The organism is Fusibacter ferrireducens (assembly GCF_015352425.1).
GTDB classification, from domain to species: Bacteria; Bacillota; Clostridia; order Peptostreptococcales; family Acidaminobacteraceae; genus Fusibacter_A; species Fusibacter_A ferrireducens.
The window spans coordinates 115,344-173,014 of record NZ_JADKNH010000009.1 but is presented as its reverse complement, the minus strand read 5'-3'; the positions used below and the strand labels follow the sequence as shown (position 1 = coordinate 173,014).

The 57,671-nt window shown below is 37.8% G+C and carries 52 protein-coding genes and 2 pseudogenes (2 of these 54 cut by a window edge); 47 read left to right on the top strand and 7 right to left on the bottom strand.

The window, feature by feature from the left end:
* From flgK to tsaD, 25 genes and pseudogenes are all read left to right on the top strand, one after another.
* Window positions 1-1,006 carry the 3' portion of a flagellar hook-associated protein FlgK gene (flgK, locus tag ISU02_RS15470; protein WP_194702741.1) on the top strand. It extends 647 nt beyond the left edge of the window, so 1,006 of the gene's 1,653 nt are visible here — the last part of the coding sequence; its start codon lies beyond the left edge, outside the window; its stop codon occupies window positions 1,004-1,006.
* Between the two features lie 12 nt (window positions 1,007-1,018).
* Window positions 1,019-3,946 carry a flagellar hook-associated protein FlgL gene (flgL, locus tag ISU02_RS15465; protein WP_194702740.1) on the top strand — a complete coding sequence of 976 codons (2,928 nt, stop codon included), beginning with the start codon at window positions 1,019-1,021 and terminating at the stop codon, window positions 3,944-3,946.
* A gap of 22 nt (window positions 3,947-3,968) precedes the next feature.
* A complete protein-coding gene (locus ISU02_RS15460; protein ID WP_194702739.1) occupies window positions 3,969-4,523 on the top strand; it encodes a DUF6470 family protein in 555 nt (184 codons plus the stop codon).
* 12 nt (window positions 4,524-4,535) lie between these two features.
* Entirely contained in the window at window positions 4,536-4,976 is a 441-nt protein-coding gene (gene fliW, locus ISU02_RS15455) for a flagellar assembly protein FliW (RefSeq protein ID WP_194702738.1), read from the top strand.
* Window positions 4,970-5,194, top strand: a complete 225-nt coding sequence (gene csrA, locus ISU02_RS15450) for a carbon storage regulator CsrA (protein WP_194702737.1) — start codon at window positions 4,970-4,972, stop codon at window positions 5,192-5,194. The genes fliW and csrA overlap by 7 nt, the downstream gene beginning before the upstream one ends.
* Before the next feature lie 156 nt (window positions 5,195-5,350).
* Window positions 5,351-5,771, top strand: a pseudogene (locus ISU02_RS15445) (flagellin N-terminal helical domain-containing protein); the annotation flags it as partial.
* Window positions 5,772-7,618: 1,847 nt separating this feature from the next.
* Window positions 7,619-7,918, top strand: a pseudogene (locus tag ISU02_RS24485) (flagellin); the annotation flags it as partial.
* 126 nt (window positions 7,919-8,044) lie between these two features.
* Window positions 8,045-8,272 carry a hypothetical protein gene (locus ISU02_RS15435; protein WP_194702736.1) on the top strand — a complete coding sequence of 76 codons (228 nt, stop codon included), beginning with the start codon at window positions 8,045-8,047 and terminating at the stop codon, window positions 8,270-8,272.
* An 89-nt stretch (window positions 8,273-8,361) separates the two neighbouring features.
* Window positions 8,362-8,751 carry a flagellar protein FlaG gene (locus ISU02_RS15430; RefSeq protein ID WP_194702735.1) on the top strand — a complete coding sequence of 130 codons (390 nt, stop codon included), beginning with the start codon at window positions 8,362-8,364 and terminating at the stop codon, window positions 8,749-8,751.
* A gap of 29 nt (window positions 8,752-8,780) precedes the next feature.
* Window positions 8,781-10,673 (top strand): flagellar filament capping protein FliD, encoded by a 1,893-nt coding sequence (fliD, locus tag ISU02_RS15425; RefSeq protein WP_194702734.1) that lies wholly within the window; start codon window positions 8,781-8,783, stop codon window positions 10,671-10,673.
* A gap of 2 nt (window positions 10,674-10,675) precedes the next feature.
* Window positions 10,676-11,035, top strand: a complete 360-nt coding sequence (locus tag ISU02_RS15420; RefSeq protein WP_207736351.1) for a hypothetical protein — start codon at window positions 10,676-10,678, stop codon at window positions 11,033-11,035.
* 16 nt (window positions 11,036-11,051) lie between these two features.
* Window positions 11,052-11,516 (top strand): flagellar export chaperone FliS, encoded by a 465-nt coding sequence (gene fliS, locus ISU02_RS15415; protein WP_194702732.1) that lies wholly within the window; start codon window positions 11,052-11,054, stop codon window positions 11,514-11,516.
* Window positions 11,517-11,563: 47 nt separating this feature from the next.
* Window positions 11,564-11,743, top strand: coding sequence for a YjfB family protein (locus ISU02_RS15410; RefSeq protein ID WP_194702731.1), 180 nt, complete (start codon window positions 11,564-11,566; stop codon window positions 11,741-11,743).
* A 149-nt stretch (window positions 11,744-11,892) separates the two neighbouring features.
* Window positions 11,893-12,339, top strand: coding sequence for a hypothetical protein (locus ISU02_RS15405; RefSeq protein ID WP_194702730.1), 447 nt, complete (start codon window positions 11,893-11,895; stop codon window positions 12,337-12,339).
* Between the two features lie 67 nt (window positions 12,340-12,406).
* Entirely contained in the window at window positions 12,407-12,937 is a 531-nt protein-coding gene (gene hpf / locus ISU02_RS15400) for a ribosome hibernation-promoting factor, HPF/YfiA family (RefSeq protein ID WP_194702729.1), read from the top strand.
* Window positions 12,938-13,104: 167 nt separating this feature from the next.
* On the top strand, window positions 13,105-13,671 hold the full coding sequence (locus ISU02_RS15395) for a GNAT family N-acetyltransferase (RefSeq protein WP_194702728.1): 567 nt from the start codon (window positions 13,105-13,107) through the stop codon (window positions 13,669-13,671).
* 131 nt (window positions 13,672-13,802) lie between these two features.
* Complete coding sequence (locus ISU02_RS15390; protein ID WP_194702727.1) at window positions 13,803-14,402, top strand: DUF5317 family protein; 600 nt, start codon at window positions 13,803-13,805, stop codon at window positions 14,400-14,402.
* Window positions 14,403-14,505: 103 nt separating this feature from the next.
* Window positions 14,506-17,235 carry a preprotein translocase subunit SecA gene (secA, locus tag ISU02_RS15385; protein ID WP_194702726.1) on the top strand — a complete coding sequence of 910 codons (2,730 nt, stop codon included), beginning with the start codon at window positions 14,506-14,508 and terminating at the stop codon, window positions 17,233-17,235.
* A gap of 367 nt (window positions 17,236-17,602) precedes the next feature.
* Window positions 17,603-18,746 (top strand): peptide chain release factor 2 gene (gene prfB / locus ISU02_RS15380; protein WP_194702725.1). Its coding sequence is split into 2 segments (ribosomal slippage): window positions 17,603-17,677 and window positions 17,679-18,746, totalling 1,143 coding nucleotides; the frame shifts between segments, so codons are not numbered across the junction.
* 3 nt (window positions 18,747-18,749) lie between these two features.
* On the top strand, window positions 18,750-21,047 hold the full coding sequence (locus tag ISU02_RS15375) for a Tex family protein (RefSeq protein WP_194702724.1): 2,298 nt from the start codon (window positions 18,750-18,752) through the stop codon (window positions 21,045-21,047).
* A gap of 135 nt (window positions 21,048-21,182) precedes the next feature.
* Entirely contained in the window at window positions 21,183-22,340 is a 1,158-nt protein-coding gene (locus ISU02_RS15370; protein ID WP_194702723.1) for an amidohydrolase, read from the top strand.
* Window positions 22,341-22,598: 258 nt separating this feature from the next.
* Window positions 22,599-23,093 carry a tRNA (adenosine(37)-N6)-threonylcarbamoyltransferase complex ATPase subunit type 1 TsaE gene (gene tsaE / locus ISU02_RS15365; RefSeq protein WP_194702722.1) on the top strand — a complete coding sequence of 165 codons (495 nt, stop codon included), beginning with the start codon at window positions 22,599-22,601 and terminating at the stop codon, window positions 23,091-23,093.
* The gene (gene tsaB / locus ISU02_RS15360) at window positions 23,090-23,806 is read left to right on the top strand and encodes a tRNA (adenosine(37)-N6)-threonylcarbamoyltransferase complex dimerization subunit type 1 TsaB (RefSeq protein WP_194702721.1); all 717 of its coding nucleotides are present in this window, start codon (window positions 23,090-23,092) and stop codon (window positions 23,804-23,806) included. The genes tsaE and tsaB overlap by 4 nt, the downstream gene beginning before the upstream one ends.
* On the top strand, window positions 23,796-24,281 hold the full coding sequence (gene rimI, locus ISU02_RS15355; protein ID WP_194702720.1) for a ribosomal protein S18-alanine N-acetyltransferase: 486 nt from the start codon (window positions 23,796-23,798) through the stop codon (window positions 24,279-24,281). The genes tsaB and rimI overlap by 11 nt, the downstream gene beginning before the upstream one ends.
* A complete protein-coding gene (tsaD, locus tag ISU02_RS15350; RefSeq protein WP_194702719.1) occupies window positions 24,274-25,305 on the top strand; it encodes a tRNA (adenosine(37)-N6)-threonylcarbamoyltransferase complex transferase subunit TsaD in 1,032 nt (343 codons plus the stop codon). Before rimI ends, tsaD begins: the two co-directional genes overlap by 8 nt.
* Before the next feature lie 471 nt (window positions 25,306-25,776).
* On the opposite strand, the gene ISU02_RS15345 is transcribed toward tsaD, so the two are convergent.
* A complete protein-coding gene (locus ISU02_RS15345) occupies window positions 25,777-26,007 on the bottom strand; it encodes an acyl carrier protein (RefSeq protein ID WP_194702718.1) in 231 nt (76 codons plus the stop codon).
* 163 nt (window positions 26,008-26,170) lie between these two features.
* On the bottom strand, window positions 26,171-28,084 hold the full coding sequence (gene abc-f / locus ISU02_RS15340) for a ribosomal protection-like ABC-F family protein (RefSeq protein WP_194702717.1): 1,914 nt from the start codon (window positions 28,082-28,084) through the stop codon (window positions 26,171-26,173).
* 199 nt (window positions 28,085-28,283) lie between these two features.
* On the opposite strand from abc-f, the gene ISU02_RS15335 reads away from it, so the two are divergent.
* The 3 genes from ISU02_RS15335 (at window position 28,284) to ISU02_RS15325 (ending at window position 30,820) form a co-directional block, all read left to right on the top strand.
* On the top strand, window positions 28,284-28,907 hold the full coding sequence (locus ISU02_RS15335) for a redox-sensing transcriptional repressor Rex (protein WP_194702716.1): 624 nt from the start codon (window positions 28,284-28,286) through the stop codon (window positions 28,905-28,907).
* A gap of 211 nt (window positions 28,908-29,118) precedes the next feature.
* Window positions 29,119-30,297 carry an acetyl-CoA C-acetyltransferase gene (locus tag ISU02_RS15330; protein ID WP_194702715.1) on the top strand — a complete coding sequence of 393 codons (1,179 nt, stop codon included), beginning with the start codon at window positions 29,119-29,121 and terminating at the stop codon, window positions 30,295-30,297.
* Between the two features lie 55 nt (window positions 30,298-30,352).
* On the top strand, window positions 30,353-30,820 hold the full coding sequence (locus tag ISU02_RS15325) for a MarR family winged helix-turn-helix transcriptional regulator (RefSeq protein ID WP_194702714.1): 468 nt from the start codon (window positions 30,353-30,355) through the stop codon (window positions 30,818-30,820).
* Between the two features lie 184 nt (window positions 30,821-31,004).
* Here the strand turns inward: ISU02_RS15325 and ISU02_RS15320 are convergent, their stop codons facing one another.
* Window positions 31,005-31,169, bottom strand: a complete 165-nt coding sequence (locus ISU02_RS15320; protein WP_194702713.1) for a DUF362 domain-containing protein — start codon at window positions 31,167-31,169, stop codon at window positions 31,005-31,007.
* A gap of 462 nt (window positions 31,170-31,631) precedes the next feature.
* Here ISU02_RS15320 and gdhA point away from each other — a divergent pair, with 462 nt between their 5' ends.
* The 11 genes from gdhA to ISU02_RS15265 all read left to right on the top strand — a co-directional run bounded on the left by gdhA (window position 31,632) and on the right by ISU02_RS15265 (window position 46,967).
* Window positions 31,632-32,975, top strand: coding sequence for an NADP-specific glutamate dehydrogenase (gene gdhA, locus ISU02_RS15315; RefSeq protein WP_194702712.1), 1,344 nt, complete (start codon window positions 31,632-31,634; stop codon window positions 32,973-32,975).
* Window positions 32,976-33,345: 370 nt separating this feature from the next.
* Window positions 33,346-34,347 (top strand): hypothetical protein, encoded by a 1,002-nt coding sequence (locus ISU02_RS15310; RefSeq protein ID WP_194702711.1) that lies wholly within the window; start codon window positions 33,346-33,348, stop codon window positions 34,345-34,347.
* A gap of 65 nt (window positions 34,348-34,412) precedes the next feature.
* Window positions 34,413-36,053, top strand: a complete 1,641-nt coding sequence (locus ISU02_RS15305) for a helix-turn-helix domain-containing protein (protein ID WP_194702710.1) — start codon at window positions 34,413-34,415, stop codon at window positions 36,051-36,053.
* Between the two features lie 10 nt (window positions 36,054-36,063).
* On the top strand, window positions 36,064-37,752 hold the full coding sequence (locus tag ISU02_RS15300; protein ID WP_194702709.1) for a LytS/YhcK type 5TM receptor domain-containing protein: 1,689 nt from the start codon (window positions 36,064-36,066) through the stop codon (window positions 37,750-37,752).
* Window positions 37,753-37,781: 29 nt separating this feature from the next.
* A complete protein-coding gene (locus ISU02_RS15295; RefSeq protein ID WP_194702708.1) occupies window positions 37,782-38,543 on the top strand; it encodes a LytR/AlgR family response regulator transcription factor in 762 nt (253 codons plus the stop codon).
* A gap of 47 nt (window positions 38,544-38,590) precedes the next feature.
* Window positions 38,591-39,778, top strand: a complete 1,188-nt coding sequence (locus ISU02_RS15290) for an HD-GYP domain-containing protein (RefSeq protein WP_194702707.1) — start codon at window positions 38,591-38,593, stop codon at window positions 39,776-39,778.
* Between the two features lie 78 nt (window positions 39,779-39,856).
* Entirely contained in the window at window positions 39,857-41,659 is a 1,803-nt protein-coding gene (locus ISU02_RS15285; RefSeq protein WP_194702706.1) for an ABC transporter ATP-binding protein, read from the top strand.
* An 18-nt stretch (window positions 41,660-41,677) separates the two neighbouring features.
* The gene (locus ISU02_RS15280) at window positions 41,678-42,349 is read left to right on the top strand and encodes a response regulator transcription factor (protein WP_194702705.1); all 672 of its coding nucleotides are present in this window, start codon (window positions 41,678-41,680) and stop codon (window positions 42,347-42,349) included.
* A complete protein-coding gene (locus ISU02_RS15275) occupies window positions 42,350-43,438 on the top strand; it encodes a sensor histidine kinase (RefSeq protein ID WP_194702704.1) in 1,089 nt (362 codons plus the stop codon). It abuts the gene before it with no gap.
* Window positions 43,439-43,734: 296 nt separating this feature from the next.
* Window positions 43,735-46,287 (top strand): HD domain-containing phosphohydrolase, encoded by a 2,553-nt coding sequence (locus tag ISU02_RS15270; protein WP_194702703.1) that lies wholly within the window; start codon window positions 43,735-43,737, stop codon window positions 46,285-46,287.
* A 17-nt stretch (window positions 46,288-46,304) separates the two neighbouring features.
* A complete protein-coding gene (locus ISU02_RS15265) occupies window positions 46,305-46,967 on the top strand; it encodes a B3/B4 domain-containing protein (RefSeq protein WP_194702702.1) in 663 nt (220 codons plus the stop codon).
* Between the two features lie 132 nt (window positions 46,968-47,099).
* Here the strand turns inward: ISU02_RS15265 and ISU02_RS15260 are convergent, their stop codons facing one another.
* Entirely contained in the window at window positions 47,100-48,152 is a 1,053-nt protein-coding gene (locus ISU02_RS15260; RefSeq protein WP_194702701.1) for a PocR ligand-binding domain-containing protein, read from the bottom strand.
* 364 nt (window positions 48,153-48,516) lie between these two features.
* On the opposite strand from ISU02_RS15260, the gene ISU02_RS15255 reads away from it, so the two are divergent.
* The gene (locus ISU02_RS15255) at window positions 48,517-49,053 is read left to right on the top strand and encodes a GNAT family N-acetyltransferase (RefSeq protein WP_194702700.1); all 537 of its coding nucleotides are present in this window, start codon (window positions 48,517-48,519) and stop codon (window positions 49,051-49,053) included.
* A gap of 145 nt (window positions 49,054-49,198) precedes the next feature.
* Window positions 49,199-49,468: a sodium ion-translocating decarboxylase subunit beta gene (locus ISU02_RS15250; RefSeq protein WP_194702699.1), complete on the top strand. Its 270-nt coding sequence runs from the start codon at window positions 49,199-49,201 to the stop codon at window positions 49,466-49,468.
* 202 nt (window positions 49,469-49,670) lie between these two features.
* Here ISU02_RS15250 and ISU02_RS15240 read toward each other — a convergent pair whose 3' ends face one another.
* Together ISU02_RS15240 and ISU02_RS15235 are read right to left on the bottom strand one after the other, a co-directional pair.
* Window positions 49,671-50,771 carry an anaerobic sulfatase maturase gene (locus tag ISU02_RS15240; RefSeq protein WP_194702697.1) on the bottom strand — a complete coding sequence of 367 codons (1,101 nt, stop codon included), beginning with the start codon at window positions 50,769-50,771 and terminating at the stop codon, window positions 49,671-49,673.
* An 18-nt stretch (window positions 50,772-50,789) separates the two neighbouring features.
* Window positions 50,790-51,563: a MurR/RpiR family transcriptional regulator gene (locus ISU02_RS15235; RefSeq protein ID WP_194702696.1), complete on the bottom strand. Its 774-nt coding sequence runs from the start codon at window positions 51,561-51,563 to the stop codon at window positions 50,790-50,792.
* A gap of 251 nt (window positions 51,564-51,814) precedes the next feature.
* Here ISU02_RS15235 and ISU02_RS15230 point away from each other — a divergent pair, with 251 nt between their 5' ends.
* The 5 genes from ISU02_RS15230 (at window position 51,815) to ISU02_RS15210 (ending at window position 56,299) form a co-directional block, all read left to right on the top strand.
* Entirely contained in the window at window positions 51,815-53,116 is a 1,302-nt protein-coding gene (locus ISU02_RS15230; protein WP_194702695.1) for a PTS sugar transporter subunit IIC, read from the top strand.
* 83 nt (window positions 53,117-53,199) lie between these two features.
* A complete protein-coding gene (locus ISU02_RS15225; protein WP_194702694.1) occupies window positions 53,200-54,687 on the top strand; it encodes a sulfatase-like hydrolase/transferase in 1,488 nt (495 codons plus the stop codon).
* A gap of 12 nt (window positions 54,688-54,699) precedes the next feature.
* Window positions 54,700-55,023, top strand: coding sequence for a PTS lactose/cellobiose transporter subunit IIA (locus tag ISU02_RS15220; RefSeq protein WP_228727842.1), 324 nt, complete (start codon window positions 54,700-54,702; stop codon window positions 55,021-55,023).
* Between the two features lie 28 nt (window positions 55,024-55,051).
* Window positions 55,052-55,354, top strand: coding sequence for a PTS sugar transporter subunit IIB (locus tag ISU02_RS15215; protein WP_194702693.1), 303 nt, complete (start codon window positions 55,052-55,054; stop codon window positions 55,352-55,354).
* Window positions 55,355-55,468: 114 nt separating this feature from the next.
* Window positions 55,469-56,299, top strand: a complete 831-nt coding sequence (locus tag ISU02_RS15210; RefSeq protein WP_323985051.1) for a sulfite exporter TauE/SafE family protein — start codon at window positions 55,469-55,471, stop codon at window positions 56,297-56,299.
* Here ISU02_RS15210 and ISU02_RS15205 read toward each other — a convergent pair.
* Entirely contained in the window at window positions 56,296-57,228 is a 933-nt protein-coding gene (locus ISU02_RS15205) for a glycyl-radical enzyme activating protein (RefSeq protein WP_194702692.1), read from the bottom strand. The genes ISU02_RS15210 and ISU02_RS15205 overlap by 4 nt on opposite strands.
* 245 nt (window positions 57,229-57,473) lie before the next feature.
* On the opposite strand from ISU02_RS15205, the gene ISU02_RS15200 reads away from it, so the two are divergent.
* Window positions 57,474-57,671, top strand: partial view of a pyruvate formate lyase family protein gene (locus tag ISU02_RS15200; RefSeq protein WP_194702691.1) — the start only. Its footprint extends 2,214 nt past the window's final position; 198 of the gene's 2,412 nt are visible here — the first part of the coding sequence; it begins with the start codon at window positions 57,474-57,476; its stop codon lies beyond the right edge, outside the window.

Genomic DNA, 57,671 nt, shown 5'->3' with positions numbered 1-57,671 from the left:
TGTGCCTGTAACTTATTATGAAGATGAACAAAATAGATTCCATGTTCTGATAGATGGTCATTTGATGGTGTCACATTTTCGAAGTGAATCTGTAAAATTGGTGAACCGAGTAGACAAACTAAATGAAAGCGATGATGATAAAATTTATGATGTTCAGTGGTCAAATGGTGATTCGTTTGATGTGGACACTGGGAAGCTTGCTGGACTTAGAGATGTAAGAGACAATATATCCGGTGATCAAAAGGGTATTCCATATTATGTTTCAAAATTAGATGAATTTGTGGATGTTTTAGCAGATACTATGAACGGCATTCATGAAAAAGGCTATGGACTTAATGGTGGAACTGGGTATTATATGTTTACAATTGATAATATGTCCACAGAAGAATTTAAGACGTATTTGCTCAATAAAGGCCTTGATGGCGAACAAGCTGTAGAGGTAACCTCGTCTGTTTTAGATGGAGTGAGTGGTCTTAATGAAGAGGATAAATTAAAAAAAATAGGAGAAAATATCTCTAAAATATTGATGAATAATCCAGATTTTAAAGGTAAATCGGTCAAACTGATCAATGATCGGTACTATGTGACAGATTGCATTAAGTCAAGTGACCTTACAATTGCTTCGGATTTGGAGGATCTTAACAATTTTGCGGCCGCTTCTAGTATAGAAGACATTCCTGGCGGTAATGATAACGCACTTCTCATGGTTGCAACAAGGCACAATATCAAACTATATGAATGGGGCTCTCCAGAAGATTACGTAAAATCTCTGGTATCCAACTTGGGTGTTGACTCTGCAGAAGCGAAACGAGTTTCTAGCAATCAAGCTCAATTGGTTAATGAGTTTAGTGTTTCAAGAGATTCTGTCATGGGTGTTTCGTTAGACGAAGAAATGGCAAATATGATCAAATTTCAAACGGCTTATAATGCCAGTGCTAGAATGATAAATGTCTTTGATGAGATGCTGGATTTGCTGGTTAATCGACTTGGTACTGTTGGAAGATAGAGGTGACGACATATGAGAATAACGAATAGTATGCTTATTAAGGATATGTTATGGAATGCAAATCGAAATTTGACAGGGATGGCCAAAAGTCAAAATGAATTGTCCACAGGGAAGAGAATCCAAAGGCCTTCAGATGATCCGGTGGGGATTACGCAAGTTTTGAAATACAAGGCAGACATCAGAGAAACAGAGCAGTATGCTGAAAATATAAGTGATAGTTTAGGTTGGTTAGAAGTTACAGAAAGTGCTTTAGACGATGTGAAAGAGATATTGCAGAGAGTTAGGGAATTAACAGTGCAAGCCTCTAACGGAACGTATAATCCGGAGGATACTACAAAAATTAAAACAGAAATTGAGCAGTTGACAAAGGAAATTATAGTACTTGGAAATTCAACTATTGCAGGACGTTATATATTTTCTGGTTTAGAGACGGATCAAGCACTTTTTGATGAAGATGGGAACTATAATATCAATATTTCATCTGAGCGGAATAAACTAAAGGATGTTTTGAATTTTGAGGTTTCTGTAGGAGAAACCATGGAAGTGAGTACACATCCTATAGATGTCTTCGGCGTGATTTCGATGAACAATTTTTTTGAAGAACTGTTTGCTGAGCGAAGTGCTGAAACTACGGAAGCTACAAAAGCGAAAACGGAGTTGTCGATTGATTTAAATCATGATTACAGTTCCAGTGTTTTGGATATAAAATTAAAGGGAACAGCTTATGGTGATCTTCAGTATGATGTAGATGAAAGTTTGTTGACAAACAATATTTCAGATCCCCTGACTAAAAGCAGAATTATCGAAGCATTGAAATTAGCGACAATTGTTAATTCTATGAATGTGAACTACAGTGGTGACACTACGGATTCGGCTGCGATTCTTGCTGGGGGGACGAATGATGTATCGGTTAGCCCAACATCTGATTTGACAACGGGCGCCTATGATATCGTCGTTAATAAGTACAGTCAAGAGTCTGTACTGCCTATTGATATTGATGGCCTGTTTTCATTTAATAGTATAAATGCCACTGAAGGCGATTATCTAATTAAAACAGCTGCGAGTCTAACGGCAGCAAATGGCGTGGGCTCTCCTTTGAATGTGATCTCAAATATTGAGATTGATCCAAGTAGTACACTAAATGATGGTGCAGAGGATTTTACAATCCAAATAAACCAGTTAGACGCCGATGAGACGGATGGTTCTATTGCTTATCAACTGAATTTAGTAGGATCTGTTTCAGGTGTTTTGGAATCTGCAATGACGACGGTAACGTCTAATTCTGGAGCTACAAATATTCAACTGGGAGATGTGACCTTTTCTTTAGATCCATCTGCTTTGTGGGCAGATGAAACCAGTGCAGGGAGCGGTGCCGCTACTTATGGTTCTTATAATGGTAACACGGTACAACTCACAGTATCCAATTTAGTGACTGCGACTCAAGTTTCAACAGGTGAAGTTGCTATGGCTACGAATTCTGGTGTTTTGGCTGATGGGACAGATGGCACCATCACTTTCAATTTTACAGATGGTGGAAGTGCGTCTATTGATGTGGTTGATTCAGCAGGTGGGATCGTCAGAGGCAACAGTTATTTGACGACAGTATCCAGTCTTGATATGTATGATGTGAGCTTGGTATCAGATGGTGCAAGCGCACCTGCAAACGGACTTGGAGATTTCACCTTTTCTGAGGCAGATATAGCGGCTACGCCTGGGATTGTTAATGATATTCCAATAGGAACTTTAGCGAATGGCATCTCAATTGACTTAAATGCTTCAGCTTTAGCGGCTGCAAGTGCAGGAACACATGTCATCAGTGTTGACGTTGCAGATGTGGCAAATGTTGCAGCAGATAATGGAATAAGTACGTTAGGGAAAATGGCGGACATTTATTTTGATCAAAATGATAAATTGGTTATTGAATCAAAAGAATATGGTGATGGCGTCAGCTTTGGCACAAAATCTTTTCTTAAAACAAATGTTGATTTGACTCACGATTACACTGCTGGTGATGTACTGGACTTAAATATAAATGGAACCACTTTCCAAGTTGATGAGAGCACGCTGGATGGCAGTGTGACCGCCTTAACTCAAAATGATATTGTGAATGCATATAAAACAGCTACGGATGGTACTAATTTACTTGGTGATATTGCAGATATCTATTACAATCCAGAAGGAAAACTTGTCATTCAACCTAAAAATTTTGATTCTAATTTTTCAATAGATTCTTCTTTGATCGTATCAACAGGGATTCAAGAGATAAGTGTAGGCAATGAACCAAGCTACACGCTGGGAACAGATAGTGGTGATTCTATTGTATCAACGAGCTCGCATTTAACGGATTCAATGGTGAATGATGCCAAAGATGTCAGTGTGCTGATATTAAAAGTAGATGGTGAGCCTCAAAATATAGAAATTGACTTTTCTAAATTGTCTTCTGTAAATGATCTGATTTCTGAAATTCAAAATCAAGTGGATGATAAATTTGGTGCGAATAAAGTTGTAATTACCGGCGGTGATGGTGCAGCACTTGATTTTAAAATATTAGGGACAGATGATGGCGAGAAACATACTCTGGAAGTTGACTATCAATTTACAAAAGAAAGTGAACTGGTTCATGATTTAAAAGCGCTCAGTGCTGCCTTTGAAGTAAAGGATGATGCTGTAATAGATGCTTCTTTAACCAAGTTAGATATGCATCTAGACCGTGTATTGACTGCCATGGGAGAAGTGGGTGGTAAAACCAATAGGGTTGAATTTATTTCTAATAGAGTAAGTGATAACAAGTTGACTTTTACAAGTTTAATGAGCAATGTCCAAGATGTTGATATGGCAGAGTCCATTATGCTCTTTAAAAATTTGGAAAATATATATAGGGCGTCTCTATCAGTAGGGGCAAAAGTAATACAGCCTTCTCTGGTGGATTTCATTCAATAAGATACTAGAAGGATGTGATCTTATGGCAATTGAAATCAATACTACCCCCATGATCATAGATTGGAATGTTAAACAAGGAAATCTAGAGCAGAGTGGGAATGGGAAAAAGGTATTATCTCTCGAAACTCAAGAACCGGAACTTGAGATGGAGAGTGAACAGCCTAAAATATCAATTGATCAAACAGAATGTTTTTCGGAAGTGGGATTAAAAAATATTAAAGCTTTTATGGATGACGCAGTAAGTTATGGTATGCAAGCCTTACAACTTGGCATTGATCGAATTGTACAGGATGGAAACAGTTGGTCTGACATTCACATCAACAATGATCCAATACCAGATCAAGCAGAGCGTAATGCGTACGAATTGTTTCAACATGAATTTAACTATGCAGGTATACCAACTTCCAGACCTAAAATTGAGCTGATTAAAGGCGACATAAATTATAATGTCAAGAGGGGACAAGTTTCCAATCAAACTCAAAGCGAAAAGGTAAAAATGGATTATACCCCTTGGGAGGTTAACTATTTTGTCAAGCAATATTCAAGCATTCAATTTAGATTTCAAAGAAAAGAATAATGGGAGGTCAACATGCAAATCGAAACAAGTCATTTAGGCGTTTTGGAGTATAATGAAAGCAACGTGATCAATTTTATGGATGGTTTACCAGGGTTTGAAGATTATCACAAGTTTATTATTGTGCTTTCAAATGACGCGGAATTACCATTTCATTATTTACAGTCAGTGGAAAAAGATGAGATTGCATTTATTATCACAGATCCCTTTTTGTTTGTAAATAATTATGATTTTAATCTGTCAGAAGAAATTGTCAGTAAGTTGGAGATAGAGTCTGTGCAAGATATTTCTGTCTATACGATTACAACAATCCCGGATGATGTAGAGAAAACGTCTATTAACATAGCTGCACCATGTATTGTCAATAATAAAAATAATTTAGCGAAACAAGTGATTGTACCTGAAATCCCAACTGTAAAATATTTTATTTTTGATAAGGGAGCCGCATCATGTTAGTGCTGACTAGAAAAAAAGATGAGAGTATTATCATTAACGATAACATTGTTATTCAAATTATGAGTATAGAAGATGGGAAAGTTAAAATAGGAATCGATGCGCCAAAAGATGTTATCATTCACAGGAGTGAGGTTGTGCAGAAAATTCAAGAAAGCAATAAAGAAGCCTTACTTGCAAAGAATAAGTTTTCAGAGCTTTCGGGGAAAATAAAAAAATAAAAAATTATTAAAAAAAAACGATGTGGGACTAAAGTATTTTACTTTTGAACCGATATATGTATTAGAGAATTTAACCAATGACGGCCGCAAAGGTTAAATTCCATACCCATTTCTAGAAAGGATTCTAGAAAACATCTAATTCAAGGAGGAATAGATATGAGAATTAATAATAACTTAATGGCAATGAACACCCATAGACAATTGGGGATTAACAGTGACAACGGCGCAAAATCAATTGAGAAATTATCATCTGGCTACAGAATCAACCGTGCAGGCGACGATGCTGCGGGCCTAGCAATTTCTGAAAAAATGCGTGGTCAAATTAGAGGCTTAAATCAAGCTTCTAGAAACTCTCAAGATGCAATTTCTTTAGTTCAAACGGCTGAAGGTGCATTAAACGAGTCACAAGCTATTTTACAAAGAATGAGAGAACTGGCTGTTCAATCTGCTAATGATACAAATGAAGATGTAGATCGTACTGCTATTCAAAGTGAAATGGATCAATTAACATCAGAAATTAATAGAATTTCTGAAACAACTGAGTTCAATAAGAAAAAATTATTAAATGGTGATTTATCAGCAAATGCGGCTGCAAAAGTTATCGATACGGACGTGCCAGCTGTTTTAAACGGTATTGCAAGTACGAGCGATATCACTTTAGAGTCTACGGTAGACAACGGTAAATATGAAGTTAGTGTAGTAAATGAAATAGAACAAAGACTAGCAGACAATCAATCGTCAACTTTAGCTGCTGGTACAGCAACTGTCAGTGAAACTGTTGCTGGTGATGTCACTTTGGCTGAAGGTTCTTATGAAGTCGTAATTGCTACATCTGCTGATGCTAAAAGTGCCACTTATGCAGGTGCAAATGCCGCTGCTACAGCTCTTCTAGCTGGTGGAACTAACGATGTAAGTATTGACGCAACATCTGATTTAGCTGCTGGCGATGTGGATATCGTGGTTAATAAGTATACACAAGAGACTGTTTTAGCAATTAATACAGGTGGTGTTAGCAATGTTGCAAACATCGATGCTACAGAAGGTGCTTATACAATCACTACGTCTGCAGATGTTTCAGATGCTGGAGCATTAACAGAAGTTACAGCTGTAAGAATTGCTGCGGATTCCACTTTAGATGATGCCGCACATGCCTATACAATAGGAATTCAACAAACTGATGATAGTGCTGCTCAAGCATCTTATACTTTCGAACTATTAGAAGATGGCGTTGCTATGGCGGGAGCGAGCATTAGTGTTGATGTAACTGCAACTTCTGGTGCTACAACTTTACAACTAGGAGATGTGAGTATAGATGTAGATTTAGCTGCGTTATGGGCATCATCAGACCATAGTGGTGGTTTAGACGGTGGAGCTGGTGGCGCAGATAAATACGATGATGCGCAATATACTTCAGCTTTGACTATATCGAATAAAGTTACGGCTACTCAAGTATCGACTGGCGAAACTGCTACTGTTCCAGCAGCACCTGTTGGTGGCGTAATTGCTGATGGTGCTGTATTAGATACTGTAACTTTCGAGTTTACGGATGGTGGTTCTTTTAGCATAGATGTAACTGATAACAGTGGCGAATTTGTAAGAGGAAACTCTTATAACACAAACATCCAATATACGGACACTTATGAAGTGAGCTTAGTGGCTAATGGTGCTGGTGCTCCTGCAGATGGAACTGGTGACTTCACATTTACTGAAAATGATTTGGGTTCAACACCTGGTATCGTTAACAATATTCAAGTGGGAACTGCTGCAAATGGCGTTTTAATTGACTTGGATGCTACAGCTCTAGCAGCTGCTGCAGATGGGGACTATGTAATTGATGTCGCAGTAGCAAGTTCTGCGGAAACCACTGCAACTTTAAAATCTGCTGATGGTACGACAACGTATTCATCTGTAGTTGTTGACAATGGCGCAGGCGCTACTGTAGATTTTGGTTCTACTAATCTTAGCTTGACTTACGATGCTGCAACTGTTGGTGATACTGGTAGTATCTTCTTCGCAGTAAAAGATTCTGAAGATAACTTAAAAATGAGTTTGAAGATGGATGCTGATAACAATGGTTCATATGAAACTGTTGTTGTTGACAGCCAAGGTTTCACTGCTGGTGACGAAGTTACACTCGGTGCATCTGGCGTTAAAATTCAAACAGAAGATACGATTGCAGATGGCGATGACTCCACATTTATCGTTGAAGATGGTGTAGGTGATAATTCAGTACAAATGCAAATTGGTGCAAATACAGGACAAAAAATTTCTATAGGCATTGATGACGTTGGATCTGAAGCGTTAGAAATCAGTTCAACAGTAAGTGCTGCAACTAAGACAGTTACTGTTGATGGTGTAAACTACGAAGCAAAATACAAAGCAACTGCTAGTGTTGAAGCTGATGGTAATGTAACTGAATTTGCATTGGATGTATCAGACCATGATAGTGCAACTGCTGCAATTCATGTAATTGATTCCGCTTTAACTTCAATTTCTGATCAAAGAGCTAAACTTGGTGCAGTTCAAAACAGATTAGAACACACAATTAAAAACCTTGACACATCTGCTGAGAACTTGCAAGCATCTGAATCTCGTATCAGAGATGTAGATATGGCTTCTGAAATGATGGAATTCACTAAGAATAACATTCTTCAACAAGCTGCTCAAGCAATGTTAGCTCAAGCTAATCAAGCACCTCAAGGTGTATTACAATTATTGAGATAAAAATTAATGCAGTTTATGAGCCAGAGCTTGTCTCTGGCTTTTCTTACATATTGAGATGTTTATTTTGAGAGATCTATTCAAAAAATAAATTCATGCATATAATATTGAAATTGAAAGAGGGTGGCATTGACGGATAACGATAGAGAAAAACTGGAATTACAACTTTTAGAAGTTAAGAATAGAGTAGAACTCTTAGATATGATTGAGGAACGTCTATTATTAGCGCGTCAATTGGCGTTACTGGCGATGAATCCTGAACTTACAAAAGTAGAGCAGGAGGCCCTAAATAATCAGTTTACAATCATTCAAAGCGAAATTAATTTATTAAACCATGCAATGGAGAATTTTTCATAATTTTAGGGAGCAGACTAATTTTTTTTCAAAATCTGCCGATATACATAATATAATAATGAAGACTATTCCATGGAAGGGGAGTTTTTTAAATGAAAATTAATCCAATGAATACAAATGTACAAGCTACGTCAAATATACGCATGGAAGCACAAAGTAGCTTAGTGCAAAAGGGTGAACAAGTTGAAAATTTTGAGAATTCAAAGAAGGTCTCTAAGGTAGAGATGGTTCAGAAATCAAATGATGAGAGCCTATTTGAAGACGAGGTATTAAAAAAATCGGTTGAGCAGGCAAACAAAAATTTAGAAGGCTATAATCGAACAATTGAACGTTCGGTACATTCGGTGACACACACCGTTATGTATACTGTAAAGGATACAAAGACGGGTGATGTTATTGCGGAATTTCCACCTAGAAAAATTCAAGATATGATTGCAAAAATGTGGGAAATTGCCGGGTTGGTTGTAGATGAAAAAGCGTAAGCGATGATATGTGAAACGGAAGTGATTGTATGTCTAATTTAAGAATTTCAGGAATGGTGTCTGGATTTGATACGGATAAAATGATTCAAGACATGATGAAAGTTGAAAATTTGCGTGTTGATAATGTAAAGAAGGAAAGAACTTATTCAACGTGGCAGCAAGAAGAATACAGAAATATCATTTTAAAAGTGCAAAGTTTGCAGTCGAAGTATTTTGATGTTCTCAATTCGAAGCAAAATCTCTCCTCGCCAACATCCTTTAGCAAGTTTTCTGCATCGGTGACAGTTGCCGGTGAGACATCAACTAAGGTAAGTGTGACGGCGGGTTCAAGTATGAAAAACAACACTCATACGATTAACGAAATCACTCAACTTGCAACAAAGGATACATGGTCAGGCGAAGATTTGAATATAAGAGGGATTAAAACTGATGGGTTTGATCTAGCTGCTTTTAAAACAGCAATGTCTGGAAAGACTTTTCAATTATCGCTTTCAATTGGTGGCAATGCAGAAGTAATACAGCTTTCAGATGCTGAAATTGCTGGTAGCAGTACATTAGGGGACTTAATAACAACTATAAATGGAAAAATTGAAGCTGAATTCGGATCAGAATATAACTCGGTCGTGTCTGATGTAGGCGGTGAGTTGATGTTCGATGTTGTTGGAAGTAACGTTAAAATCTATACTTATGGTGATAATCAAGATACGATGACGAGTTTAGGCTTTGAAAATGGCGTGTCTAGCCTTGATTTCAAAGAAAAGTCTCTAGGAGATTTGTTCAATCTTTCAGATTCAGATTTAGAAAACTTTGAGATAAATGGCGTTGAAATAACCTTGAAGAGTTCTATGACGATTGATGAGGCTATTTCTGAAATCAATGATTCTGATGCAAATGTCAATATAACTTATGAAAGTCTATTAGATTCCGTTAGAATGGAATCAGAAAAAGAGGGTACAGTTAATAATATTGATATTCAAACAGGATCTTCAGCAGAGCTCTTTTTTAAAAAGATATTTAATGTTTCAGATCTGGGACTGGTTAATCGTGAAGAAGGTTTGAATGCAACTCTTGTTTTAGATGGGACTGCTATTGTACAAAGCAGCAATAAATTTACTCACGATGGCGTGACGTATACTCTAAACGAGCTCAGTGCCGATCCAATCGATATTAAGATAGATTTAAATACTTCAGAAGTTGTAGACAATATAAAGGATTTTGTAAAAGAATACAATGAGTTGATAGAATATATTAACATAAAAGTAAGTGAGAAAAAAAATTATGATTATGAACCATTGACAGATGAAGAAAGAGAGTCGCTTTCCGAGGATGAAATAAAGAAATGGGAAGAAAAGGCGAAACAGGGAATTCTTAGAGGTTCCTCAGAACTTTCAACACTTGTAAGAAAGTTGAGGAGTACTTTTATTGATCCAGTTGATGGTGCTGGTCTCACAATGAAGGATATAGGCATATCGACAAAAAATTATAATGACAAGGGAAAATTGACTATAGATGAGACCGAGCTAAAAAATGCTTTGGAAGACAATTTCGATAAAGTTGTCGATCTCTTTACAAAAGGTTCTGATGTGCCCTACACGGATTATGATAATCGATCTACTCGTTACAATGAAAATGGTGTTGGCAATAGAATTTTAGATCTTTTGAAAGACTATACGAGATTAACACGTGATACAGATGGTTATAAAGGTGTATTGGTCATGAAAGCAGGTGTTGAAGGTGACATTAGCTTTTCGTCAAGTGTCCTTTCATTAGAGATCAAAGAATATGATAAGCGAATAGAATCATTAATTGATTCTATTGCAGATAAGGAAAATAGTTATTATAAAATGTTTGCAAGAATGGAATCTGCATTATCACAGATGCAGTCCCAAGGCTCTTCTTTACTCAGTCAGCTAGGGCAGTAATTATGAAAAAAGAGATGATATTAAAAAAAATAATGGATGAAACTTATATCATGTACAGTTCGCTTAAAGCAGACGATTTTGATGTTATGCAAAATGCGTTGGAAAAACGTGAAGAGCTCATAAAGTTGTTTGAAGAAAGCAATGAGGTCTATGATAGAGATAATCAGGCTTTCATAGATAAATTTGACAAGTTGAACTCCGAGTGTATGAAGTTACTAGAACAAATGAAAGATCGATTTGAAATGGAAATATATAAAACCAAATCAGATAAGAATAAAATGATTCAAATGCAGAAGGTTAACCATAAATATCAAAGGGGCTATGAAAGTGTGTCAAGGAGTACTTTTGATTTGAGGAAATAGCAAGGAGGGATGCAAGATGGCAGTGATGAATCCATATAACTATTCTAGACCTAAAAAATTTATAAACACAAATCCAGTGACTTTTGAGCCTAGTGAAAAGAAGAGTGAAAATGTGATTGGAAACAGAACAAATCAATATTTAGAACAAAAGATAATGGCTGCAAAACCAGAGGAGTTAACTTATATGCTCTATGACGGTCTTGTTAAATTTATAAAGAAGGCAATTATTCAGCTAGGCAATTGTAATTATCAGGAAGTCAATTACAATTGCCAGAGAGCACAATCCATTATAGATGAGCTAAGAAGTACTTTGAATATGGATGTTGAATTGAGTTATAGTCTTGAACAATTATACGAATATATGGGGTATAAATTGGTTAATGCCAATGTGGATAAAGATGAAAAGCAATTTGCGGAAGTGCTCAAAATGGCAGAGAGCTTTAAAGACACATGGAAAGAGGCCTTTAATATAAAAGGTTAAACAGTTCTTTGTTCGCTTGTACTTAGAAATGCTTTGGAGGTGGTTACATGGATATACGCTTAAGTTCATATCAAACTCAAAACCTGATGAGTTTGCGACAGGCTCTAAATATATCAGTCCTTCAAAAATCAATGAAGCAAGATGCAGCATCCGTTGAAAGCGTTATCAAAGCAATGGAAAGTTCTGTAGCACCACATAAGGGTCAAAATATCGATTTGAAGATTTGAATGAATGTAAATTGAAATCTATATTTAAATACTTGGAAAGTCTCCCATTTAAAATTTATAATGAGGGGGCTTTTTGGTTTGCAAATTTGATTTCATAATCGACCTTTGAATGATATAATAGTGTATACCTTAACCTTTGGAGAACCCTGATGAATGATTTTAAAGGCATAGAGCAATTGGAAACAGTAATCGAAGAAAAAAGAGTTTTGATCCGAAAATTGCTGAGGCTACAACTTGAAGTTCTAGAGTGCTCAGAGACAGATTATGATGTGAATCTTATGAAAGAGCACATTTTAAAATGTCATCAGATGGAAAAGGACTGTTTCAATCTGGATATTTTATTTTTAAGGAACTATCAAAAACTCTTAGAGACAGAAGGCGTATCGACCCTTGAATCTATTGATAAATCCTTACTTAAGGGATTTAAAAAGATAAAGCAAGATGTTGCGGAGATCCTCTCTTTAGAGGAACATTTAAAAATTCAAAGCACATTGATTAATCAAATTGAAGTAAACCTCTTAAAACAGGAAAAAAATAGACTCAATCTGGATCGATATCGCTTAAATCAGCACATATCAAAATCAAAAAAAGAATAAGATTATTGTTTTCAAAATAGAAGGTTGGGTATAATATCTATATCAATTTTATAAAGGGGCTGAGTATATGAAAGTAATCGTGACAGGAAGAAATTTAGTAATCACAGAAGCAATAAGAGACCAAGTAGAAAAAAAACTAAGCAAATTCGACAAGTACTTTAGAAGTGATGTCGAGGCGCACGCTACTTTTAGCACTCAAAAGAATAATCATATTGTAGAAGTCACAATCCCACTTAAAAGTGGTTCATTCTTTAGAGCAGAAGGCACAACTGAAGATATGTATCAATCCATTGATGATGCAATTGACAAGATTGCGAAACAAATGAAAAAACATAAAACTAAAATTGAAAAAAAATTCCATGGACACGAATCCATAAAATTTGAAGCGATACCGGATTTGGAAGATAAAGCTGACGAAGCCGCTATTGTTAAGACTAAACGATTTGCAATTAAACCGATGCATCCAGAGGAAGCTGTTTTACAGATGGATCTTTTAGGACATGATTTCTTCGTATTTTTAAATGGTGAAACAGAAGAAGTTAATGTGGTTTATAAGAGAAAAGACGGTGACTTTGGACTCATTGAACCGTATCTTTAATAGGAAAATATATTGGAATAAATCATAATTAAGGACCTCTTAGGAGGTCCTTTAATTTTTGTATAAAGAAAACCTCTGGATTTACACGAAGGTCATTTTGAATAATAGACAAAAAAGACCTGTATGTTATAATAAAATAAGAATGCTCAGAGTAGGGGGACGCACATATGAAATTAGAAAATGAACGCATCCGAATACGTGAATATAGAGAAAGCGATTTTAGATCGCTTCATTTATTGTTGACGAATAATAAGGTCATGACTTATATGCCTGAAATCAGGTCGAATTCCTTAGATGATTCCTATAAAACTTTATATGATGCCATTTTAGAATCCAAGTTGATCCACAGGCAGAAATATTTTTTTGCGCTTGAAGAAAAGGCGACGAATACTTATATCGGTGAAATTGGTTACACGATTTTGTTGGAAGCAATAGAGGGCAATGTCGTCAATCTAGGTTACTTTATTTTGCCACAGTATTGGGGCATGGGCTATGTCACCGAGGCGGTTAAAATGATAATAGATTATATGTTTGAAACGCAGAATATTGTTAAAATATGTGCGGGATGTGTTGCCGACAATAGAGCGTCTATTCGAGTGATGGAAAAGGCTGGCATGGTCCAAGAATCACATCTGGTAAAACACATGATATTAGAGGGCAATCTCCACGATCGCTATGACTATAGAATTACAAAAGATGAATGGCAAGTTAGAGTGTCAAAATCCAAACGATGAACAGCTATTAGGCATATGATGTGATTATGAAAAGTACGTGATAGATTATATGCCCTACGGCTCGTGCGAAATGAGTCTTTGATACTGTAATGAACATAAATCTGAAAACCGCTAGAGAGGAGTAGACAAGCATGTATTTAGAGGCTATTTTATTGGGACTTTTTATAGGCTTTATAAGAAATGGCAGCTTGCAAAATTTTATAAACGCCAAATTTAAAGGTTGGTTTTTCATGCCAATTGCCTTTGTTCTATTTTTGATGCCATACTTTTCGATGATTTTCGACTTTCATCTGAGTAATGAAAATCTGTATCCCTTTTTAGCTATTGTTGTATGCACATTGATTTTACTGATGAACTTTGAAAAAAGAGGGATGAAGTTAATACTTCTGGGAACTCTTTTTAACATTCTGATTATGGGGGTTAATCACTTTCAAATGCCTATTGTGTATAGTCAAGCAACTGCAGTAGGGCTAGATACCTTTTCAAATAGTGTCAACCAAGGTGACATCATCAACTATATAGCAGTATCAAGTGAAAGCATACTCAATGTCATATTTGGAAAGCACGTTTTGCTTCCAGAATCTTATCCACTTAACCGCATATTGAGTCTAGGAGATATCCTTATCTCACTTGGCATTGTTCTCTTGATTCAAGAAGAAATGCATTACCATGTATCCAAGCTCAGAGGGACGATGGTGAATTTTTCTTATAAAAGCCGAAAACGTCGATAAATCTAAAATTGCAACACTCTTTTAACAAATTGTTTGAATCTTCACAATGAATAATATGATATAATAGACGTCTGAATAGGTTGGCGAAAGGAAGTAAAAAAGCATGAATATAATGAAATTGATATTTGGTGATCTCAATGAAAAAGAAGTAAAGAAACTCAGTAAGATCGTAGATGAGATTGAAGCCTTTGAACCGAAATTTGAAGAAATGACTGATGAAGCTTTAAAACAACAAACCGCAATTTTTAGAGAAAGACTTGATAAAGGTGAAACTTTAGATGATTTATTAACAGAAGCATTTGCTGTGGTAAGAGAAGCCGGTAAAAGAGTGCTTGGCGTAAGAGCATTCAGATCGCAGCTCATAGGTGGGATCGTGCTCCATCAAGGCCGTATTGCAGAGATGAAGACTGGTGAAGGTAAAACGCTCACAGCAACGCTACCTGTATACCTCAATGCACTTGAAGGCAAAGGCGTCCACGTGGTGACAGTGAACGATTACTTAGCCTACAGGGATAAAGAGTGGATGGGCAGGCTCTATGAGTTTTTAGGCATGACAGTGGGGTGTGTCATTCATGGTGTTGAAGGTGAAGCGCGAAACGCGGCATATCGTGCAGACATTACTTATGGAACGAACAATGAATTTGGATTTGATTATCTAAGGGACAACATGGTGATGAGGCAGGAACGACTTGTTCAGTTGCCGCTCAACTATGCCATAGTAGATGAGGTAGATAGTATTCTCGTCGATGAGGCGAGAACGCCTTTGATCATCTCTGGCGAAAGTGAAAAATCCACAGACCTCTATCAAATTGCAGATCACTTTGCCGCAGGTCTCAATAAGGAAACCGATGTCAATATTGATGAAAAAGCCAAATCGATTGCCCTTACAGATGGTCTTGTCGTGGATAAATATGGCGAAGAAGAAGAGGGTAGTGCCGAAAGAAACGGTGTTAAAAAAGCAGAAAATTATTTTAAGGTGGAAAACTTAAGTGATCCAGAAAATCTTGAGCTTTCACATCATATTAATCAAGCGATTCGAGCGAGATTTTTAATGAGAAAAGATGTGGATTATATCGTAAAAGATGGTGAAGTAATCATCGTTGACGAATTTACTGGACGTTTAATGTATGGTAGAAGATATTCCAATGGTTTGCATCAAGCGATTGAAGCCAAAGAGGGCATAGAAGTTCGTAAAGAATCTCAAACCCTTGCAACAATCACGCTGCAAAATTATTTTAGAATGTATAAAAAACTTGCTGGTATGACAGGTACAGCTAAAACAGAAGAAGACGAATTCAGACATATTTACAACATGGATGTTGTTGTCATTCCAACGAATAAGCCAATTGCAAGAGTTGATCTCGAAGATGGCATTTATAAGAACTTTGCGGGCAAGTTCGGCGCGGTCCTCAAGGATATTGAAGAGAGACATGCCAAAGGGCAACCTATGCTCGTGGGTACAATTAGTATTGAAACTTCTGAATACATCAGTAGCCTTTTAAAGAAAAAAGGCATTAAACATGAAGTGCTCAATGCAAAACAGCATGATCGTGAGGCAGAAATCGTCGCTCAAGCTGGCCGATTTGGTGCCCTTACCATTGCCACGAATATGGCAGGCCGTGGAACGGATATCGTGCTCGGTGGCAACCCTGAATTCATGGCTAAAAAGGATATGCTTAAAAAAGGCTTATCAGATCATGTGATCAACATGGCTTCAAGTCCAATTGTCACAACTGATCCAGAAATTTTAGAGGCTAGAGAGATCTACAATAAGCTCTACGCAGAATACAAAGTGACTACAGATGAAGAGGCTAAAAAAGTCAAAGAAGTGGGCGGCCTGCACATTATCGGTACTGAAAGACATGAATCCAGAAGGATTGATAATCAGTTAAGAGGGCGTTCAGGACGACAAGGGGACCCAGGTTCTTCTCAATTTTATATTTCTTTTGAAGATGATCTCATGAGACTCTTCGTAAGTGATCGTGCGAAGCAGATCGTTGAGACTTTAGGTCTTGAAGAAGATATGCAACTTGAAAATAAAATGCTCACAAAAGCCATTGAAAATGCTCAAAAGAAAGTGGAGGGCAGAAACTTCGGTGTGCGTAAACACGTTTTACAATATGATGATGTTATGAACAAGCAAAGAGAAATCATCTATGGTGAGCGCAACAAAGTTTTACATGGTGAAAACATTAGAGACAATATCATTTCAATGATTGAGAAATTATTAGATAGAACCATTCCAATGTACACAGAAGGCTATAAGTACCCTGAGGAATGGGATTTGGATGGATTATTAACCAATTTGCATAGTATTTTCTTACCACAGGGTGCAATCGAATTTCAAAATGTTGAAGAGCTCACCCTTGAAACTTTAAAAGAAATACTCTTTGCCAAAGCAAAAGAACTCTATGCTGCAAAAGAAATTGAAATTGAAGCGGATCGAATGAGAGAAGTGGAAAGAGCTGTTTTACTAAGAGTTGTTGACATGCATTGGATTGATCACATTGATGCAATGGATCAGTTAAAACAGGGTATCAGTTTAAGAGCAATTGGGCAGCAAGATCCAGTTATCGCATATAAAATGGAAGGCTTTGATATGTTTGAAGAAATGATTGCAAGCATTCAGCAAGAAACCATTAAAACGCTATTCCATGCAACGCTTAAAACGGACACCGAAAGAAAACAAGTGGCCATTATCACAGGGACATCTGGTGGCTCAGAGACGCAAATTGCCAAGCCATTTAAGGCCGATAAAAAAATCGGCAGAAATGAACCCTGTCCATGTGGCAGTGGTAAAAAGTACAAAAAATGCCACGGCTTAAACGAGTAGACAAGCACAATCATAAATAAAAAGGGCAACAACATATTTAGAATAAATATTTGAAAGAGGTGTCTATCATATCCTTCGGTTCCATTCCTCACTTCTTTGCGGAATAACCAAGGCGATGCACACCTCTTTTATGTGTCATAAAGCCACAAATGAAATTACATTTAACCGAGTTAAATTTAATGACCATTAAAGCCTCTATGCACTCACAAAAAAGCAATCCGCAGTCATATATTTACCGAGTTAAATTTAAAAAGGATAAACTACATGTATAAGTGGTTGCGGCAAGCAATCCACAGCGCAGCGAGGACTCTTGCTTGAAGCAATCACTTATACATGCATTAACCCCATTAAACCAAGGAGGTTCACATTGATTCAACTAGAAAAGTACCAAAGGGAGATCAAAACATTAAAAGCGGACGCCGCTGAGCTCGAGGTGTCACTTTGACTTAGTCAGAGTGAAGCTTAGAATTGAAGAATTAGAATATGAGATGTCTGCTCCAGATTTTTGGTCTGACACTGAAAAAGCACAAGGTAAACTCAAACTTCAAAAGGCATTGAAAGATCGAATTGATAAATTCGAAGATCTTTTTGGTCAAATTGAAGAATTGGAAATGCTCTGTGACATGGCCATTGACGAGCAGGACGATAGTTTGGAACCTGAGGTAGAAGCTTCATTTAACAAACTTTCAGCAATGTGTGAAAAAATGACGCTTGAGACATTGCTTACGGGTGAATTTGATGCAAATAACGCTATTTTATCCATACATGCCGGTTCTGGAGGCACAGATGCCATGGACTGGGCGGAGATGCTCTTACGGATGTATAAGCGCTATGCAGATAAAAAAGGCTACTCTGTCAAAGTTCTAGATCTACAAAATGAAACCGTGGCAGGTATAAAAAGTGCCACATTGCTAATAGAAGGCCTCAATGCTTATGGCTTCTTAAAATCCGAAAAAGGGGTTCACAGAATTGTTAGAATATCGCCGTTTGATTCCTCTGGAAAAAGACATACCTCTTTTACTTCAGTAGATGTGATGCCTGAGATAGATGATTCATATGAAATTGATATTGATCCCTCAGACCTAAAAATAGATACCTATCGTGCATCTGGTGCTGGTGGACAGCATGTCAACACCACGGATTCTGCCGTTCGAATTACACATATACCAACAGGTGTAATCGTACAATGTCAAAATGAGCGCTCTCAAATTTCCAATAGAGCGACGGCTATGAAAATGTTAATGGGGAAACTCATTGAGCTCAAAGAACGTGAGAATAAAGAGCGCATAGAAGATTTAGCAGGGGATTATTCGCAGATCACATGGGGCAGTCAGATTAGATCCTATGTGTTCCATCCTTACAACATGGTGAAAGATCATCGCACGGGTGCTGAGATGGGTAATATACAGGCTGTCATGGATGGTGATTTAGACTTGTTTATTGATAGCTATTTAAAAGAGCATTCAATTAGTCGAACAATGAATCAAACAATAAATGGAGAAGAGGCGTAAATTATGGAGTTAATCATTAAACAATTGGCAAAGGAACTGAATCTTTCCATCAAACAAGTGGAAGCAACTGTGGCGTTAATCGATGAAGGCAATACCATTCCATTTATTGCAAGATATCGTAAAGAGGCTACAGGGGGGATCAGTGATGAAGTTTTAAGAGATTTTGATGATCGGCTGAAATATTTAAGAAGTTTAGAAGCACGAAAAATGGAAGTCATCCATAACATTGAAGAGCAAGGCAAGATGACTGAAGAGCTAAAAGAGGCTATTATCAAAGCGACTGTATTACAAAAAGTAGAAGATCTCTATAGACCGTATAAACAGAAGAAGAGTACAAGAGCCTCAAAAGCAATTGATAGAGGCCTAGAACCTCTAGCGAACTTGATTTGGGAACAATCGTTTATTGATGGGGATTTTAATGCAGAAGCAGAAAAATATATAGATGAAACGCTAGAAGTAAACACAACGGAGGATGCCATTCAAGGTGCACTTGACATCATTGCCGAAAGGATATCAGATGATCCTGAGCATCGAGAGTTTATCAGAAACTTGAATTTGAATCATGGTTTGTTAACCGTCACTGCTCAGAAAGCGGATGAAGAATCCGTATATGAAATGTATTATGATTATTCTGAAGGTGTTTCCAAAATCGCAAATCATAGAGTACTTGCCATCAATCGTGGCGAAAAAGAAAAAATACTCAAAGTAAAACTTCAGAGTCCAGATGAACAAATCTTGGAGACGCTTATAAAGAAGACCATCACGAACGAAAAGGCAACTACGACAAAATATCTGATCACTGCCATAGAAGATGGCTACAAGAGATTGATTGCGCCTTCAATTGAGAGAGAAATCCGAAACATACTCACAGAAAAAGCTGAAGAAGAAGCAATCAAAGTCTTTGGTAAAAACACAAAATCACTTTTATTAGTGCCACCTGTTAAAGACATGAGAGTCCTTGCAATCGATCCAAGTTTTAGAACGGGTTGTAAATTAGCAGTCTTGGACGAAACCGGTAAGCTTTTAGACTATGCAACGATTTATCCCAACGCACCTGTTAACAAAGTCGAAGAAGCTGTTGCTAAGATGAAAAGCCTAATCAAAAAATACAAACTCAACATTATTTCAATCGGCAATGGTACTGCATCAAGGGAGACAGAAAAAATCGTAGCCGATATGATCAGTGAAATGGATGAAGAAGTCTTCTATGCAATTGTCAGTGAAGCGGGTGCTTCTGTTTATTCAGCTTCGAAATTGGCAACTGAAGAATATCCAGATATAGATGTTTCTATCAGAGGGGCGATTTCAATAGGAAGGCGCTTACAAGATCCGCTTGCAGAGCTTGTAAAAATCGATCCGAAGAGCATTGGCGTGGGGCAGTATCAACATGATGTCAATCAAAAGCGCCTTGAGGAACAGCTTGCAAATGTGGTTGAAGACTGTGTTAACAGCGTCGGTGTGGATTTAAATACAGCGACACCTTCTCTACTCAATTATATATCGGGAATCAACAGCACTTTAGCTAAAAATATTGTTGCTTACAGAGATGACAATGGCAAGTTCAACGAACGTAAAGAACTTTTAAAAGTAAAACGCCTAGGCGATAAAGCTTATGAACAATGTGCGGGCTTCTTAAGAATTCCTAAAGGCAAAAATCCACTGGACAATACGGCAGTGCATCCAGAGACATACGAAGTGACCATGAAACTCATAGATGAACTCGGTTTATCGCTTGAAGATCTAAAAAAGGGATCGCTTCATGAGATCGAAGATCGAATCGCAGACATGGGAGAAATTAAGACAAAACCTTTGAGTGGACATATTCAGAGTAGAGGCAATGGTTTTGAAGCATTAAAGGCACTTAAACAGCCCAAAATAGATCCTCAGAAAGAACATATGATGCGTTACAGTGATGGTCTTAAGAAACTGTCTCAAAGACTTGACATTGGAGAACTCACCTTAAAAGACATCATCGACGAACTCAAAAAACCAGGTCGTGATCCAAGAGAGGACATGCCTAAGCCTCTTTTTAGAAGTGATGTTTTAAAAATGGAAGATTTAAGACCGGGTATGGTACTTCATGGTACTGTTAGAAACGTTGTAGATTTTGGCGCTTTTGTGGATATTGGCGTCAAGCAGGATGGTCTTGTACACATCTCAGAAATTTGCGACAAATTTATTAAGCATCCAATGCAAGTTCTATCGGTGGGGGATACTGTGAAAGTACAGATTTTAAATGTGGATCATAATAGAGGCAAGATATCGCTTACGATGAAACAAATTCAAGAAGAACATCTTTAGGTCTGAAAAAGGTTTGGCATATTTTGAGGACATATTAAAAAAATAACTTGAATTATTTAAAAAAATGTTATAATAAAATCAAGTCTTTAGTAAGGCGAAATAATTCATTCTCATCTTTTATAAGGGGGTAAGACAATGTTGTTTATCAAAAATGCTGAAATATACACTATGGCTGGTGAAATTATTGCTGATGGGTGTATTCTTATTGAAGCAGGTAAAATCAAAGAAATCGGTGTCGATCTAGTGGCGCCATTGGATGCAACTGTAGTGGATGCCAGTGGCAAAAAAGTGTTTCCGGGCTTTATAGATGCTCATTGCCACATTGGTATGTGGGAAGAAGGCATTGGATTTGAAGGTGCTGATGGCAATGAAATGACAGATCCTGTAACACCTCATCTGAGAGCAATTGACTCAATTAATCCAAGAGATGAGGCTTTTGAAAATGCCATTAAAGGCGGTGTTACTACAGCAGCGACAGGCCCTGGAAGTGCAAATGTCATTGGAGGTACTTTTGCAGTGGTTAAACTGCATGGTGATCGCATAGATGACATGGTAGTGAATCCCTCGGTTGCCATGAAATGTGCCTTTGGTGAGAATCCTAAGCGCGTTTATGCAGAAAAAAAGGTCACGCCAACTACTCGAATGGGAACAGCAGCAAAACTTAGGGAAACTTTAGCAAAAGCAGTTGAATACGATAAAAAAATCAAATTTGCAGGAGATGATGTTTCTAAAATGCCTGCGTATGATATGAAACTTGAAGCCATGTTGCCTGTGGTTAGAGGTGAAATACCGCTTAAAGCACATGCACATAGAGCTGATGACATCTTTACGTCTATTCGAATTGCAAAAGAATTTGGTGTGAAACTCACATTAGAACATTGTACAGAGGGTCACTTAATTGCCGATCATCTTGCAAAAGAAGGTTATTTTGCAACTATTGGACCTTCATTGGGTAGCAAGTCTAAATTTGAACTCAACAATAAGACATTTGACACGCCAAGAGCAATGGTTGAAGCTGGGTGTAAAATTGCGATTATGACAGATTCGCCAGTTATACCGCTTGAATACCTTCCAATGTGTGCTGGATTGGCGCATAAAGCAGGCCTTGACGAGATGGAAGCACTTAAATGTATTACGGTTAACCCCGCAGAAGTACTGGGCGTACAGGATCGTATAGGGAGCTTAGAGGCTGGTAAAGATGCGGATATCGTCATTTGGGACCGTCATCCTTTCGACCTACAAGCTAAAGTTGAAATGACCATTGTAAATGGTGAAATCGTTTACCAAAAATAGTGTGTTGTCACTAATAATAAAGAGGGCAATGCCTAGTCTTATGCCGCTCGCCGGTCCTCGTGCCTGCGGAGCGACCTTCATAAGACTTTAGGCATTGCCCTCTCTGCGTATAACGACATGGTGGGGACTGGAATAAGTATTTCTGTGTTTCCCTCTCTGTATAAAGTATATGTATGGACTCATGTTGCCTCTTGCCAGAATTCTTGTAAAAGCCCCTCAATTGGTATAAAATAAATGAAGCAAGGAGGACGTGCGTGCATGCAATTAGAGCTTAATATAGATCATATAGAAGAAACGGAAAAAATAGCAAAGGCATTTTCGGAGACGTTGGGACGTGGAGACATCCTCTGTCTTCAAGGAGATTTGGGCGCAGGGAAGACCACATTTACACAATTTCTATGCCGCTCTTTAGGGGTTGAAGAATATGTGACAAGCCCAACCTTTAACATTATGAATGCCTATGAAGGCATGGTTCCCATATACCACTTTGATGTTTACAGAATATCTGAACCCGATGAAATGTATGAAATAGGATTTGAAGAATACCTGTATGGCAGGGGTATTTGCATAGTGGAATGGGCAAATTTAGTCGATGAATTGATTCCTGATCGAGCGATTTGGATGACCATTTTACTGAATTTAGAGGGGACAAGAGATATTAAAGTGGAAGGCAGTGAGCCCTTTATTTTTAAATTAAAAGAGCATCTCGATAAAATAGAGAACCGTTTAGAAAGAAAGGATCAGACTTTATGAAAACAATGATTGTAGATACGGCATCCAGTGCAGCCAGTGTTGCCCTATTTGATCACAAGACACTTATTGGCGAATTTTTACTCAATACGCCCAATACGCATTCTCAAAAATTGATGCCACTGGTTGAGTCCATTTTGGAAATGCTTCATCTCAAAATTAGAGATTTGGATCTGATCATTGCATGTGAAGGACCAGGATCGTTCACAGGAGTTCGTATTGGGCTCAGCACGGTTAAAGCATTTGCTCAGCCTTATAATATCCCACTTATAACTGAAACGAGCTTGACGATGCTTGCAGCGCCTTTTAAGTACTATAATGGGATCATCGTGCCAATTATTGATGCCAAGAGAGGTGAAGTGTATTTTGGAGAAATGGAGTGGCAAGAGGGGCAGTTTATAAAACATAGGGAAGATGTGGAAGCCCTAAGTGAATTGCTTGAAAGACTGATGCAATCATATCCGAAGAAACCCATTTTACTTGTGGGGGATGCGACTGAAATCTATAAAGAAATTATTGATAGTCACATGCAAAATCATCCTGAAATGAATGTACAACTGGCGGATGAAAATGAAAACATTCCTAAAGCATCTCATCTAGGCTTTTTAATTGGAACGGATAGAGCACATTTAACGTATCACGATGTGAAAGCAAATTATATGAGGAAATCTCAGGCCGAAAGGGATTTGAATGCGAGGCGGTCCAATGCGTTTTAATAATATTAAATCTATAAATTCAGATATCCTAGAAGTCAGGCGCATGACACTGGATGATGTGGAAAGCGTCTATGAGATCGAAACACTTTCGTTCAAATCACCTTGGTCTAAAGATGCCTTTTTCAATGAGGTGAATCAAAATCAATTGGCGGTTTATTTTGTTGTGACTCTTAATGAAGAAATTATTGGTTATGCTGGCATGTGGACTGTTGTGGATGAACTCCATGTGACCAACGTGGCCATAGCACCTGATAAGAGAGGCATGGGCTTTTCCAGTAGGCTCATGGAGAAACTCTTTGAGTTTGCTGTGGAGAATAAGTTTGCAAGCATGACACTCGAAGTTAGAACGACAAATAAGGTTGCCATCAATCTGTACGAAAAATATGGCTTTAAAAGCTTGGGCATACGCAAAGGTTACTATCAAGATACCAATGAAGATGCGTTGATTATGTGGAAGGAGTTTAATTATGAATAAGCGACTGATAACACTTGCAATTGAAACGAGTTGCGACGAAACTTCTTGTGCGATATTATCAGCTGGCAGAACAATACTTGCAAATGAGATATACACACAGATTGAAATTCACAAAGCCTTTGGTGGCGTAGTGCCTGAAGTGGCTTCAAGAAATCATCTTGAGAAGATCTCTTGGATTATTGACGACAGTTTAAAAACAGCAGGTATTGGGTTTGAAGAGGTGGACCACATTGCTGTGACATATGGTCCCGGACTTGTTGGCGCGCTTCTCGTTGGTCTATCCAGTGCAAAAGCTCTGGCATATGCACTGGAAATACCCTTTGTTCCCGTCAACCATATTGAGGGTCATATTGCAGCAAATTATATTGCCCATCCAGAACTTGAACCCCCTTTTGTATGTTTAGTGGTTTCGGGAGGACATACGCATCTTGTGGAGGTCAAGGACTATACCACCTTTGAAGTCATTGGGAAGACGAGAGATGACGCTGCTGGTGAGGCATTCGATAAAGTGGCGAGAACACTTGGACTTGGATACCCAGGGGGACCTCTCATCGATCAAATTGCAAAATCAGGTAATCCATATGCGATTGATTTTCCCAAGGCAATGTTGGACCAAGAAAACTTGGATTTCAGTTTTAGTGGTCTCAAATCAGCCGTTTTAAATTATATCAATAGCTGCAAAATGAAAAAAATAGAAATTAACATACCCGATGTATGTGCGAGTTTTCAAGAAGCGGTTGTTCATATTCTATGCCATAAAGCAATGGATGCAATTGAACAATCAGGGCACAAAAAGATGGTTCTAGCAGGTGGTGTTGCAGCGAACACCGCTTTAAGAGAAACATTGAGTATAAAATGTAATGAAAAAGGGGTTGGTTTTTATTATCCACCTTTGGCACTTTGCACAGATAATGCTGCTATGATTGGTTGTGCAGGTTATTATAATTTCAGAGCAGGCTACCTTGGAGACATGTCTGTAAATGCAATTCCAAATTTAAGAATAGGCACTAAAATGGGACTTTAGTCCCATTTACTTTTTTGCGTTAAATTTGAGCTCAAACTGCAGAACATAATATTATGTAAATCGATTATGCGTTCGAGAGATTATGTTTTGATTTTAATACAATTGTGGATAAAACTGTGGACAGTGTGGACTAATAGTGATTTTAAGTATTCTAAAACGCATAGGGTGTGGGTAAAAATGTGGAAAACTGTGGATAACAAGTACTATATGTGCATAACATTTGAGTTTAATTGGAAAATAACCGTATAATGGAAAAAATAAAAAAAAGAAACGGTTTACATAACATAGATGAAGTTAACCAAAAATTATCTAATAATTTTGAATTCTTGAGCATGAAATTAAAAAAAGCACTCATTCAAAATCAAATCCATCAGAAGTCCCTTATAGGGATACTCTGGCCAATTTGATTGAGAACAGTGCTATTATTAGATGTTTATTAAATGCAATCTATACGATCCGAGTCCTTTTATACTATTCGAGACCTTCACCACTTAAATAAGTGATAATGTCATTTATAGATGTAAAAGACTCAGCAACCTCATCTGGAATTTCCACTTCAAATTCATCTTCAATAGCCATGATGATTTCAACAGCATCAATGGAATCAATATCCATACTTTCAAATGTTGTGTCGGGCTTAATTTCACTTGGATCAATAACGCTCAATTGCTCAATAATAATCGATTTTATTTTTTTAAACATAGTAACCTCCTAAAATTGCGTACTAACATGAATGATGAATATCTCTAACAACATATAAACATTATCATAAATAATGCCACGTGTATTCAATTTTTATTATAAAGAAAAATTTGCATTTGTCCATATCAAATTTAGTTATATTTACCTAGGACGCTTGGACGGTTTATAATTTTTCCAATAATGATTCAAGTTCAATATAGCTCTGTTCGATTTCAGTTTCAATTTGATGGATTTCCTTTTGAACGGACATGGCTTTCTCAGGAACTGAAAAAACAGCTTCTTCGCAAAGAGCCATTTGCAGATCGTGCAGTTTTTCTTCAAGTGCATGGATTTGATCTTCTGTATTTTGAATGGCATTTTTATGCGCTTTAATTTGTTGACGTTTTTCTTTTTCTTTCTTTTGCAATTCTTTTTGTTTGGTCTTAGTCAGTTCGGGTTCTATAGAATCGGACACGTTTTGTTGTTCGTCTTCAACAGTTTTTTGAACATAGTAGTCATAATTGCCCCAGAAGACATGAATCCCTGAATCGGTCAATTCAAAAATTTTAGTACAAATTTTATTGAGGAAATAGCGGTCATGGGAGATCGTCAAGATGGTACCATCATAATTTAAAAGGGCTTCTTCTAAAGTTTCCTTAGCGAGAATATCCAAGTGGTTAGTCGGTTCATCCAAATAGAGAAAATTCGAAGTTGAAAGCATGAGCTTCAACAGGGATACACGACTTTTTTCGCCACCGCTGAGCTGGTGAACCCTTTTCTCATAGTCATCACCTTTAAAGAGAAAAGCACCTAAAAGACTTCGAACTTCAGTCAATGAGAGTTCAGGATTTTCATCGTGAATCTCTTCTAAAATGGTGTGCTCCAATGTTAAATTTTTAAGCTCTTGATCATAATAACCGGGTTCTATCTGGTGACCGTATAGAATATCGCCCTGATCTTTGGCGGTCTCTTCCAGGAGCACTTTAAACAAGGTGGTTTTGCCGACGCCATTAGGGCCAATGAGACCAATTTTTTCACCTCTGTAGATTTCAAAAGAAAGGTCGCTAAATATCTTTTTAGGGCCATATGACTTAGAAAGATTTTTGACTCGTAACACATCCTTGCCACTTTTTACGCCAGCTTTTAAATCGATTTTAAAGTGTTCTTTAAAGAGTGTGGGCTTATTGAGAAGTTCAACATGGTCAAGTCTCTTTTCCCTTGATTTTGCACGCTTTGCAAGTTTTTCAGTACCTCTGTCCTTGAATTTACGGATAAGTTCTTCTTGCTTTTTAAGTTCCTTTTGCTGTTGTTCATAATGAGAGAGAGAAGCCTCATAAATTGCATTTTTCTGCTTGATAAACTGGCTATAGTTACCGGTGTATGTCGTCAGCTCATGTGCTTCAATCTCATAAACTTTTGTGATAACTTGATCTAAAAAATAACGATCATGCGAAATGAGGATAATGGTGCCATTGTATTCTTTGAGATAGCCCTCAAGCCATTTAATAGCATCAATATCCAAGTGATTTGTGGGTTCATCAAGTAATAGAATATCAGGTTGTTTTAAGAGGAGTCTTGCAACGCCAACCCTTGATTTTTGACCACCGCTCAACTGACTAATTGATTTTTTGTGATCCGCTTCTTCAAAACCTAGTCCGTTGAGGATGCCACGGATCTTACTCGAAATGGCATAACCATTGGCGTGATCAAAAGCTTCCTGAAGTTTGGCGTATTCATCCAAATATAGTTTAGATGAAGATTCATCGGATTGTGCTAAGCGCTGTTCCAATGATCTCATCTTGTTTTCTATTTCAAATATATCACTAAAAACTTCTTCGCAGTAATCAAATGCAGAGATATCTAAATCTATCGCCGTATTTTGTTCAAGATAACCGACGGTAGTGTCTTTAGCAATGAAGATTTCACCACTGTCTTTTGACGTCACACCCATGAGAATTTTCATCAGAGTTGTTTTGCCAGCACCATTGATGCCAATGAGTCCAATTTTGTCTCCAGTATTGACAGTAAAAGAAATTTCATCTAAAATGCAGTCTATACCATAATATTTTGTAATGTTTGTGCACGATAATGCAATCATTTTTTTTCCTTTCCAAATTTATTGACAACTGTATTATACCTTATTTAAATAAAGATATAAATTCCTTGTTATTTATTTGACATTGTTTTTCATTAGATGGTATAATTTCCGTAACGGAAACGAAGTGCTTTTGTTGGAAAATATTATCTAATAATTGCAAGTTTAAAAAATAAGAAACTCAGTTTAAGGGGTGTGAGAAATGAAGGACAGAAATATTTCCTTAGCGGTTATCAGGCGCTTACCTAAATATCACCGTTATTTAAAAGAATTATTGGACAATGACATTAAGAGAATTTCCTCTAAGGAGCTGAGTAAAATTATAGGCTTTACAGCTTCTCAGATCAGACAGGATTTAAACAACTTCGGTGGATTTGGACAACAGGGCTATGGCTACAATGTAGAAGATCTCTATAATGAAATCGGAAAAATTTTAGGGCTTACTAGAAATTACAATACGGTTATTGTCGGTGCGGGGAATTTAGGGCAGGCTCTTGCCAACTATTCAAGCTTTGATCGTCTAGGCTTTAATCTGAAGGGGATGTTTGATATCAACCCCAAGATCATAGGACTTACGATCAATGACGTTAAAGTAATAGACATGGACAGTTTTGAAACTTTTGTCAATGATAACAATGTAGAAATCGTCTATATTTGTACCAACAGAGATGGTGCTCAAGATGTTGCAGATCGAATTCAAAAGACAAATATTAAAGCGATTTGGAACTTTGCTCCAATTGACTTAAAAGTACGAGAAGACATCATTGTTGAAAACGTTCATCTAATTGATAATTTACTGACGCTATCCTATTTTTTAAAAGAATAATCTTAAAAGAATAATTTTAAAAGCAGGGCGTTTACTTAGAATTTTTTGTGATGGCATATGCATTTTCTTGCCAATATGTTTACAAATGGATTATTAAAAAAATAAATTGAAAAAAATGCTGAAAAAGTAATGGGACAAGGATGACCTTGTCTCTTTTTTTTGGTAGAATGATTCTAGGGATTGTCACACAAAAAATAGGGAGGTTTAAAACATGAAAGAAATTGTAATTGTGAGTGCTGTTAGAACAGCAGTGGGTTCCTTTGGAGGAGCTCTTAAAAATGTCCATCCAGCAGATTTGGGTGCAGTAGTGATCAAGGGTGCTCTAGAGAAAGTTGGACTTGAGCCATCAAAAGTAGATGAAGTACTCCTTGGATCAGTATTACAATCAAGTCACGGACAGGGCATTGCAAGACAAGCTTGGATAAAAAATGGTTATCCGGTGGAAGTGCCATGTACAACTGTAAATATGATCTGTGGTTCTGGGCTTAAAACAGTCTCAATGGCAGTTCAATCGATTATTGCAGGCGATAATGATATTGTCGTTGCAGGTGGTACTGAGAACATGAGTATGGCACCATATGCACTTAAAAACACGCGTTGGGGACAACGTATGGGCAATGGCGAAACTTGCGACGTCATGGTGAATGACGGCTTGTGGGATGCATTCAACAATTATCACATGGGTGTTACTGCAGAAAATGTTGCTGAAAAATGGGGCATTACGAGAGAAGCGCAAGATGAATTTGCTTTTACTTCTCAAAAAAGAGCAGCGGCAGCAAGAGCAAATGGAAAATTCAAGGATGAGATCATTCCTGTAATGATTCCTCAGAGAAAAGGTGATCCAATTTGTTTTGATCAAGACGAGTACATCAAGGAGACATCACTAGAAAAATTAGCTAAACTGAGACCAGCTTTCAAAAAAGATGGTGGTACAGTTACAGCTGGAAATGCTTCTGGTATCAATGATGGTGCATCCGCTGTAATTGTCATGAGCAAAGAAAAAGCAGACGAACTCGGCCTTAAGCCGCTTTGTACAATCGTGTCTCATGCCTCAGCAGGAGTAGATCCTTCTATTATGGGTGTTGGACCAATTCCAGCGACTCAAAAGGCACTTAAAAAAGCGAATTTAACTGTTGCCGACTTAGATGTGATTGAAGCGAATGAAGCTTTTGCAGCACAAGCATTGGCAGTGGTTCAAGAGCTTGGTTTGGATACAAATAAAGTAAATGTAAATGGTGGTGCTATTGCAATAGGACATCCAATCGGTGCTTCTGGCAATAGAATCTTTGTTACTTTGATCCATGAAATGTTAAAACAAGATGCTAAATATGGATTGGCAACACTCTGTATCGGTGGCGGTATGGGTGAAGCTGTTATCGTTAAGAGATAATAGACTGTAAAGCTCTAAGACTGTTTAGATTGGAGCTTGGTCCAAAGGATGATATATGGCAAATTATACAAGAGAAATTTCGCATATGATGGATCGGATGCTTATTAAGATTATGTCTCAAGATAAAAAAGGGTTTTATCCATCCAAACTGATTCATAGGCTCAGCTTATTGGATATACTTCTGATTAAAACAGTGGGTGAATCAAGCATAATTCAAATTAACGCTGTTGTTAAAACCTTGGAACTGGATCGCAATTTGATCAATATTTCCATTAAAAAACTTGGGCGCATGAAACTTGTTGAAAAGAGACAAGGTGAGCAAGATAAGCGTGAAAAGTGGATAGAACTGACTGAGTCAGGAGCGCATATTTATCAGGCGATACTAAGTGCACAACTTTCAGAAATGGAGTTTGTCTTAAATGATATCACCATAAATGAAGAGAAGACCGTCTTGAAATTTTTAAGTAAAATTGTTCAATATCATACGGATAAATATGATCTCAATAAATCTTCAATAGACTAAGAATAGCATTTGAGCCATCTCCGATGTCACAAAACGATTTTCGCTGATGCTGTTTGAGGTTGAACATCCCTCAGCACAGATTTTGGCTCAAATCTTGTTGTTTTAATAAAAAGACCTGTTCATCACAAATGTGATAGGACAGGTCTCTTTTTAGTAGATCACTATCGATTTTATTGAGTCGATATTACTCAGCTTGAGGTGCATCAACTGGGCAAACATTTGCACATGCACCACAATCTATACATTCTGCGCTAATAACGTAAATGCTATCACCAGCAGAAATTGCGTTTACTGGGCATTCTGGTTCACAAGCGCCACAAGAAATACATGAATCATTGATTACATACATTGGAAGTACCTCCTCATTATATTTAACTTAATGTTCAAGTCATGTCATCATTATAATACTCAAAAAAACCATTGAACAACAAAAAAAATAGAAAAAATAGCAAAAAACATCAAAGTATATTGATAATCATTATTAATAACGAAAGATAAATCCGCCTGCAAAATGCATTTCATGGTATAGAATAAATGTGAAATTAGGATTGAAATTCAGTGTTAATTTCTAGGTGAAATTTTGTCCCGCAGGGCGGTATTTCGATCCCCGAAATTATACAGAAAAATTCATAACTGTTGCAAAAAATTTATAGTTTTATGTTTAATTTTAGTTTACACTATCAGAGGGATATGTTAAAATTTACTCGTTAGGACGATTAACAAAATTTTAACAAACTTTAAGGGCAAGAAAAATTTGGTTGATAACAACCACGAGGGAAATCCTCAAATCATTTTAAAGGAGATGTTTGAAATGAAGTATATTGAAGAGGTATTTGAACAAGTTAAGGCTAGAAATGCCAACGAACCAGAATTTTTACAAGCAGTAGAAGAGGTTTTCAAATCTTTAGAACCCGTTTTAGCAAAACATCCTGAGTATATTGAAGCGAATCTTTTAGCAAGATTTGCAGAGCCTGAAAGACAAATCACTTTCAGAGTGCCTTGGGTTGACGATGCAGGTAAACTCCATGTGAATAGAGGCTTTAGAGTTCAATTCAACGGTGCAATTGGACCTTACAAAGGTGGTTTGAGATTCCATAAATCGGTATACATCGGGATCATTAAATTCTTAGGTTTTGAGCAAATTTTGAAAAACTCTTTAACGGGTCTACCAATCGGTGGCGGTAAAGGTGGTTCGGACTTCGATCCAAATGGTAAATCTGATGCTGAAATTATGAGATTTTGCCAAAGCTTCATGACTGAATTATATAGACATATTGGACCAGACGTAGACGTTCCAGCTGGGGATATCGGTGTAGGCGGAAGAGAAATCGGATTCCTATATGGTCAATACAGAAGAATCAAAGGCGTTTTCGAAAATGGCGTTTTAACAGGTAAGGGATTATCTTATGGTGGATCATTGATCAGACCAGAGGCAACTGGTTTCGGTGTGACTTACTTTACAAGAGAAATGTTAAAAGCTAAAGGTGAAACTTTCGAAGGCAAAACAGTTGCATTATCAGGATTTGGTAACGTTACTTGGGGTACAGCGACTAAAGTGACTGAATTAGGTGGCAAAGTCATCACTATTTCAGGTCCAGATGGATACATCTTAGATGAAGCGGGTATCGCTGGTGAAAAAATCGAGTACTTGTTAGAGCTTAGATCAAGCGGAAAAGATATCGTGGCACCGTATGCAGATAAATTCGCAGGTTCTAAATTCTTCCCAGGTGAAAGACCTTGGGGCGTAAAAGCAGACATCGTGATTCCATGTGCAACACAAAATGAAATCAGATTAGAGCATGCAGAGCAAATCGTAGCGAACGGCGTTAAATTCCTTTGCGAAGCATCTAATATGCCATGTACAAACGAAGCGGTTGACTATTTATTAGAAAAAGGTGTAACTGTTGGACCGGCTAAAGCTGCTAATGCAGGTGGTGTAGCGACTTCAGCACTTGAAATGAGCCAAAACTCAATGAGATTATCATGGACAGAAGCAGAAGTTGATGCTAAATTAGATCAAATTATGACAAACATCCACAAAAACTGTGTGGATGCTGCTGAAACTTATGGCTTTGGTTACAACTTAGTGGCTGGTGCGAATATTGCAGGTTTCGCTAAAGTTGCTGAAGCTATGATGGCTCAAGGAAATTACTAAGCCATATTGCCTTAAAGTAAAAATATATATCATTTAATAATGACGCTGTAAACGCATTTCAAATTCGTTTACAGCGTTTTTTTAGTTATAGACCATCTGTAAAGCATCCGTTACCTTTCAAAATCTAGAAATGGAAAAATTCAACTTAAACAACACCAATGCTTCCAAGCAATCGAAGGTGTAAGGCACAATTATGAGGCTTTATTGAAATTAGTTTCAATAAAGTTTATGATATGAGTATATATAAACGATGACAAAACCATACTGAGCACGAATCGATAACGCATAAGGATCATAAAAAAACATGGATAAAGGCGTAACAATAGCAGTAATAAAAATAAACGGGCAATTAAAGTGAGGAGGTCATTAAATGCATGAGAAAAAATTGAGAGCATACTATTCAAAACGAGGCATAAGTGAGACGGATACGGATTTGGCTGTAGATGCAGTAAAAGCTCTTGAAACCTATTTGACATCTAAAAAGATGTCTTTTGAAACTGCCAAGCTCGATGCGATACGTGTGTATATCGATTCTATGGTATCGCTTGAAATAAGCACACCAGAGGATTTATTGGCAATGGCAAGATATTTCTACATCGAAGGCCACAATGAGATCTATATATACTTCACGTCATTGCTGGGAGGTATTGGTGTTATAGAGCATATCAATGACCGTTTGATTGACAGAGCAGGCCCTTACATGGCGCATCAAATTATGGGATCTGTTCAGAAACCTAGAATTGGATCTGAACCTAAAGCTTACCCTAGCTATACGGGGAAGTTAATGAATGCCCTTGAAAATCAGCTGCCCATCAAAACCGTACAGGAAGTTTTAGCTGGCAACAATCACGGTATTTCAAAGACAGCCTATCTAAAAGAAAAGGAGATCTATGAATCCTTTGATAATATGGATTTATATCTTGCAGATCTACAAAAACGAAAAATTGAAGAGCTTCAAGAGCATTGTGATGAAAACAAGGTGTGGTATGAGCAAAAAATCACTCAAGAAGTCGTGGATTTTGCTGCGAAGAATCAGGAGATTATGTCAGCAGTTCGTGAGGGTAACATCCTGTATTCAACTAAAATTCCTTACAATCCTGAAAAATATTTAGAGACAGAGGACTCACTTTTAAAACGGTATTATGCTTGTCACTGTCCATTTGCCCGTGAATCCATTTTGAGTGGTGAAGCAATATCTGAAAATTGGTGTTATTGCAGTGGCGGCTTTGCGAAATTTCCATATGAAGTTATTCTCGACAGGCCATTACGTGTTGAGCTTTTAGAATCCGTTCTCAAAGGCGATTCAACTTGTAGATTTGCCATCTATTTAGAGGATTCTAATTGTGAAAATAATACAACGAAAAAACTGTAGGTTGCATAAAAGTCGGGTTTTGATATAATTATATTATTAAAAACTTCTAAATTGGGGGGATGTTCTTGAATAACGAATCAACAGTGCTTTTGAATGAAGTGCTTGCACTTGAACTCTTTAGAACTTCTAAAATGATCACATCTATTGATCCACAATACAAACCGGTAACATCCGTCAATGTGATGCTAGATAGAGAAATCTTGAGTTGGATTGAACAAGATGGGCAAATTATTTTGATTACAGGCCAAATTTTTGAGAAGATGGCATCGAGTGAACAAATTGAATTGTTTACTGAAATTGCTGCCAAAAATGTGAGTGCAGTCTTTGTCAAAATCACGCCTTATATTGAGGCGCTGCCAAGAGCAGTTGTGGAGGTTTGTAATAAACTTGAGTTGCCTGTGATTGACTTGGATTATCATGTTTCATTCACTGAAATATTTTCTGTGGTCTACAACTTGATGTTTAAAAAGCAAACGAGTGTACTTCAGCGTGTGGAGAATTTACACAAGGATACCATGAATGTAGTGGTGAGTGGAGGCAATATTGAAGACATCTTGAAAAGTATTCAGAAGACAATTACTTCTCCTGTTTTCGTGAGAGATTATTATTTTGAAGATACCTATTTTCTTAAGTCTACATTTGAAAATGACTATGCAATTTTATATGAGAATATTGAAGGCATACAATTGGATGGGAAAAGTCCAAAAGTGATTTGGGATAAAATTGTCTATAAAGAGCAAGAAATTGAAAGATTGATCATTCCAATTTTCGTTAAAAATCAAGTTCATGGACATATTGTAACCTATGGCAAAGAGCGTGTTATTTCAAACTATGATAAATTGGGGCTTGAAACAGCTTCCAATATTATTGCACTTGAGTTTTTAAAGAAAATTTCCGTACAGGAAGTTGAAAACAAGTATAAAATTGAATTTTTTGATGATTTGATCTCATTTGATGAAGTCAGACGCAATAAAGCGGTAGAACGTGCGGCCAACTTTAGATTTTCCGAAAATGCCAATTTCATTATTTTGGATATTGATGTCCTCAGTAAGAATACCGCTGATGAAACTGAGAAGTATTTAAAGGCGGCCTATTTAGTTGAATTGATCTGCAAGGATATGGGGAGAGCTTACATGATCTTGAATAAAAGCGATCACATCTATATTCTGATCATGTTTAAAGAGGGCGAAACCATACAGGTCGTTAAGCGTTACACGAAGTATATTTATGAAATATTAAAGTCAAAGATGAAAAAATATCAGACCAAAGTAGGTGTTGGACGGATTTATAAAGGCATCATAAATGTTCATAAAAGTTTGGAAGATGCTTCTAAAGCACTTGAAGCCGCAGTACGCTATATAGACGAAGATGTGGTCTACTTTGAGGAAATGGGTATTTATAAAATTTTATCTCAAACAAGTCTCAAAAGTGAGTTGGAGATTTTCTATAAGGATACTTTAGAAGAACTTGTGGTATATGATTTGAGAAAAGATACAGAACTTGTAAAAACACTTGAAGTTTATTTTGAATGCAATGGCAACTTAAAGAAAATGTCTGAGACATTATTTACACATTACAATACAATTTTGTATAGACTGAGTAGAATTCAAGATATTATAGGGATGAGCATTGATAAAGAAGAGGATCGCTATGCGATTCAAACCGCATTAAAAGTGCACAAGATTTTTAAAAATACCACAAAATAGAGGCGAACGTATGTTAGAACTTTTAATTCAGTTGGTGTATCGTGTTGGATTGATCATCATGATTGGGCTTGTTTTTTCAAGGACGCGTGCTTTCAAAAATATTATCGCAAAAAAAGAAATGACGATTCCAGAAAAAATTACGATGGGTATTATTTTTGCGCTTCTCAGTATCGTGGGGACTTATTCAGGGATAAAATATCAAGGCGCAATTGTGAATACAAGAGTGATTGGTGTTGCAGTTGGCGGTCTGTTGGGCGGACCATTAGTGGGATTGATAGCAGGCATCCTTGCAGGCGGTCATAGATTTTTGATCGACATAGGGGGATTTACAGCACTTGCTTGTGGGATTTCAACCTGTACGGAGGGCATAGTGGCTGGTGCTTTGAGTAAGCGATTCAGAGCGTCATCATATAAGATTCCGTATGCACTTGTGGTGGGCGTACTCTTAGAATCACTTCAGATGTTGATTTTGATCCTAGTTGCCAAACCCTTTGAAGATGCTATGGACCTCATGTTAGTCATTAGTTTTCCAATGATATTAGTCAACTCTTGCGGGATTGCACTCTTTGTGAGTATTATTAGCAACATTCAATCATTAAGTGGTATTCAAGCAAAATATCGTGCAAGACAGGCGCTTCTGCTTGCAGATAAAACCACTCAGTCTTTGAGAGAAGGATTGAACAGGGAGTCCGCTAAATTAACTGCAAGACAAATCTTGAGTGCGACGGATTTTGAGGCCATTGCCATTACCAATACAACAGAGGTTTTGGCACATGTGGGTGCTGCAAGTGATCATCATAAAGTTGGGATGACCATTATGACTCAATTGACTAAAATTGTTTTAAAATCAGGAGAAGTCAAAGTAGCACAAAATAAGGAAACCATTGGTTGTCCCAATAGAAAGTGCCACCTGAGTTCAGCAGTCATTGTGCCAATTTGGGAAGGTGACGTCATCAAGGGGACTTTAAAATTTTATAGGACAAAAGATGTCATTTCCGATTTGGATATTGAAATTGCAAAGGGGCTCTCGAACATTCTTTCAACACAGCTTTGGATTACGGATTTGGAAAGACAGTCCAAACTTGCGCTCAATGCAGAAATCAAAGCATTACAAGCGCAAATCAATCCTCACTTCCTCTTTAACAGTTTGAACGTGGTGATTTCATTGATCAGGACAGATCCACAAAAGGCACGAGAAGTGCTCTTGGATTTAAGTGAATTCTTTAGGAAGAATATGCAATCGCTGAAAGGGGAAATTGCCATTCGGGATGAATTGGTACATGTTGAAAAATATATCAGCGTTTGCAAAGCGCGGTTTGGAGAGAAGATTCAAGTGCAGTATGAAATTAGTGTGGATCAATCTACGAGAATATTGCCGCTCTTAATCCAACCTATTGTGGAAAATGCAGTATTACATGGCATCTTGCAGAAGCCAGAAGGTGGCAATATTAAAGTTCTAATCCATAATTTCACAAATGCGGACCAAGAAGCGTTCGTGAAGATCCAAGTGCTTGATGATGGGGTTGGCATTGGAAAAGAAAAGTTGAATACGATATTAAGTGGTGAACTCTCAGAATCCATCGGATTTGTAAATGTCATGCAAAGAATAGAAAAGCATTACGGTCCAAAAGGTGCGTTTAAAATAGACAGTCAAGTGGGACAAGGCACTTGTGTAAGCATTACGTTTCCAGTTGAATAGGTGTGTTTTTGAGTAAAGGGGGATTGAAAATGAGATGTGCTATTGTCGATGATGAGATGCCTGCAGTGGATGAACTTTCTTATTTGATTTCAAAGTATCCAGGGCTCGAAGTAGTTGCTACTTATAATGATGGTTTGTCTTTTGTTGGTTCAATGGGTCAAAATGAATACGATGCTGTATTTTTAGACATCGATATGCCTCAGGTATCGGGGATACTTGTGGCAGATTATATTTTAAAAAACAATATTCCAACTCGAATTGTTTTTGTAACGGCATACGAAGCTTATGCCATAAAAGCGTTTGAGTTTAATGCGGTGGATTATTTGTTAAAGCCGGTTTCAGAAAAACGCTTTGAAAACACAGTTCGCAGACTGATAGCATCTGAATGTGATGAAATGACTGAATCGGCAGCAACGAGCACAGATCATGTTAAAGATGCCGTTCAGAGCATTAAAAAACATTTAAAAGTGATGTCTTTTTACAGCAACGGCGTTTTAAAGCCCGTAAAATACAGTGAGATTGCTTGTATTTTCTTCGAAGATAGGACCACTCATTTTATAACAGTAAAGGGCAAGTATACTTGTAAGAAAACGCTCTCTGAAATTGAAGACATTCTTTACAGTAATTTTTTTAGGTGCCATAGGGCTTATATTATCAATTTGGATTATGTAGATACGATAGAGCCTTGGTTTAATAATACTTATATGGTGAAGCTTAGAGGTTTTGATCTTCAAATTCCAGTGAGTCGAAGTAATGTAAACCAATTTAAAGAAAAAATGCACATCCTATAATATAAATGAAAATAGATTGGGTATATATGAGCCAAGGATGTGGTCATATGGAAACTGAAAGATTTGAACAAAGTCTTAGAGATGATAATGAAGAGAGACTTATGCGCTTGCTGCCATTTATACTGGGCGCTTCTTTCTTGATGTTGTTGGTTTCATTTTGGATTGATGACTTGTTGGAAGTCAAATGGATCAACGGTTTCCTCTTTACATATTGCTTGATAGCCTTTTTGGGGATTCAGCTGGGCGTGGTTGAAAGAGAAGAAAAACGGATACGATTATTTCAAAATATGACGGTATGTTGCCTCTTGATTTGGGGGACACTGATGATGGGATATAAACCGGAAAGTGTTATCTCCTATTTTGATTTTGTCATTGTGTTTGTAGTAACCGGTGCTGTCATTCAAATGAAATGGCAATACTGGTTGATCTACTTTGTAGTTGATTTTTGCGGTCTGATCTTTATGACCCCTTTTTTGAAGCGCGTTGATGAAAATATAATTGTAATCCTAGTGTCCGTAAGTATTTTTTATGCGATGATTCTATATATGAATTATCTGTTCTATAATCAATCGATGTCGAATTATCGCATTAACTGTAAACTATACGAGCATCAGCAAGAACTTGAAAAAAAGGTCAATGAAAAAACAGAGGCGCTTTTAAATTCTGAGAGATCTATGGTGAAAGAAGTTGCTCTACTGCTGGCAACAGTCTTGGAATATTACGATGAGTACACGAAGGGACATTCTGAGAGTGTGGCACTGATCGCCGTAAGCTTGGCTAAAGCGTTGGGGTTTGACCTTGCACGTCAAAATGAAATCTATTGGGCAGGGCTCATCCATGATATTGGGAAGATTCACATTAATAAAGAACTACTGAACAAACCTGCTCGATTAAATAGGGAAGAATATGAAATCATCAAGGGCCATACCAATCATGGATATGAAATGACGAAAAATGCGGAGACGCTTAAGGAAATCGCCATTATTATCAAGCATCATCATGAAAAATTTGATGGCACAGGCTACCCAAATGGATTAAAGGGAGATGAAATCCCGTTGGCATCTCAAATTATTGCCATTGCAGATGCTTGGGATGTCATGAGATCAGACAGAACTTATCGGAGAGCCTTGACACTTGAAAATGCAAGGCTTGAATTAATAAAAAACAGTGGCACTCAGTTTTCGCCTCAGCTTGTCGCTGTGTTTTTGGATTTGGAGTGTGCAAGACCCGATTAAAATGGCATGATGTGAGTTCATATTCAGTTCATATAGAGCCTCTATGATACACATGAAACGATGTGAAAGGAGAACTATATGAAAAAACGAGATGAAAATGAAATTAAAAAGGGCAGCTGGAAGCTACTCTTTAAAATGATGAAGGAAACAAAACCACCAATGGTTGTATTTACCATTGCTGTGGTGATGAGTATCACTAAAACACTCGCAAGTTTGGTGGTGCCGCTATTTACAAAAAACTTGGTCAATAGCTTTTCGGTGGCCAATATAACAAACGTTCAAATTGCAATGCTGGTAAGTATGTTTATAATACAAGCACTGGCTGGTGGACTATCCATTTATATGCTGAACTATGTAGGGCAAAAAATTGTTGCGGGTATAAGGGATAAACTCTGGAGAAAACTGCTGAAATTGCCTGTTGAATACTATGATGCAAATGAAACGGGTGAAACCATTAGCCGAATGACGAATGACACGATGATTGTGAAGAATCTGATCACCGAGTACTCGACGAGTTTCTTTAACGGCATTATTTCTATTGTTGGCTCAATGGTGATTTTGTTGGTTTTGGACTGGGAAATGACATTAACCATGCTTGTTGCGGTACCACTTGTATTGCTGGTTGTTGTGCCGCTTGGGCGACAAATTCATAAAATTTCTAAAGCGACTCAGGATGAAACGGCTTCTTTTACGGCTATTTTAAGTCAGGTGTTATCTGAAATAAGATTGGTTAAAGCTTCAAGTGCGGAGAAAAATGAATATGAAAAAGGTGCTTTGGGCATCTCTAATTTAATGTCATTTGGACTTAAGGAATCTAAAATACAAGCTTTGATTTCACCCTTAATGTCACTTGTAATGATGGCAATACTTGTCCTCATCATAGGTTATGGTGGCATGCGTGTTTCTTCAGGGGCATTAACAGCAGGCGATTTAGTTGCGTTTATACTGTATTTGATTCAAGTTATTATACCACTAGGACAAGTGACGACATTTTTTACGCAACTACAAAAGACACTGGGTGCAACAGAACGTATTATGCATACTTTTGAATTTGAGGAAGAGGATCATAATGCGGGTCTTGCACTTGGCGGCGATCAATTCCCAATTGTACTTGAAAATGTGACATTTGGTTACAAGCCAGAAGAAATGATCCTAGAAGACATCAACATTGTGGCAGAGTCAGGTGAAATCACTGCAATTGTCGGGCCTAGTGGCAGCGGTAAAACCACGCTATTCTCTTTAATTGAAAGATTTTATCAGCCGCAGGTTGGGACGATCAAATTAGGGCATGTGGATTCAACCACTGTGAATCTGAAGTCGTGGAGACGCAAAATTGGCTATGTTTCTCAAGAGAGTCCTTTAATCTCTGGGACGATCAGAGAAAATATATGTTATGGTCTCGACGAGCCAATATCAGATGAAGCGTTAAATGAAGCGGTAAAAATGGCTTATGCAGATGAGTTTATCCAAGCGCTTCCAGAAGGATTTGAAACTCAGGTGGGAGAAAGAGGTGTCAAATTATCTGGAGGACAAAGACAGCGTATTGCAATTGCCAGAGCATTGCTCAGAAAACCTCAAATTCTTTTGCTGGATGAGGCAACTTCGAGTTTAGATAGTCATTCAGAAGTTGTGGTACAAAAAGCACTCAACAATTTAATGTATGGCAGAACAACGCTGGTGATTGCACATAGAATGTCTACAATTGTGGATGCTTCAAAGATTATTTTCATAGATAAAGGTCGTGTTACAGGTTGCGGGACACATGAAAAACTCTTGGCGACACATGCTCTATACAGAAAGTTTGCAACGCAGCAGTTGAGATTGAATCAACAGACACTGGAGTCGATACCATTGATGTTGGAGGATTCGCTGGTAAGTTAAGAGGAAAGGAATCGCAGAATGACAAAGATAATGATTGTGGATGATGATCCTAATATAAGAATCCTAGTGAGAAATTTTCTTGAAAGGGAAGGTTTTGACATTGTGGAGGCTACAGATGGTGAGGCGGCGCTTTTAAAGAGTGAATCGATTAAAGTCGATCTCTATATTTTAGATATAATGATGCCGAAGATGAATGGATGGGAACTCTGCGAGACTTTAAAATCGGTTTCAGATGTGCCAATACTCATGTTGACGGCCATGGGTGAAACGATGCAAAAGATCAAGGGATTTGAATTGGGCACAGATGACTATTTGGTCAAGCCATTTGAACCCTTAGAACTTGTAATGCGTGTGAAAGCACTTTTAAAGCGCTATCGAATTTCTGTATCGCAAACGGTTCAGTTGGGGGAACTAGAGTTAAATGCAACTACTTTTGAAGCGACTTTTCAAGGTGAAAAAATGACGTTGCCCATGAAGGAATTTGAACTTCTATTTATGCTGGGAAGCTATGTTGGTAAAACGCTTTCAAGAGATCAACTCATTGAACAAATATGGGGTTATGATTATGAAGGTGATGAGCGCACAGTGGATGTCCATATTAAACGATTAAGAGAGCGGTTTGATGTAGTCAAATCCGGATTCAAGATCACGACGATTAGAGGCTTAGGTTATCGGCTGGAGGTGATATAAATGGATGATCCCACCATACATGAGCAGGAGCAACATCTCCACAATAGAAAGGTACTCTTCTTGAGAACTTGTATACTTCTAATTTTTCTGGGAATATTCTGGGCATTGGCTTATTTTATAACAGACTTTCTATTTGAAATGTATCATGTGCATTTACAGGGCGTTTGGATACAAGTGATCAACAGCATATTAGGCATTTTTCTATTTTGGTTTACGGCTATCGCATATCATGGGTTAAATGCAAAAGAAAGAAAAAAGAAGCGCGTGGATGTCTTTAAGCCGTTTACGGAAGCACTTGAACAAATTGCAAAAGGGAACTATAAAGTCAGTATTGATGTCGGAGAGCAACATCCATATAGAGAACTTGCCCAAAATGTGAATGAAATGGCAGAAGGCCTTGAAAAGCTGGAGAAAATGCGACAGGCATTTATTGCAGATGTCTCACATGAAATTCAATCACCATTGACATCCATCAACGGATTTGCTCAAGTGCTTCAAAGGGATGTTCTAAGCCGTGAAGAATCATTGCATTATCTTAAAATTATTGAAAGTGAAAGCAAGAGATTATCTAAACTAAGTGATAACTTACTTAAATTGGCTTCTTTGGATTCTGAGCAGCATCCTTTTAATTCAAAGCGCTATCGATTAGACAAGCAATTGAGACGCGTGATCCTGTCGAGTGAACCACAATGGCTGGCAAAATCGATTGCACTTAACATGGATTTAGAGACAACCTATTGGACGGCAGATGAGGCCTTAATGGATCAAGTGTGGTTGAATCTTCTCAGTAACAGCATAAAATTCACTCCTGAAAACGGTAAGATTGAGATACAAATTCAAGTGTCTGAATCTGCGGTTTCAGTTCATGTAAGAGACAATGGAATTGGTTTAGAACCGATAGAGGTTGAACATATTTTCGAACGGTTCTATAAAGCAGATGCGTCCAGAGATCGAAAATCAGAAGGCAACGGTCTCGGATTGGCCATTGTACTGAAAATTGTTGAGATGCATGGGGGCAAGATAGATGTCCAAAGCGAAGTCAACAAAGGGACTGAGTTTATAGTGACCCTACCTATGACATTGGCATAGGGAACGCGCAAGCAATTGAATAAGCAATTGAACAAGCAATGGAGCAACAAATAGAGGAACTCATTAGGGCGTTAAGTCAATTAAGCAATGGATTAAGGACTCTAGTAAAAATAATAATAACCTATAAAGAGGTCTCAATCACAGCCATCTTAAGAATGCTGTGGTTGAGACCTTTTTTATTGGAATTAACATTATTATCCTTATGTATTTCGTTGTAAAGTATAGTACATATATGATAAGATAAATATTGTAAGATCTTAATAATTTTATATATAGAACGACAGAGAGGCAATGGTATGAATCGTATTATTAGAGGTATTAACTTTATATATGTCCTTTTATTGCTCTTAGTACTTGTGTTTGTAAATTTGCAATTTAAAGATGCAGGTGTTGTTCTTTCAGAGGAAGTTAAGCGAAATGCGATGCTCTCTGTGGATATTATGGATCATCAAGTCAATGAATGGATCGTCGAAAATGAAAAAGTGTTGTTTACAGCAAGTGACTACATAAAGGCGAATTTAACAGATTCTGAGCTTATTTTAGAAATGTTAGAAGATAAGCTTGATAAGCATGATCTTTTTTCGTCAATGTATTATGGTACAATGGATAACAAATTGATAAGCACAAGCAGTTTTATACCACCGTCAAACTTTGATCTGAGAGAGACACCTTGGTATGAAGAAGCTGCAAAAGCAGAGCATATAGTGATAACAGATCCTTTTCTAAATGCAATAAAGAATTCTTGGATCGTTACAATAGCTGTTCCTGTTTATGATGATTTTGGGCATTTAAAAGGTGTTGTTGCAGGCGATATTATGTTGGAAAGACTAAAAAGTGTGCTGGATGACTCCGAAAAGTTTGGTCAAAGTGTTACCTATTTGTTAAGCGCTAAGGGCGAAAAGATGTTTGGCATTGACTCGTTTGAACAGTCTCAAGATACTTTGGGTTTGATGAAGAATTGGTATGATACACGCGAAGACAGAGTTAAATCCTATGGCATGTTAGAAGAACAGGTTGGCAAGGTCAAAGGATATTTTCATTATCACGAGTTCACCGATCTTGGATGGATACTGATGTCTTTCTCACCGATAAATAACTACAGCGATAGCTTGACAAGACTTCAATTTTTTTCTTTAATGCTCAGCGCTGCAATCATAGGAACTTTTGTAATCCTTATTTTTATTTTGAGAACGGTTATTACAAAACCGCTCTTTGAGTTTGAGCAGCAAGTGGAGAACATCGATCTTGAAAGAGAGACCAATCAACAGATTGTGTTGTCTTCGAATCAAGCGCTTGGGAAACTGTCGAGTAAGATCAATATTATGCTTCAAAAATTCTTTGAACAAGTCAATGCGCTCAATGATGATAGAGATGAACTGATGGCGCTTAACGAAGAGCTAGAAGCAACTTATAGCCAGCTCGTGGCAACTGAACAAGAAGTTACAAGACAAAAACAAAACTTCGAAGCACTCTTCAGAAATGCGCAAGATGCAATTGTAATGTTCGACCAAGATCATCAAGTTTTAGAAATCAACGAGTCCTTTGAAAAATTATTTGGGTATAACATCAATGAAATTGTGGGTATGGATTTGGACGTGATTTTGTCAGATGGCGTCTATAGAAGAGAAGCAGAAACCTTGACTAAAAAAGTCTTTGGCGGTGAAATGGTTAGATTTGAATCCGTGAGATATGGTAAAAATAAGACGCCGCATCATGTGAGTATTCAGGGCGTACCTATGACACATCAAGGCGTTATGATTGGTGGCTACGGCGTCTATGCCGATATATCCGAGCGCAAGAGAAGAGAGGCAAATCTAGCTTATATCAGTACACATGATGATTTGACAACGCTTTACAACAGAGCTTATTTTGAGAAAAAGATCACTGAACTCAAAAAGGCAGAGCATTTGCCACTGGGCATCATCATGATGGATGTGAATGGATTAAAATTGATCAATGATGCATTTGGGCATCGAGCTGGGGACCATTTATTAAATGAAATTGCGATGCAAGTAAAGGATATTTGTAATCACGGTGAGATTATTGCGCGGATGGGTGGCGATGAGTTCTCCGTGTTAGTGACAAACAGCACTCACGAGATGTTGGAACATTTGACGGATGAGATATTGACGCGTTGTAATCAGATCAAAGTGGATGAAGTGTCCATATCGGTTTCGTTGGGACATGCTCAGCTGGTGACGCTCAACGATTCCATTGCAGATGTCTTTAAGACGGCAGAAGACTACTTAAACAAACGCAAACTTACGGAAGGTCCTAGCGTGCGTGGAAAAGCCATTTACACCATTGTAAATACTTTACACGAGAAGAACAAGAGAGAAGAACAGCACAGTATGCGTGTTAGCGAACTCAGCTATGAACTTGGAAAAGCGTTGAAATTATCAGATCGAGAGGTTAACGAACTCAAAACAATTGGTTTATTGCACGATGTAGGTAAAATCGCCATCGATGAAAAAATTTTAAATAAAGAAGGCCGCTTAACAGCAGAAGAGTATTCAGAAATGCAAAAGCATCCAGAAATTGGATACCGGATTCTGAGTGCCGTGAATGAGATGAGTGAAATTGCGGAACACGTGCTTGCACATCATGAGAGCTTCGATGGGAAAGGTTATCCCAAAGGGCTTAAGGGAGAAGAAATTCCCTATCTAGCGCGTATCATCACTGTGGTAGATGCTTTTGATGCGATGACAAGTGATCGGACTTATAGGAAGGCGATGACCTATGAAGAAGCTTATGTGGAGCTCAGACGTGTTTCTGGGATTCAATTTGATCCCAATATTGTGGAGACCTTTATTGAATACCTTGAAAATATTCGAAAAAAGCTGAATTAAAATAGAGGAGTACAGTTATGATGGATATCAAAATAGATTCAGATCTCAAGGCTATATTACCTGAGATTCGTCTGGGCGTTTTAGTTTGCGATGTCGTTGTTACTGAGAGCTCTGAATTGCTCAGATTAGAGATGCATTCTGAGTTTCAGACCTTCAGAGACAAAGTGACGACAGCGGATATTAGCAAGCTCGCCAATGTGTTTAAAGCCAGATCATGCTACCGTGCTTTAGGTAAAGATCCAACTAAGTATAGGGTTTCCAGTGAAAAATTAATGCGCAGAATCACAAGAGGTGAAGGCGTTGACTTTATCAATAACATTGTCGATTTATCCAATCTGGTCTCTGTGAAGTCCATGAATTCCGTGGGCACCTATGATTATGATCAAATTAAGGGTTCAGTCCTCTTCACAAGGGGTCGGTCAGGGGAGACCTATCTCAATATAGGTGGACAGGAGATGAATCTGGAAAACCTGTTGATCTTAAAGGATACTCAAAAACCATTTGGATCAACAACGGCAGATTCTAAGAGAACCTCTGTCAATGAGACCACTCAAAAGATTGTGATGAACATCATTTCCCTAGATGCATCAGACCCTTTAGAGGATCACTTGGATTATGCAGAACAATTATTGATCCAATATGGAGCAAGTCAACGGATTGAAAAAAGAATCGTGAAATGAATTGGCTTTGCCATTATAAAAAGGCGCCCACTGGATCAGAACATTCAGTGGGCGCCTTTCATTGTTACTTCTAATTATACTGTAATTTTATACTGTAATTGTATGGAGAGCAAGGCGTCATTTAAAGAATTGCTATTTTAAAATCTGAGAGAGATCATGCGTCATATCCGTTATAGCGCCTAGCATTTCAGCAATACGCCTAATGGCGAGTTCTTGTTCCTTGGTTACATTTAAAGTGGCATTGCCCATGGCATTCGTATGATCGACAGAATTTTTGATTTGTGAAGTAAAGGATTTTACCTTTGTAACCGTTTCATTGGATCTCTCAGAAAGCTTTTGGATTTCTCTTGCGACAACGCCGAAACCGAGACCAGCTTCTTTGGCACGCGCGGCTTCTATTGTGGCGTTTAGACCCAACATTTTCGTTTGGTTTGCAATCACTGAGATGGAACCGATCACATCGTCTATCTGTTCAGAAACATGACTCACCGTTTGGATTTCAGAAGTCAATTTGATTTGATTTTCCGTGACATCTGAAGCAGAGGCAGTGAGTTCTTCTAAAGTGGCCATAGCCTCTTGAATGTGATCGTCCAACGTGTGAAACATCTTGGATAAAAGCAGTTTTTCATAGCCCATGTTCGAAATTTCCGTAGCCACAATATAGAGCAAATCGGCGGCAGCTTTAATTTGAGATTCGGGTAATATAGGTACTTTTGCCAAGGCTTCTAAATATTCATCAGGATCGACGCCGATATTTTTGGCAATTTGAATGAATTTATCAGGATCTGGTTGATCTGCAAGGACCTGTCCACCTAAGATGGACCCCATTTGTTGCCCGTTTACAATTATAGGGGCGCCAAAATCCATAAGCCCATTTTCACAGAAATAAACAGCAGGTTTGCCCGTTCTAGCACTTTCAGCACCTCCAAAGGCATCGCTTTTCTTACAACGTGCAAGCCCTTTTTCACACCCTCTGTTGAGATTCATACAGAAATCTGTAAAATTGGTAGGATTGGTGATTGGCGTACCTTCTTTGTCTGTACCTAGTCCTGCCACACCCACAGCACCTCCAAAGGCATCTAAGAATCGTTGAAGGAATTCAAGATTGATAACATCTTTGAGTTCGAATGAGATTGAGTCCTCTAATTTGGATATTGCTTGATCAGTTGTATCGAATCTGTACATCTAAACGCTCCTTAAAATCTTATTTTGAAACTCTAACGATATAAAAAAAGTATAGCAAAAGGGAAATTAAGAGGCTGGGAGATTTTTATTGGAAAAGTGTATTTTATTAACAAATTTACTTTTGTTTGAGAAGTTTTTTCGTAAAGGTTCAAATCCAATCTTTTGAAACGCTTTTATTTACAGTTGCATGACAACATAGAGATGGCTGTAGACGTGATAGAGGCAAAATGTTAGGATAGTAAAAACAAGTGTCATTAAACGGTGATAGAGGCATTAGGCTATTATGTGTATGTGAACAGTAGTATAATCAAATCGTGAAACGCATAAATACAGTGACATCTATAGAGGTGGTTTGGAGGATATTATGACTTATAAACTTATAAAATTTGATGAAATCAGTGAAAGCGCTTATATGGACTATATTTCAGAGTGGGAAAATAACAATGAGGTCATCGTGCCTTATGCTGCAAGGCGTGATGGCATGACTTTTGATGCTGTACAGAAGAGGTGGCAAAATGATACCACAGATGCAGTGAGAGCTAGTGGCTTTGTGCCTTCAACGCTCTATTTCTTAGTGACTGAAGCGCATAAAGCGGTTGGCGCTATTCACTTTAGACATGAACTCAATGATCATTTAATGCAACATGGAGGTCATATTGGTTATGGCGTAAGGGCTTCGAAACGCCAAAAGGGTATTGCAGGCGTGATGCTTAAACTCATGCTGGATCAACTCAGAGTAGCAGAACCTTCACTAAAACGTGTTCTGTTGACTTGTGATGACCTAAATGAAGCCTCTGCAAAGACCATTGAATCCAATGGTGGGATCTTTGAGAACAAGGTCAGCGAGCAAAAATCAGAGGGTGAAACCATTTGGGTGCGCAGATATTGGATTTCACTTTAAAGTTATCCAGTTTCAAACATCAAGAGCGGTTTCAATATTTTGATGAGTCTAAATTAAGGTCTAAAGATAAGTGTTATTTTAGATAGGTTTTATTTTAAAAGAATAGGTTCTATTTTAATCGAAACAGAAAGGGAGTGTTCTTATTATGAAAAAATGGATGAAATTTGTTACGGTTATTTCGGGTATCTTTGGTACGCTGTTACTGATGTCAAATTGGCTCTTGAAAATAGCATTATCCATTTCAACAAAGATAGATTTAAGCCAACACGAAGCGGCTTCAATAGGGATCATAGGGGGTGCAGATGGCCCCACTACGATTTTTATTGGGACAAAAACACCAGAATTTATGAAGCTGATCGTTGTGGCAATTTTATATGCAATCACTGTGATTGGAATCAAAAATTGGCGCAAGTGAGCTTATTAGATATACTGAGACAAATGTTTATAAAAATTCAAATACGTATTTCAGAACCGCCTGTTTTCAAGGCGGTTTTTTTTATGTCCAAAAGACATGAAGTTAAGGGGTTAAAGTGCATGGGATGCCATAGTGGGTTGTCTCAAAAGGCGATTTTAAAGGACGCTCCTAAGGGACGGTCTTAAAGAACCCTGCTCATGGACTATCTGATCATTTGACATAATACCTTCATTCGATCAAGCGCATGTGCAAAAAAAGTTTTATAGGCCTCACAGTAGAGGTGGGGCTCATGAGATGAAGCCATCTGTCTGTAGCGACGACAGCCACCTTTACAAAGCAAATGATATTCGCAATCTGCACAGAGCGCATGGTTGATGCTGCCTTGTTTCAAGAATAAATTTGAAACAGGATGTGTTAAGAGGCTATCAAAAGATTCCGTGGCAATATTGCCAATCTTATAGGCATCTAAAACATAAAAATCGCAAGGGTAAACATCGCCATTGGCTTCGATAATATACTGCATACTGCAATGCCCCGTCATATCACAGGACTCTGGAGGATAGCCCTTTAAGAGCATGAGGTAGTTTTCAAACTGTCTAATAGAAATGATCTTACCAACCATGAGATCCGCATACCAAAGGTCAAACAGAGCGCATAGGAAACGACCGTAGGCCTCGCTGGATAACAATGGTGGGTCTGTGGAAGCTGCAAAGGGTTGGATACAGGGAATGAATTGAAGAAACTGAAAGTTTCTATTTCGATAAAAAGTGTAGATCTCATGAATATGAGATGAGATTGCATCTGTTACCACGGTTAGAATATTATACTCTACATGATATTGATTGAATGAATCCACCGTCCTCATCACCTCATCAAATGTTGGCTTGTCCAAGCTGTCTTTGCGATACGCATTGTGAGTCTGAGCAATGCCGTCCAAGGATAGGCCTACTAAAAAATGATTGTCGTGAAAAAAAGAGGCCCATTCACTTGTGAGCAGATAGCCATTGGTTTGAATCGAATAATGAATAGGCAGCTGTTTTATGTTATATTGATTCACCAAAGCAATCACTTTTTGATAAAAATCTAGTCCAGCTAAGGTGGGTTCTCCACCTTGAAAAGCAATCGTAAGCCATTCTGAAGCATAAGAAAAAGACTTTGACAAGATGACATCCAAAGTATCATAGGTCATATGTCCATACGAAGGCTGAAGTCTATTAGCAGCCACATCATTGTAAAAGCAATAGCTACAGTTTAGATTGCACGAACTGGAAACGGGTTTTAGCATGACGGTCAATGGTGGCATAAGAGACTCCTTTTCTACTTATTTCTGAGATAAGCGGGCAACTTCGCATAATAATATTTCAATGAAAATCAAAAATATAGCTTGATCGTCATAAAAATTTTGAGTTTGAGCTTGTCCAATATAGGGCAATACGATAGTGATGTCTGTGTTTTTGCTGATCGCTTTCAAATTTGGAGACATTGTAATAAGAACGGTGGTACAGCCACGTTCTTTTAAGCGTTGAAGCAGTTCAGGATATAGACGACTGCCCTTGCCAGCGATGGAAAAAAGAATACAGAGATCCCCTTGCTTAAGGATATCGGAATAGTCGGACATTTGCACAATATCGGATATGGCATTAGAAGGAATCCCAAGCCTCATCAACCTGTTAAAGAGCTGATTCGCAGCGAGATAGGTTCTATTGACGCCCCACAGTGTGATGTAATTAGCGTTTTGTATAAAATCTGCCAAATTCTGAATATCAATTTTATTGATAAAATTGGGAATTTGGGAGATGAATTTAATATAATTGTTGGTTATTTCAGTGATCGAATCTGTGTTGCCGTTTTCGGCACTGGGGATGTTCGATAATAAGTATTTGGACATGGAGAATTTAAACTCAGAAAAACCATCATAGCCTAATTTTTTACAGAGTCGAATAATTGCAGCATTAGAACTCCCCGAAAATTTAGCAATATCAGTAAGTGTGAAACGGACGAGCTTCATAGGATTATCTCTGATATAGTCGGCAGCAAGGCGTTCTGATTTTGTCATTTTTGGTCGATATTGATCAAGTAATTCAATTGGATTCATGAAATATTTTTATCTCCTATTTTACTTTTTATTAGGATTATATCAGAATAATTATCCAAAGTATATATAAAATAATATCCGAAAATATTCAAAGAAGACAATAAACCGTTGAAATAAGTTGATCGTATCATGAGTGTAATAAAAATACGTATTTTGAATAATAGTTCAAAAAAGTGTTGAAAAATTGTTCAGATTGAAATATAATCAAATCATCAATCAATGAGGATCAAATAAAAAATGGAGGGTGTTTTATGGAGAAGTTTCAAAGAATAATGGAAAGATCGTTGATTCCAGTAGCGACTAAACTTGCTTCAAACAAGTATTTGAAAGCTGTTAGCGGGGGATTTTCAGCTTTGTTGGTGATTGTTATGGTGGGTGCAATTGCCTCTTTATTGGCAGGACTAAACATTCCAGCTTATCAGGCTATTTTGATCAGTACAGGACTTAAGGGTATGATCGGTTGGATAAGCACCTATACGACTGGTATGATTGCACTTTATGCTGTATTTCTAATTGGCAAAAGTCTTGCAGATCAACTGGAATGCAAAGATCAATCCATTATAGTGGGGATTACGACTTTACTAATGTTTTTATTGACAATTCCCACAGGTGTCACAGGCGTTACTGAGGAGGGTGTAAAAGTTGTGACTGCATCAGCGATCAAAATCACTTATTTTGGAGCTCCAGGCTTGTTTACCGCTATTATACTTGGGCTGATTGTGCCCAATATTTACAATGTATTTGTCAAGAAAAACATTGTTATAAAGATGCCAGAAGGTGTCCCACCTCAGATTGCGAATGGGTTTTCAGGTATTCTACCTTGTGCTTTCTTAGCGATGGTTTTTATCATTATCAGATGGGGTGTATCGCTCACTTCATGGGGAACATTAAATGATATGATCTATGGGGTTTTGAGGGCCCCTCTAGGTACTTTTACTGAAAGTCCATTTACTTTTATGCTCCTGTTAATCGTATGCAATTTGTTATGGTGGTTCGGGATTCACGGCGGCATGGTGGTTATGCCATTTCTTTCTATTCTCTATATGACACCTGCCCTTGAAAATTTAGATGCACTTGCAAATGGCGTGGCAATGCCCAATTTATTAATGAATACATGGTGGTTTGTATTCGCGCAAGTAGGTGGTTCGGGCGGGATTATTGGCTTGACAATACTGATGACTTTCTTTGCCAAGAGCGAACGCTTTAAAGCAGTGGGTAAAATCGCCATATTGCCCTCTCTATGTGGCATTAGTGAACCCATAGTCTTTGGCGCGCCTTTGGTACTCAATGTGATGCTTCTAATTCCCATGATTTTGGCGCCGCTTGTGGCTTTCTTGCTATCCTATTTTATGACGGTTATTGGTGTGTTGCCTTATCTTAATGGCATACAACTTTCAACAGGCACACCGATTGTCTTTGCTGGCATTCTTGCAGGCGGGTGGCGTGCTGGCTTATGGCAACTGGTAATAGTAGTCATACAGTTTTTTATATATTTGCCTTTTTCCAAGATTTGTGATAAGCAAATACTCGATGAAGAAGCTCTGGAAAGTTAAGACGAATAGATAGAAATATAGATTCAGTAGAAATGCGAGTTAAAAAGAAATGCGATTTAAAATGATTATGGGAGAAAAACAATATGAATAAAAAAACAAATATTTTGTGGTATGTAGCAGATCAAATGCGCTGTGATTCTATGGCACATATGGGCAACATGGCCTCCATTACGCCAAATCTGGACACATTGGCTGAGGAAGGGGTTTCGTTTCGAAATGCATATTGTCAAAATCCCGTTTGTGTGCCATCTAGATGCAGTTTTTTGACGGGACTCTATCCGCATACGACTGGGCATAGAACGATGCATTATCTCCAGAGAGAAGAAGAGCCCAATATTTTAAAAGTAATGAAAGAGAACGGCTATGAAGTCATATGGATCGGGCGCAATGATGTCATTTCAGGTGGAAAAAGCAAGTCTGACTATTGTGATATGTACTTTGATGGTTTTGATCAAATAGAGAAGAGCCAAGCTGAAAATGGCAACACGACATTTCCGAGATTTAATATCTCTTTGGAAATGCCGGAGATTATGAAGGAAAAGAATCAGAAATATTCTTTTTATTTAGGTAAAATTGTTGAGGAAGACCGTGCACATTCTTTTGATTGGAACTGTATTACAAGTGCGCTTGACTATCTTGAACGACGTCGTAAGGAGCCCGATGCAAAACCTTTTTTTATCTATTGCACACTGATCTTTCCGCATCCGCCATATTGTTGTGAAGAGCCTTGGTTTTCCAGCATTGACAGAAGCAAACTGCCACCAAGGCGACCTGATGTTGAAACATTGACCAATAAAGCAAGCATCTTGACATCCATTCGAGAAAAACAGTGCTTGAAGGATTGGACAGAAGCTCAATATGATGAAATGCGAGCCGTTTATCTTGCGATGACATCTCGGTTTGACCATCAGTTTGGGTTATTGGCAGATAAGTTAAAAGAGAAAAAACTTTATGATGAAACAAGCATTTTTGTTTTTTCTGATCATGGAGATTACACGGGTGATTATGGGATTGCGGAGAAATGTCAAAATAGTTTTGAAGACCCACTGAGCAATATTCCACTTTTGATTAAACCTGCAAAGCAATTTTTAGTCAAGCCAGGCATTAGTAATACATTGGTTGAATTGCTAGATCTCCCTGCAACAGTAGCGGATATGACAGGCATTGAATTGGGATATAAACAATTTGGGCGATCATTGGTAAGTGTATTGGCAGGAGAAAAAATTCACAAGGATGCAGTGTTCTGTGAAGGTGGACGGCTTCATGAGGAAATTCAAGCAATGGAACCTGAACATGGACCAGATTCAATCTATTGGCCTCGGATATCCAGTCAGCATGATGAAGGTCCCACTCATACAAAAGCAACCATGATACGCATGGGCAATATGAAGTATACCATGCGATTATATGAAATGGACGAATTATATGATTTGGAAACAGATCCTATGGAAACCTGCAATGTAATTGATGATAACAATTATCAGGAAGTCTTAGTCCAAATGAAGCAACGCTTGTTGAGGTATTTTCTGGAGACAAGTGACTACGTACCTTCCAAAATGGACAAAAGATAGAGGAGAATGATTATGGTTCAAATGATTGACGAGAAGTATGAAGAAGTTGTAATGGGGCTTATTGTTTCAAGTGGGGATGCAAGGAGTTTAGCCATGGAAGCCATTCAAGCTGCAAAAGCTAAAGCCTTTGATAAAGCAAATGCTTTAATGGCAGAATGTGAGATTGCGTTGACAAAAGCTCATAATATACAAACAGAACTCATTCAAAAAGAAATTAGAGGAGAGCATGTGCAAATTATGCTTTTAATGGTTCATGCACAGGATCACTTAATGAACGCAATTGTTGTCAAGGAAATGGCAATGGAAATAATAGAGCTTCATCATAAGATTGAATAATTAAACTGTGGATTAGGAGGAAGTTGCTATGAAAAATATAGTATTGTTTTGTGCTGCGGGTATGTCTACCAGCCTTTTGGTCAAAAAAATGGAGAAAGCAGCAGAACAAGAAGGGTTTGAGTGCAAAATTGCAGCTCACAGCCTGAATGAACTAAAAACTTATGGGCCTGATGCGGATATTGTTTTGTTAGGACCTCAAGTGCGCTACAATCTTGACAAAGTAAAAACGGAACTTCCAGAGAAGCTCGTTGTAGTGATTGATATGAAACAATATGGCATGATGGATGGCAAGGGTGTATTGGAGATGGTGCATAAGACATTGGGAGAATAGCTTTCTATAGGTGAGAAGAACTGCACAAAGATGAGTTCTTCTCACCTTTTAAAATGATCGAGTTGAAAAGTACTTTTTGAAATTAAAAATAGGGTAGACAGGAGTGAAAGCATAGTGATATTCAATTATGCCATTATTGTGTTAGTGAGCTTTATGGCCTCAGTTGTAGGGTCTATTTGCGGCATTGGCGGGGGTGTTATCATTAAGCCCGTACTAGATTCATTGGGGATTATGAGTATAAGTACAATTAGTTTTCTATCTGGATTCACAGTATTGTGTATGTCAACTTATTCGGTGATTACAGTAGGCAGATCAGAAAAAACGAAGGCTAAGTTTAAGACAAAATTTTTAATATCTATAGGGGCAATAGTAGGTGGCGTACTTGGGAAAATGATATTTAGTGCAATGATTTTGCAGTTTGAAAATGTTGACCTCATTGGCGGCATACAAGCAGGTTGTCTCTTTATGTTATCGTTTGGAACATTGTTATATACCGTCAATAAAGAAAAAATTCATACGCATCATATTGTAAATGCAGTTGCTTGTCTAATAGCTGGAATCGTGTTAGGATTTTTGTCTGCCTTCCTTGGCATTGGCGGAGGCCCCTTTAATTTGGTATTGTTATCCTTTTTGTTCTCTATGGAAATAAAAGAGGCCGCACAGACATCGCTTTTTATCATTATGTTTTCTCAATTGGCAAGCCTGTGTATTACAATTGTAAGCAATCAAGTGCCCTCTTTAAATCTGTTTGTCACACTGGGAATGATGTTAGCCGGCGTTTTTGGCGCCGTGATCGGGAAAAAAATAAATCAAACCCTGAATTCTGCATGGGTGGATAAATTGTTTAATGTTCTTATTTTAGCAATCATGATTATTTGCAGTTATAACTTTTTAAGTCTATATAATGGCTTTGTTATGAGTATTTTGAGGTCCAGAATTATTTAGCCGCCAATTTTAACGGTTATGCCATATGACGCCATAATTTCACTTAATGAAAGTAACAATTCAGTTGAAGGGATCTCTATCTGTGGTGCTTCTGGCAGATTGAGACTTTCTCTTTTAGAATTACCCAGTCGATGATAAGGCAATAAATTGACCTCAACTTCTTGATGCAATTGTTTCTTTATAAATCGTGCAGTGGATTCAATGTTTTCGTAAGATGAGTTAAAACCCGGTATTATAGGTATTCTTACTATAACGGGTTTATGTAACTCATTGGAAATAAACTTTAAGTTATTGAGGATGAGTTCGTTAGGAACCCCTGTATATTTTTTATGCGTTGTGGTATTCATATGCTTTATATCATATAGCGCTAAGTCAACATGTTTAAATACATAATCAATTACTTCTGAAGATGCAAATCCGCAAGTTTCAAGTGCTGTATGTATTTTGTTTTCTTGAGATAGATGACATAATGCATGTGTAAATTCTGGATGCATCAAGGCTTCTCCGCCACTGATGGTCAAGCCGCCGCCAGATTCTAAATAGAAAATATGCTCCGCTTCTACCTTTTGAAAAACTTCAGAGACAGACATGTGAGCGCCCACTAATTCTCTAGCACCAGTTGGGCATGTCTGGATGCAACGGCCACAATCAGAACAGAGTGTTCTATCCGTAAAGGGTTGGCGTGCTGAATCGTTCATAAATTCAATGGCGCCATTAGGACATTGATCGACACATGCTCTACAGTTTATGCATTTGGCAGAATAGACCATTAATTGAGGACTACACTGTTGAGATTCAGGATTTTGACACCACGCGCATCGAAGTGGACAGCCCTTCACAAATACAGTTGTGCGTATGCCTGGACCATCGTGCAGGCAAAAGGACTGAATGTTAAAAATAGGTGCGGTTTTTTGAAGGTTTATGGTCATAGAAGTGCTCCTTAATCAAAATAATGACATGATATCAATACCATTCTATAAATCAGTTTATCTCAGCTCAAATTATAGTCAACCATTTATAAGAGATATATTCACAGGTAACAATGGATTGTGCATCACATATAGAGTTGTGCTGTATTACGTGAATACAATTGTTTCTGCGCCATACTTTATATATGATATCTATAATAAGAAGCTAAAAGAAAAGTCAATTTTTTTGAGAGGATAGGATAGAGATGACAGAACGTGTTAAAAGAATGATCAATAGTCTTCGCATCAATAAATACCCATTGTGCGTTGAACAATTTCGTTTGGCCAATGAATCGTTAGAGGTGACAGGAGGAGAGCCTATTTTGCTCAGAAGATCAAAGTTGCATGCTCATGTTCTTGACAATATCACCATTTTTATTGAAGAGGACGATTTGCTTTGTGGG

Bases quoted from the DNA above. Each gene is read 5' to 3' on its own strand.
- fliS (WP_194702732.1), top strand. From the start codon at position 11,052: ATGGCAGTGATGAATCCATATAACTATTCTAGACCTAAAAAATTTATA.
- ISU02_RS15420 (WP_207736351.1), top strand. From the start codon at position 10,676: ATGAAAAAAGAGATGATATTAAAAAAAATAATGGATGAAACTTATATC.
- ISU02_RS15375 (WP_194702724.1), top strand. From the start codon at position 18,750: ATGGAGTTAATCATTAAACAATTGGCAAAGGAACTGAATCTTTCCATC.
- ISU02_RS15330 (WP_194702715.1), top strand. From the start codon at position 29,119: ATGAAAGAAATTGTAATTGTGAGTGCTGTTAGAACAGCAGTGGGTTCC.
- fliW (WP_194702738.1), top strand. From the start codon at position 4,536: ATGCAAATCGAAACAAGTCATTTAGGCGTTTTGGAGTATAATGAAAGC.
- ISU02_RS15230 (WP_194702695.1), top strand. From the start codon at position 51,815: ATGGAGAAGTTTCAAAGAATAATGGAAAGATCGTTGATTCCAGTAGCG.
- secA (WP_194702726.1), top strand. From the start codon at position 14,506: ATGAATATAATGAAATTGATATTTGGTGATCTCAATGAAAAAGAAGTA.
- ISU02_RS15225 (WP_194702694.1), top strand. From the start codon at position 53,200: ATGAATAAAAAAACAAATATTTTGTGGTATGTAGCAGATCAAATGCGC.
- ISU02_RS15410 (WP_194702731.1), top strand. From the start codon at position 11,564: ATGGATATACGCTTAAGTTCATATCAAACTCAAAACCTGATGAGTTTG.
- ISU02_RS15240 (WP_194702697.1), bottom strand. From the start codon at position 50,771: ATGCCACCATTGACCGTCATGCTAAAACCCGTTTCCAGTTCGTGCAAT.
- hpf (WP_194702729.1), top strand. From the start codon at position 12,407: ATGAAAGTAATCGTGACAGGAAGAAATTTAGTAATCACAGAAGCAATA.
- ISU02_RS15390 (WP_194702727.1), top strand. From the start codon at position 13,803: ATGTATTTAGAGGCTATTTTATTGGGACTTTTTATAGGCTTTATAAGA.
- tsaD (WP_194702719.1), top strand. From the start codon at position 24,274: ATGAATAAGCGACTGATAACACTTGCAATTGAAACGAGTTGCGACGAA.
- ISU02_RS15220 (WP_228727842.1), top strand. From the start codon at position 54,700: ATGGTTCAAATGATTGACGAGAAGTATGAAGAAGTTGTAATGGGGCTT.
- abc-f (WP_194702717.1), bottom strand. From the start codon at position 28,084: ATGATTGCATTATCGTGCACAAACATTACAAAATATTATGGTATAGAC.
- ISU02_RS15290 (WP_194702707.1), top strand. From the start codon at position 38,591: ATGGAAACTGAAAGATTTGAACAAAGTCTTAGAGATGATAATGAAGAG.
- tsaB (WP_194702721.1), top strand. From the start codon at position 23,090: ATGAAAACAATGATTGTAGATACGGCATCCAGTGCAGCCAGTGTTGCC.
- ISU02_RS15395 (WP_194702728.1), top strand. From the start codon at position 13,105: ATGAAATTAGAAAATGAACGCATCCGAATACGTGAATATAGAGAAAGC.
- ISU02_RS15335 (WP_194702716.1), top strand. From the start codon at position 28,284: ATGAAGGACAGAAATATTTCCTTAGCGGTTATCAGGCGCTTACCTAAA.
- ISU02_RS15280 (WP_194702705.1), top strand. From the start codon at position 41,678: ATGACAAAGATAATGATTGTGGATGATGATCCTAATATAAGAATCCTA.
- ISU02_RS15265 (WP_194702702.1), top strand. From the start codon at position 46,305: ATGATGGATATCAAAATAGATTCAGATCTCAAGGCTATATTACCTGAG.
- ISU02_RS15405 (WP_194702730.1), top strand. From the start codon at position 11,893: ATGAATGATTTTAAAGGCATAGAGCAATTGGAAACAGTAATCGAAGAA.
- tsaE (WP_194702722.1), top strand. From the start codon at position 22,599: ATGCAATTAGAGCTTAATATAGATCATATAGAAGAAACGGAAAAAATA.
- flgL (WP_194702740.1), top strand. From the start codon at position 1,019: ATGAGAATAACGAATAGTATGCTTATTAAGGATATGTTATGGAATGCA.
- ISU02_RS15300 (WP_194702709.1), top strand. From the start codon at position 36,064: ATGTTAGAACTTTTAATTCAGTTGGTGTATCGTGTTGGATTGATCATC.
- ISU02_RS15270 (WP_194702703.1), top strand. From the start codon at position 43,735: ATGAATCGTATTATTAGAGGTATTAACTTTATATATGTCCTTTTATTG.
- ISU02_RS15370 (WP_194702723.1), top strand. From the start codon at position 21,183: ATGTTGTTTATCAAAAATGCTGAAATATACACTATGGCTGGTGAAATT.
- fliD (WP_194702734.1), top strand. From the start codon at position 8,781: ATGTCTAATTTAAGAATTTCAGGAATGGTGTCTGGATTTGATACGGAT.
- ISU02_RS15235 (WP_194702696.1), bottom strand. From the start codon at position 51,563: ATGAATCCAATTGAATTACTTGATCAATATCGACCAAAAATGACAAAA.
- ISU02_RS15205 (WP_194702692.1), bottom strand. From the start codon at position 57,228: ATGACCATAAACCTTCAAAAAACCGCACCTATTTTTAACATTCAGTCC.
- ISU02_RS15275 (WP_194702704.1), top strand. From the start codon at position 42,350: ATGGATGATCCCACCATACATGAGCAGGAGCAACATCTCCACAATAGA.
- ISU02_RS15295 (WP_194702708.1), top strand. From the start codon at position 37,782: ATGAGATGTGCTATTGTCGATGATGAGATGCCTGCAGTGGATGAACTT.
- ISU02_RS15255 (WP_194702700.1), top strand. From the start codon at position 48,517: ATGACTTATAAACTTATAAAATTTGATGAAATCAGTGAAAGCGCTTAT.
- ISU02_RS15320 (WP_194702713.1), bottom strand. From the start codon at position 31,169: ATGTATGTAATCAATGATTCATGTATTTCTTGTGGCGCTTGTGAACCA.
- ISU02_RS15345 (WP_194702718.1), bottom strand. From the start codon at position 26,007: ATGTTTAAAAAAATAAAATCGATTATTATTGAGCAATTGAGCGTTATT.
- ISU02_RS15260 (WP_194702701.1), bottom strand. From the start codon at position 48,152: ATGTACAGATTCGATACAACTGATCAAGCAATATCCAAATTAGAGGAC.
- ISU02_RS15430 (WP_194702735.1), top strand. From the start codon at position 8,362: ATGAAAATTAATCCAATGAATACAAATGTACAAGCTACGTCAAATATA.
- gdhA (WP_194702712.1), top strand. From the start codon at position 31,632: ATGAAGTATATTGAAGAGGTATTTGAACAAGTTAAGGCTAGAAATGCC.
- ISU02_RS15215 (WP_194702693.1), top strand. From the start codon at position 55,052: ATGAAAAATATAGTATTGTTTTGTGCTGCGGGTATGTCTACCAGCCTT.
- ISU02_RS15325 (WP_194702714.1), top strand. From the start codon at position 30,353: ATGGCAAATTATACAAGAGAAATTTCGCATATGATGGATCGGATGCTT.
- ISU02_RS15250 (WP_194702699.1), top strand. From the start codon at position 49,199: ATGAAAAAATGGATGAAATTTGTTACGGTTATTTCGGGTATCTTTGGT.
- ISU02_RS15285 (WP_194702706.1), top strand. From the start codon at position 39,857: ATGAAAAAACGAGATGAAAATGAAATTAAAAAGGGCAGCTGGAAGCTA.
- ISU02_RS15460 (WP_194702739.1), top strand. From the start codon at position 3,969: ATGGCAATTGAAATCAATACTACCCCCATGATCATAGATTGGAATGTT.
- rimI (WP_194702720.1), top strand. From the start codon at position 23,796: ATGCGTTTTAATAATATTAAATCTATAAATTCAGATATCCTAGAAGTC.
- csrA (WP_194702737.1), top strand. From the start codon at position 4,970: ATGTTAGTGCTGACTAGAAAAAAAGATGAGAGTATTATCATTAACGAT.
- ISU02_RS15310 (WP_194702711.1), top strand. From the start codon at position 33,346: ATGCATGAGAAAAAATTGAGAGCATACTATTCAAAACGAGGCATAAGT.